General features: G+C 38.8%; 46 protein-coding genes. 25 read left to right on the top strand and 21 right to left on the bottom strand.

Annotated features, from left to right (window positions below; genetic code table 11):
• Positions 1 to 278: 278 nt before the first annotated feature.
• Positions 279 to 1,832, bottom strand: coding sequence for a bifunctional response regulator/alkaline phosphatase family protein (locus B3I52_RS13905; RefSeq protein ID WP_293302287.1), 1,554 nt, complete (start codon positions 1,830 to 1,832; stop codon positions 279 to 281).
• Between the two features lie 166 nt (positions 1,833 to 1,998).
• Between B3I52_RS13905 and B3I52_RS13900 the strand changes: the two genes are divergently transcribed.
• The 8 genes from B3I52_RS13900 to B3I52_RS13865 all read left to right on the top strand — a co-directional run bounded on the left by B3I52_RS13900 (position 1,999) and on the right by B3I52_RS13865 (position 9,058).
• Positions 1,999 to 3,222 (top strand): HD domain-containing protein, encoded by a 1,224-nt coding sequence (locus B3I52_RS13900; protein ID WP_293302285.1) that lies wholly within the window; start codon positions 1,999 to 2,001, stop codon positions 3,220 to 3,222.
• Between the two features lie 102 nt (positions 3,223 to 3,324).
• Positions 3,325 to 4,398 (top strand): UDP-3-O-(3-hydroxymyristoyl)glucosamine N-acyltransferase, encoded by a 1,074-nt coding sequence (gene lpxD / locus B3I52_RS13895; protein WP_293302283.1) that lies wholly within the window; start codon positions 3,325 to 3,327, stop codon positions 4,396 to 4,398.
• Positions 4,398 to 5,810: a bifunctional UDP-3-O-[3-hydroxymyristoyl] N-acetylglucosamine deacetylase/3-hydroxyacyl-ACP dehydratase gene (locus B3I52_RS13890; protein ID WP_293302281.1), complete on the top strand. Its 1,413-nt coding sequence runs from the start codon at positions 4,398 to 4,400 to the stop codon at positions 5,808 to 5,810. The genes lpxD and B3I52_RS13890 overlap by 1 nt, the downstream gene beginning before the upstream one ends.
• The gene (gene lpxA, locus B3I52_RS13885; RefSeq protein ID WP_293302278.1) at positions 5,807 to 6,592 is read left to right on the top strand and encodes an acyl-ACP--UDP-N-acetylglucosamine O-acyltransferase; all 786 of its coding nucleotides are present in this window, start codon (positions 5,807 to 5,809) and stop codon (positions 6,590 to 6,592) included. The genes B3I52_RS13890 and lpxA overlap by 4 nt, the downstream gene beginning before the upstream one ends.
• A 5-nt stretch (positions 6,593 to 6,597) precedes the next feature.
• Complete coding sequence (locus B3I52_RS13880; protein ID WP_293302276.1) at positions 6,598 to 7,215, top strand: ABC transporter ATP-binding protein; 618 nt, start codon at positions 6,598 to 6,600, stop codon at positions 7,213 to 7,215.
• A gap of 387 nt (positions 7,216 to 7,602) precedes the next feature.
• Positions 7,603 to 8,163: an elongation factor P gene (efp, locus tag B3I52_RS13875; RefSeq protein WP_293302273.1), complete on the top strand. Its 561-nt coding sequence runs from the start codon at positions 7,603 to 7,605 to the stop codon at positions 8,161 to 8,163.
• 127 nt (positions 8,164 to 8,290) lie between these two features.
• The gene (locus B3I52_RS13870; protein ID WP_293302270.1) at positions 8,291 to 8,860 is read left to right on the top strand and encodes a 5-formyltetrahydrofolate cyclo-ligase; all 570 of its coding nucleotides are present in this window, start codon (positions 8,291 to 8,293) and stop codon (positions 8,858 to 8,860) included.
• A 36-nt stretch (positions 8,861 to 8,896) separates the two neighbouring features.
• Complete coding sequence (locus B3I52_RS13865; protein ID WP_293302268.1) at positions 8,897 to 9,058, top strand: hypothetical protein; 162 nt, start codon at positions 8,897 to 8,899, stop codon at positions 9,056 to 9,058.
• A 1-nt stretch (position 9,059) separates the two neighbouring features.
• On the opposite strand, the gene B3I52_RS13860 is transcribed toward B3I52_RS13865, so the two are convergent.
• The 5 genes from B3I52_RS13860 to B3I52_RS13840 are packed head-to-tail and all read right to left on the bottom strand — an operon-like array spanning position 9,060 to position 13,584.
• Positions 9,060 to 10,055, bottom strand: a complete 996-nt coding sequence (locus B3I52_RS13860) for a formimidoylglutamase (RefSeq protein ID WP_293302265.1) — start codon at positions 10,053 to 10,055, stop codon at positions 9,060 to 9,062.
• Positions 10,048 to 11,286, bottom strand: coding sequence for an imidazolonepropionase (hutI, locus tag B3I52_RS13855; RefSeq protein ID WP_293302263.1), 1,239 nt, complete (start codon positions 11,284 to 11,286; stop codon positions 10,048 to 10,050). Before hutI ends, B3I52_RS13860 begins: the two co-directional genes overlap by 8 nt.
• Positions 11,287 to 11,292: 6 nt before the next feature.
• Positions 11,293 to 12,102, bottom strand: coding sequence for an alpha/beta hydrolase (locus B3I52_RS13850; protein WP_293302261.1), 810 nt, complete (start codon positions 12,100 to 12,102; stop codon positions 11,293 to 11,295).
• Positions 12,103 to 12,107: 5 nt separating this feature from the next.
• The gene (locus tag B3I52_RS13845) at positions 12,108 to 12,875 is read right to left on the bottom strand and encodes an exodeoxyribonuclease III (RefSeq protein WP_293302259.1); all 768 of its coding nucleotides are present in this window, start codon (positions 12,873 to 12,875) and stop codon (positions 12,108 to 12,110) included.
• The gene (locus tag B3I52_RS13840; protein WP_293302257.1) at positions 12,856 to 13,584 is read right to left on the bottom strand and encodes a peptidylprolyl isomerase; all 729 of its coding nucleotides are present in this window, start codon (positions 13,582 to 13,584) and stop codon (positions 12,856 to 12,858) included. Before B3I52_RS13840 ends, B3I52_RS13845 begins: the two co-directional genes overlap by 20 nt.
• A gap of 336 nt (positions 13,585 to 13,920) precedes the next feature.
• Between B3I52_RS13840 and B3I52_RS13835 the strand changes: the two genes are divergently transcribed.
• From B3I52_RS13835 to ygiD, 3 genes are all read left to right on the top strand, one after another.
• Positions 13,921 to 14,478, top strand: a complete 558-nt coding sequence (locus B3I52_RS13835; protein WP_293302255.1) for a helix-turn-helix domain-containing protein — start codon at positions 13,921 to 13,923, stop codon at positions 14,476 to 14,478.
• Between the two features lie 87 nt (positions 14,479 to 14,565).
• A complete protein-coding gene (locus B3I52_RS13830) occupies positions 14,566 to 15,138 on the top strand; it encodes a YceI family protein (RefSeq protein ID WP_293302252.1) in 573 nt (190 codons plus the stop codon).
• An 87-nt stretch (positions 15,139 to 15,225) separates the two neighbouring features.
• Positions 15,226 to 16,059: a 4,5-DOPA dioxygenase extradiol gene (gene ygiD / locus B3I52_RS13825; RefSeq protein WP_293302250.1), complete on the top strand. Its 834-nt coding sequence runs from the start codon at positions 15,226 to 15,228 to the stop codon at positions 16,057 to 16,059.
• 24 nt (positions 16,060 to 16,083) lie between these two features.
• Here the strand turns inward: ygiD and B3I52_RS13820 are convergent, their stop codons facing one another.
• A complete protein-coding gene (locus B3I52_RS13820) occupies positions 16,084 to 16,551 on the bottom strand; it encodes a DUF6265 family protein (RefSeq protein ID WP_293302248.1) in 468 nt (155 codons plus the stop codon).
• A gap of 60 nt (positions 16,552 to 16,611) precedes the next feature.
• Entirely contained in the window at positions 16,612 to 17,178 is a 567-nt protein-coding gene (locus B3I52_RS13815) for a Crp/Fnr family transcriptional regulator (RefSeq protein ID WP_293302245.1), read from the bottom strand.
• A gap of 129 nt (positions 17,179 to 17,307) precedes the next feature.
• Between B3I52_RS13815 and B3I52_RS13810 the strand changes: the two genes are divergently transcribed.
• Positions 17,308 to 17,667, top strand: a complete 360-nt coding sequence (locus tag B3I52_RS13810; RefSeq protein WP_293302242.1) for a DUF6249 domain-containing protein — start codon at positions 17,308 to 17,310, stop codon at positions 17,665 to 17,667.
• A gap of 108 nt (positions 17,668 to 17,775) precedes the next feature.
• On the opposite strand, the gene B3I52_RS13805 is transcribed toward B3I52_RS13810, so the two are convergent.
• The 4 genes from B3I52_RS13805 to B3I52_RS13790 all read right to left on the bottom strand — a co-directional run bounded on the left by B3I52_RS13805 (position 17,776) and on the right by B3I52_RS13790 (position 21,123).
• Positions 17,776 to 18,825 (bottom strand): DNA topoisomerase IB, encoded by a 1,050-nt coding sequence (locus B3I52_RS13805; RefSeq protein WP_293302239.1) that lies wholly within the window; start codon positions 18,823 to 18,825, stop codon positions 17,776 to 17,778.
• A 70-nt stretch (positions 18,826 to 18,895) separates the two neighbouring features.
• Positions 18,896 to 19,321, bottom strand: a complete 426-nt coding sequence (locus B3I52_RS13800; RefSeq protein ID WP_293302236.1) for a hotdog fold thioesterase — start codon at positions 19,319 to 19,321, stop codon at positions 18,896 to 18,898.
• Between the two features lie 103 nt (positions 19,322 to 19,424).
• The gene (locus B3I52_RS13795; protein WP_293302233.1) at positions 19,425 to 19,934 is read right to left on the bottom strand and encodes a DinB family protein; all 510 of its coding nucleotides are present in this window, start codon (positions 19,932 to 19,934) and stop codon (positions 19,425 to 19,427) included.
• Positions 19,894 to 21,123 (bottom strand): sensor histidine kinase, encoded by a 1,230-nt coding sequence (locus B3I52_RS13790; protein ID WP_293302290.1) that lies wholly within the window; start codon positions 21,121 to 21,123, stop codon positions 19,894 to 19,896. The genes B3I52_RS13795 and B3I52_RS13790 overlap by 41 nt, the downstream gene beginning before the upstream one ends.
• A 224-nt stretch (positions 21,124 to 21,347) precedes the next feature.
• On the opposite strand from B3I52_RS13790, the gene gltX reads away from it, so the two are divergent.
• The 8 genes from gltX (at position 21,348) to B3I52_RS13750 (ending at position 30,780) form a co-directional block, all read left to right on the top strand.
• A complete protein-coding gene (gene gltX / locus B3I52_RS13785) occupies positions 21,348 to 22,856 on the top strand; it encodes a glutamate--tRNA ligase (protein ID WP_293302230.1) in 1,509 nt (502 codons plus the stop codon).
• A 30-nt stretch (positions 22,857 to 22,886) separates the two neighbouring features.
• Positions 22,887 to 23,732, top strand: a complete 846-nt coding sequence (ypfJ, locus tag B3I52_RS13780) for a KPN_02809 family neutral zinc metallopeptidase (protein ID WP_293302227.1) — start codon at positions 22,887 to 22,889, stop codon at positions 23,730 to 23,732.
• A gap of 163 nt (positions 23,733 to 23,895) precedes the next feature.
• Entirely contained in the window at positions 23,896 to 25,020 is a 1,125-nt protein-coding gene (locus tag B3I52_RS13775; protein WP_293302225.1) for a hybrid sensor histidine kinase/response regulator, read from the top strand.
• An 18-nt stretch (positions 25,021 to 25,038) separates the two neighbouring features.
• On the top strand, positions 25,039 to 28,629 hold the full coding sequence (locus B3I52_RS13770) for a response regulator (protein WP_293302222.1): 3,591 nt from the start codon (positions 25,039 to 25,041) through the stop codon (positions 28,627 to 28,629).
• An 8-nt stretch (positions 28,630 to 28,637) separates the two neighbouring features.
• The gene (locus tag B3I52_RS13765) at positions 28,638 to 29,012 is read left to right on the top strand and encodes a response regulator (RefSeq protein WP_293302219.1); all 375 of its coding nucleotides are present in this window, start codon (positions 28,638 to 28,640) and stop codon (positions 29,010 to 29,012) included.
• Positions 29,012 to 29,839, top strand: coding sequence for a CheR family methyltransferase (locus B3I52_RS13760; RefSeq protein ID WP_293302216.1), 828 nt, complete (start codon positions 29,012 to 29,014; stop codon positions 29,837 to 29,839). Before B3I52_RS13765 ends, B3I52_RS13760 begins: the two co-directional genes overlap by 1 nt.
• Positions 29,836 to 30,408 carry a chemotaxis protein CheB gene (locus B3I52_RS13755; protein ID WP_293302214.1) on the top strand — a complete coding sequence of 191 codons (573 nt, stop codon included), beginning with the start codon at positions 29,836 to 29,838 and terminating at the stop codon, positions 30,406 to 30,408. Before B3I52_RS13760 ends, B3I52_RS13755 begins: the two co-directional genes overlap by 4 nt.
• 3 nt (positions 30,409 to 30,411) lie before the next feature.
• On the top strand, positions 30,412 to 30,780 hold the full coding sequence (locus tag B3I52_RS13750; protein ID WP_293302211.1) for a response regulator: 369 nt from the start codon (positions 30,412 to 30,414) through the stop codon (positions 30,778 to 30,780).
• Between the two features lie 58 nt (positions 30,781 to 30,838).
• Here the strand turns inward: B3I52_RS13750 and B3I52_RS13745 are convergent, their stop codons facing one another.
• Both B3I52_RS13745 and B3I52_RS13740 read right to left on the bottom strand, forming a co-directional pair.
• Positions 30,839 to 33,280 carry a TonB-dependent receptor domain-containing protein gene (locus B3I52_RS13745; RefSeq protein WP_293302210.1) on the bottom strand — a complete coding sequence of 814 codons (2,442 nt, stop codon included), beginning with the start codon at positions 33,278 to 33,280 and terminating at the stop codon, positions 30,839 to 30,841.
• A 309-nt stretch (positions 33,281 to 33,589) separates the two neighbouring features.
• Positions 33,590 to 35,266, bottom strand: a complete 1,677-nt coding sequence (locus B3I52_RS13740; RefSeq protein ID WP_293302208.1) for a dipeptidyl-peptidase 3 family protein — start codon at positions 35,264 to 35,266, stop codon at positions 33,590 to 33,592.
• Between the two features lie 92 nt (positions 35,267 to 35,358).
• Between B3I52_RS13740 and B3I52_RS13735 the strand changes: the two genes are divergently transcribed.
• Positions 35,359 to 36,186, top strand: a complete 828-nt coding sequence (locus tag B3I52_RS13735) for an N-acetylmuramoyl-L-alanine amidase (protein ID WP_293302205.1) — start codon at positions 35,359 to 35,361, stop codon at positions 36,184 to 36,186.
• 54 nt (positions 36,187 to 36,240) lie between these two features.
• Here B3I52_RS13735 and B3I52_RS13730 read toward each other — a convergent pair whose 3' ends face one another.
• The 7 genes from B3I52_RS13730 to B3I52_RS13700 all read right to left on the bottom strand — a co-directional run bounded on the left by B3I52_RS13730 (position 36,241) and on the right by B3I52_RS13700 (position 45,118).
• Entirely contained in the window at positions 36,241 to 36,489 is a 249-nt protein-coding gene (locus tag B3I52_RS13730; RefSeq protein ID WP_293302203.1) for a DUF6952 family protein, read from the bottom strand.
• Position 36,490: 1 nt separating this feature from the next.
• On the bottom strand, positions 36,491 to 36,799 hold the full coding sequence (locus tag B3I52_RS13725) for a thioredoxin family protein (protein WP_293302201.1): 309 nt from the start codon (positions 36,797 to 36,799) through the stop codon (positions 36,491 to 36,493).
• 198 nt (positions 36,800 to 36,997) lie between these two features.
• A complete protein-coding gene (locus B3I52_RS13720; RefSeq protein ID WP_293302200.1) occupies positions 36,998 to 37,630 on the bottom strand; it encodes a peroxiredoxin in 633 nt (210 codons plus the stop codon).
• Positions 37,631 to 37,983: 353 nt separating this feature from the next.
• Positions 37,984 to 39,576 (bottom strand): T9SS type A sorting domain-containing protein, encoded by a 1,593-nt coding sequence (locus B3I52_RS13715; protein ID WP_293302199.1) that lies wholly within the window; start codon positions 39,574 to 39,576, stop codon positions 37,984 to 37,986.
• 228 nt (positions 39,577 to 39,804) lie between these two features.
• Complete coding sequence (locus tag B3I52_RS13710; protein WP_293302197.1) at positions 39,805 to 40,704, bottom strand: DUF4886 domain-containing protein; 900 nt, start codon at positions 40,702 to 40,704, stop codon at positions 39,805 to 39,807.
• 82 nt (positions 40,705 to 40,786) lie between these two features.
• Positions 40,787 to 43,183, bottom strand: a complete 2,397-nt coding sequence (locus tag B3I52_RS13705) for a S9 family peptidase (protein WP_293302196.1) — start codon at positions 43,181 to 43,183, stop codon at positions 40,787 to 40,789.
• A 735-nt stretch (positions 43,184 to 43,918) separates the two neighbouring features.
• Positions 43,919 to 45,118 carry a hypothetical protein gene (locus tag B3I52_RS13700; protein WP_293302195.1) on the bottom strand — a complete coding sequence of 400 codons (1,200 nt, stop codon included), beginning with the start codon at positions 45,116 to 45,118 and terminating at the stop codon, positions 43,919 to 43,921.
• Between the two features lie 112 nt (positions 45,119 to 45,230).
• Here B3I52_RS13700 and B3I52_RS13695 point away from each other — a divergent pair, with 112 nt between their 5' ends.
• The 4 genes from B3I52_RS13695 to B3I52_RS13680 all read left to right on the top strand — a co-directional run.
• Positions 45,231 to 46,628: an aldehyde dehydrogenase family protein gene (locus B3I52_RS13695; protein WP_293302193.1), complete on the top strand. Its 1,398-nt coding sequence runs from the start codon at positions 45,231 to 45,233 to the stop codon at positions 46,626 to 46,628.
• Positions 46,629 to 46,816: 188 nt separating this feature from the next.
• Positions 46,817 to 47,143 carry a DMT family transporter gene (locus B3I52_RS13690; RefSeq protein WP_293302192.1) on the top strand — a complete coding sequence of 109 codons (327 nt, stop codon included), beginning with the start codon at positions 46,817 to 46,819 and terminating at the stop codon, positions 47,141 to 47,143.
• 148 nt (positions 47,144 to 47,291) lie between these two features.
• A complete protein-coding gene (locus B3I52_RS13685; RefSeq protein WP_293302191.1) occupies positions 47,292 to 47,873 on the top strand; it encodes an RNA polymerase sigma factor in 582 nt (193 codons plus the stop codon).
• On the top strand, positions 47,870 to 48,372 hold a 503-nt coding region (locus B3I52_RS13680; RefSeq protein ID WP_293302189.1), incomplete at its 3' end, for an anti-sigma factor family protein. The genes B3I52_RS13685 and B3I52_RS13680, both read left to right, overlap by 4 nt.

Genomic DNA, 48,372 nt, shown 5'->3' with positions numbered 1-48,372 from the left:
ATTAACTTTAAAGCAAAGAGCGCAGTCGGCGACTTTTCCTCCATTTTGGTCGCTCAAAATGGAGTGCCTATGCCCGGCATGAGGGCAGGAAAGACTGTGCGCTGGCGTTGCATACTGATTATCAGAGCGTAACATCCAAAACTCACGTTAAGTTAAGCGTTGGCGGGGACGCCACCACTTGATTTTGCAGACGTTGGTGTCCTCGCCAACGGACTAAACATTCTTAACTTAATGATATTGCCTCATCTAAGAGAGAGGGGGGTTAAGGCGGAAGTTTCTTATTTCGATCCGTAAGTTACAATTGGGATAATCATCTCTTCCATAGAAATACCGCCATGCTGGAAAGTTTCGTTATAATAATTTACAAATTGGTTGTAGTTATTCTGGTAAACGAAATATTGGTCTTCCTTTGCAAAAATATAGTTAGAACTAATATTTACCTTAGGTAATTTTGCCTCGTGTGGGTTTTTAATCAAGAAAACTTCTTTTGGGTTAAAATTTAAGTTTTTACCCTGTTTGTAACGCAAGTTGGTGTTGGTGCTTCGGTCGCCAATTACCTTGCTAGGCGTTTTTACCCTAATGGTACCATGGTCTGTAGTAATTACCAGCTTTACTTTCTTTTGAGCCAGTTTTTTTATTAAATCTAATAACGGAGAATGCTCAAACCACGATAAAGTTAAAGAACGGTAAGCGGCATCGTCGTTTGCTAGCTCTCTAATCATTTGCATATCTGTTCTGGCATGCGAGAGCATATCAACAAAGTTGAATACAATGGCGTTAAAATCATTATACATTAAATTGTTTACCTGCTCTACTAAATCTTTACCTTGGTCGAAGGTTAGGATTTTGTGGTAACTAAACTTACAGTCTTTTCTTAGGCTACGTTTAATCTGTTCGTCTAAAAATGTTTCTTCGTGTAGGTTTTTTCCGCCCTCGTCATCATCATTTTGCCATAGGGCAGGGAAACGTTTTTCCATATCTAAAGGCGTAAGGCCCGAAAAAATGGCATTTCTGGCATATTGCGTTGCTGTTGGTAAAATACTCGAATAAGTGTCTTCTTCCTCTAAGCGGAAATGTTCAGAAATTAAAGGGTTAATAACTTTCCATTGGTCGTACCTTAAATTATCAATTAAAATAAAAAATACCGGAGTAGTGCTGTTAATCAAGGGAAAGATTTTCTTCTTCAATAAATCGTGCGAAAAAAGCGGCGCATCGGCACTGCCATTAATCCAATCTATGTAATGGTTTTCTACAAATTTAGAGTACTGCATATTTGCTTCCGCTTTTTGCATGGTTAAAATCTCGTGCATTTGCGGGTCGTCCAATTTCTCTAGTTCCAGCTCCCAAAAAATTAACTTCTTGTAAACCTCTACCCACTCGTTATAAGTCAGTTTATCATTTAGGGTCATGCCAATGTTCCTAAAATCTTGTTGGTATGCCGATGAGGTTTTTTCGCCTACCAAACGTTTATTGTCTATCAATTTTTTGATGGTTAATAAAACCTGTTTCGGATTTACAGGCTTAATCAAGTAATCGTCTATCTTAGAGCCAATGGCATCTTCCATCAGGTTTTCTTCCTCACTTTTGGTAATGAGCACCACGGGCACGTCAGCACGTATGTTCTTAATGGCCGCTAGCGTTTCTAAACCTGTTAAGCCTGGCATATTTTCATCCAAAAACACCAAGTCAAAATGCGTTTTTCCAAAAGCCTCTAAAGCATCGTTGCCATTGGTAAAAGTACTCACGGCGTAGCCTTTTTCGTTCAATAATAAAATATGAGGTTTTAGTAAGTCAATTTCATCATCAGCCCATAATATATTAGTTTCCTGCATTTTATTTCCTTTTAGTGTAAATTAATAGCTTAAAAAGCGCTTGCCTTTTCTACTGTCGATAAAATTAGCAATTTTTGTACCGCAATAAGTACAGTTGGCAGTTTTTAGTTTGCGGTTGGCAACGTTGCAACATTTTAACCTTTCGGCGTTCCAACAAAATTAAAGAATGAACAAGAAGAAAATTATTAACGACCCTGTTTATGGGTTCATTACTATACCTACAGCACTCGTTTTTGACCTGATATCCCATCCGTATTTTCAGCGATTAAGGTACATTAAACAATTGGCAATGACGCATGTGGTCTATCCGGGGGCTTTAAACACCAGATTTCATCATGCTTTGGGCGCAATGCACCTAATGAACTTGGCACTAGAAGTGTTAAAAGGGAAGGGCCACAACATATCTCCAGAAGAAGAAGAGGCGGCAACTATTGCTATTTTGCTACATGATATTGGTCATGGCCCATTCTCTCATGCTTTAGAGCACACGCTAGTGCGGGGCATAAAACACGAAGACATTTCTTTGTTGATGATGAATAAACTGAATGAAGAGTTTGGCGGCCAGTTAACTACGGCAATTAACATCTTTAAAGGGAAATATCCTCGAAAATTCTTTTGCCAGCTTATTTCGGGGCAAGTAGATTTAGACCGTATGGACTACCTAAATCGCGATAGCTTTTATACTGGCGTAAGCGAGGGCGTAATTAGTTTCGATCGTATCATTAAAATGTTTAACCTCGTAAACGATCAGCTGGTAGTAGAAGAAAAAGGCATTTACTCTGTAGAGAAGTTTTTAATTGCCAGAAGACTGATGTACTGGCAGGTTTATTTGCACAAAACCGTGATAGCGGGAGAGCAGCTTTTGGTAAAAGTATTAGAGCGAGCAAAAGAACTGGCCGCAAAAGGAGCAGATTTATTTGCAACGCCGGCCTTACAGCATTTCTTAAAGAACGATATTAACGCAGTTAATTTTTTCGAAGAAGAGCTACATCTTCAGCAGTTCTCTAAATTAGACGATCAAGATATTTACGCCTCGATAAAAGTTTGGGCAGATAATGAAGACCCTATTTTGTCTAAATTGTGCAAAATGTTAAATGCCCGCAAACTTTATAAGGTAGAAATTAGCAATGAAGCACCAGCCCCAGAAAGACTGGCACTTTTGGCTTCAAAAACTTATAAGGCCTTAGGCATTGCAAAAGAAGACTTGCCTTATTTTGTGTTTACAGACACCATTACCAACCGTGCCTACAATGCCGAAAGCAGCAATATTAATATTTTAATGAAAAATGGCACATTATTAGATATAGCTAAAGCATCAGATTTGTCTAATTTAGAATCGCTGGATAAGACTGTTAAGAAGCACATATTGTGCTACTTAAGAGATATTTAGCTTTTTTTAACAAAATAATGATACAAATTTCTCGTTAATTCGTCTTATCGATACTAAGGTTTGATAATTTGTTCATATCAATTTAACATTTAACTTTGTAAAATGCAATTTACTGCCAAGCAGATAGGCGAATTTTTAAACGGAACTATAGAAGGCGACGAGAACGCTCAAGTGAGTACGCTTTCTAAGATAGAGGATGGGAAGCTTGGCTCTCTTTGCTTTTTATCTAACCCCAAATACGAGAGCTTTCTTTACAAGACAGAAGCGTCTGTAGTTATTGTTGCCAAAGACTTTATACCCACCCAGCCCGTGAAGAGCACTTTGGTAAAAGTACAAGACCCTTACAGCGCCTTTTCGGTGTTGTTAGAAAAATATAACGAGGTAGCAAACATGAGCAGGGAAGAAGTAGGCATACACAATTCTTCTTATGTTCATCCTTCGGCTAAAATAGGACAAAATGTATATGTTGGCCCTTTTTGCTGTATTGAAGAAAATGTAGTGGTGGGCGACAATGCCAAAATATATGCACAAACTTATGTAGGTGCCGGCAGTAACATTGGAAAAGACTGCGTGTTTTTTCCCGGGGTAAAGCTTTATAGGCATACATCTGTTGGAGACCGGGTAATTATCCATTCTAACACGGTAATAGGCAGCGATGGATTTGGCTTTGCACCACAAAAAGACGGATCGTACAATAAAATTGCTCAAATAGGCAACGTTATAATAGAAGACGATGTAGAAATAGGGGCCAATACAAGTATAGATAGGGCAACCATGGGCGCTACGTTCATTCGTAAGGGTGCCAAACTAGACAATTTGATACAAATTGCACACAATGTAGAAGTAGGCGCACATTCTGTGGTTGCCGCTCAAACAGGCATTTCGGGCAGCACTAAGCTGGGAGAAAATTCTGTAATTGGTGGGCAGGTAGGAATAGCCGGGCACCTTAACCTTGGAAAAAGAACCCAGGTAGGCGCACAGGCGGGAATAAATTTCGATACTGAAGATAATAAACAATGGCACGGAAGTCCGGCCCAGCCCCTAAAGGAATGGATGCGCTCTACCGTGATCTTTAAAAAGTTGCCAGAAGTTGATAAAAGGGTAAGGGAGCTAGAAGCCAAAATAACAGCACTTACCGCTGTGATAGAGAAAATGACAACAACACAAACACCATAATGAACGTTAAGCAAAGAACTATAAAAAGTGAGATTTCAGTTCAGGGAGTTGGCTTACATACAGGAGCCAATGTTACCTTAACTTTTTGTCCGGCGCCAGAAAATCATGGTTTTAAATTTCAAAGGATTGATTTGCCCGGAGAGCCAATTATTGATGCCGACTGTGATAATGTTACCGATACCGCAAGAGGAACAACTATTTCACAAAATGGCGCAAGCGTAAGCACCGTAGAGCATGTAATGGCTTCATTGGTAGGGATGGATTTGGACAACGTGCTAATAAAAGTTGACGGCCCAGAAACGCCAATTATGGACGGCAGCTCCATCAAATTTATTGAAGTGTTAGAAGAAGTGGGTGCTGCTTTGCAAAATGCAGATAGAGAATACTTTACTATTCCGCACAACATTACATACACCGAGCCAGAGAGAAGTGTAGAAATTGTTGCCATGCCGTTAGACGACTATCGTTTTACTTGTATGATCGACTATAACTCTCCTGTTTTAGGAAGTCAGCATGCGGGCATTACAACCATTAGCGAGTTTAAAAAAGAAATAGCCTCATGTAGAACCTTTTGTTTTTTACACGAACTGGAATATCAATTACAGCATAACTTAATTAAAGGTGGCGATTTAAACAACGCCATTGTAATTGTAGATAAAGAAGTAACCAAAGCAGAGCTTCAGCACTTAGCGAAAATATTTAACCGCGAAGAAATTGATGTTGCGCCACAAGGGATTTTAAATAATATGGAGTTGCGCTACCAAAATGAGCCAGCCCGTCATAAACTGTTAGACATGATTGGCGATTTAGCTTTGGTAGGCGTACATTTAAAAGGCCATATTATGGCTGCCAGACCCGGACATGCCGCCAATGTTGCTTTTGCTAAAAAAATTAAAGCCGCCATTAAAAAAGAAAAAGGTAAGAAAAAGATCAACACTTACGATGTAAATGCGAAACCACTTTACGACGTGGTAGATATCATGAATATTTTGCCGCACAGGCAGCCTTTTTTGTTTGTAGATAAGGTGCTAGAACTTACCAAAACTCACGTAGTGGGCGTTAAAAACGTAACCATGAACGAAGAGTTCTTTAAAGGCCATTTCCCTAGTGCTCCCGTATTTCCGGGTGTAATACAAATAGAGGCTATGGCACAAACCGGAGGTATTTTAGTGCTAAGCACCGTTGCAGATCCAGAAAATTATTTAACCTACTTCTTAAAAATAGACAATGTGCGCTTTAGGTCGCAAGTGCTGCCTGGAGATACCATTGTTTTTAGGTGTGATTTGATGGAACCAATTAGGCGAGGTATAGCGCAAATGAAGGGAATAGGCATGGTTGGAGAAAAAATAGTTGTAGAGGCAGAAATGATGGCCCAAATTGTAAAAGTAAAAGATAGCGAAACCGCAAAATGATACAACCCTTAGCATATATCCATCCGCAGGCAAAAATTGCCGACAATGTAGTAGTAGAACCATTTGCGGTAATACATAAAGACGTAGAGATTGGAGAAGGAACTTGGATTGGATCCAATGTTGTCATCATGGACGGCGCTCGTATCGGTAAAAACTGTCGTATTTTTCCAGGGTCGGTAATTTCTGGCGTGCCGCAAGATTTAAAATTTGCAGGCGAAATAACTACTGCAGAGATCGGCGACAATACCACTATCCGCGAATGCGTAACCATTAACAGGGGTACTAAAGATAAATGGAAAACCGTAGTAGGGAGCAACTGCTTAATACAGGCATACTCTCACATTGCTCACGACTGCCAAGTGGGCAACTATTGTATATTTTCTAATAGCACTACCTTGGCGGGACACATTACCATTGGCGACCACGTGGTTTTAGCCGGATTGGTTGCTATTCATCAGTTTGTAAAAGTAGGCTCACACGCCTTTGTAACTGGTGGCTCTTTGGTGCGTAAAGACGTGCCTCCTTATGTAAAAGCAGCAAGAGAGCCACTTTCGTATGTGGGCATTAACTCTGTCGGATTACGCCGTAGAGGTTTTTCTTCAGAGCAAATTAACGAGATACAGGAAATCTATCGCGTACTTTTTGTGAAAAACAACAACGTAACCAAAGCACTTGATATGATTGAGGCAGATTTCCAACCTACAGAAATTAGGGACGAAATAGTGGACTTTATCCGCAACTCTAACAGGGGTGTAATGAGAGGTTTTGGTTCGGGAAGTTAAGCGATATGCAAATTGTTCTTGAGCATTTAGGAAGACGGTTTAATAAAGAGTGGATTTTTAGAAATATCGATTTTACTTTTTCTCAAGGGCAGCGATATGCAATTTTGGGTCCAAATGGTTCTGGAAAATCAACCTTGTTAAGTGTGCTCTTGGGCAATTTAACACCTTCAGAGGGTAAAATTAACTACTTCAATGGAAAAGAGATTCTTCCAGAAAATATTTTTAAGTACATCAGCCTTGCTGCGCCGTATTTAGATTTGGTAGAAGAATTTACACTACAAGAAACCATAGATTTTCATTTCAAATTTAAAGCCTACCAAGCTGGTTTTGATAGCGCTGCAGTACTAGATTTATTAGCGTTAAGCAAAGCCGAAGATAAGCCCTTAAAATATTTCTCCTCGGGCATGAAACAAAGAACTAAGCTGGCCTTGGCTTTTTGTGCCGATACTCCCATTTTAGTTTTAGACGAACCCACTTCAAATTTAGATGCACAAGGAACCGATTGGTACCTTGGTTTAATAGAGAAATTTACGCAAGATAGGTTGGTTTTGGTAGGCTCTAACCAAGCTTATGAATACGGATTTTGCCAGCAACAATTGAATATTCTTAACTATAAAAAGTAAAATTTATAGTATAAATAGGTCAAAATACAGTCTTAAAGCCATTTAAAGCACGTTTAAAAAATATTTTAAAATTACTATTGTGTAATTAAAAAATAGTCTATACCTTTGCGCCACGAAACAGGGACGAAATATTAACGTTTCTCTTTCAAAGAAAATGCCGGGTGCATTTGATATAAAATAGCAATACAAGTACCAATGTTTAAGGTTATACCCAGAACAAAGGATACATATAAAGAGTAAAATAAATTTTCATAGTTTAGTTTTAGGTTTAGGTTGATTGTAGCTTCGGAGTGGTTCCCGAAGCTATCTTTTTTTATGCTAAATTTTAAAAATTGTTTTACCTTGCAGCTTTAAAAAAATAATAAGCACTAAAGTATAATAATAGCAATGGCAAAAGCATCAGAAATAAAGACAGGCAATATTCTTAGGGTTAATAATGAGCTGGTTACTGTTGATGAATGGAATCACCGCACACCAGGTAAGGGCGGCGCTTTTTACACTGGAAAATTTCGTAACATTAAAACCGGCAGACTGGTAGAGGCCCGTATGAATACCGATGAAGCGGTGGAGATTTGTCGCGTAGAAACAAATGACTACCAATATTTGTACGAAGAAGGCGATTCTTTGGTGGTAATGGACAACAACAGCTACGAGCAGTTTAACGTTGCAAAGTCGTTGTTTGGCAATGCAATTAAATTTTTGAAAGAGGGCATGAACGTAATTGTTTCTGTAGAAAGCGATGAGCCTATTATGGCGCAGTTGCCCAACTTTGCCGAATTTGAAATTACTTACTCTGAGCCAGCGGTAAAAGGCGACACTTCTACCAATGCCCTAAAAGCGGCAACGCTAGAGAACGGCGTGGAGGTTAAAGTTCCTTTGTTTGTAAACCAAGGCGATAAAATTAAAGTAGATACCCGTACAGGCGAGTATGTAGAACGTGTAAAATAACATGGAGATTTAAAGGTTAATAGGCTTTAGGGTTTATTTTCGATTTAAACTTTATAATATTGATGGCTTTGGATAGATTTCTAAAGCCATTTTTTATACCTTGTTTTTTATTTCATCATTGGTAGAAATGGCAAACAAATCAACAATTAGAAAGCAGGCTTTACAACAAAGAACAGCCTTGTCTGATGACGAGTTCTTAGCGTTAAACCAATTGCTTTTGGCACAATTTAAAACGCTCGACTTTTCGGAAATTAAAGCGGTACACGTTTTTTTGCCCATTGCTAAGAAACGGGAGCCAGATACCTTTTTAATGCTAGATTGGTTGCAGGCAAACCATCCTAACATTAGCATTGTGGTTTCTCGTGCCAATTTTGAAGACCATTCTATGAGCCATCATCCTTTTAGTAAAGAAGATTTAAAAGAGAATTTTTACCATATTCCAGAGCCGCAAACCACACAGCTATTTACCGGAAAAATTGACATGGTTTTAGTGCCTTTGTTGGCTTTCGATAGCAAGGGATATAGAGTAGGTTATGGCAAGGGTTTTTACGATCGGTTTTTAGCTGAAATAACTGCAAAAAAAGTTGGCATTTCGCTTTTTGAAACTAACAATGAAGACATTTCGGATGTACATAAAGACGATATTAGGTTAGATTTGTGCATTACACCCCATAGAATTATAAAATTTAAAATATAATATCGATACTTGATACTCAAATTTCGATACTGGACAATGGAAAAGGATTTTAGAATTACTAGCGCTAAGCAATACGAAGATACCATGATTGCGATGTTTGAATTGCAAGAGCAAGAGGAGCCTTTAACCGCAAAGCAACTTGCCGATATTGAAATTATGGCCAAGGCTGCCCAACGTTACGAAGATGAGGAGCTGTAGCTTACCTTCTTTTCATAAAATCGCTCACTAAATAAGCAATTGTTTTTCCGATGGTTTCATCTTTTCGCCCATCATTTAGTGTATGCGCACCTTCGCAAATATGTAAATAGGTAAAGTGATGCGGTAGCCAAAGCAAGAGCTGCCTTATTTCGTTTAAGCCAAATCCGCTTGGGGTGGCTGCACTTGATAAGGTATGGGATATGCTGTCTAAATCAATTTCTAAGCCTAGCGGGCTTTTCGCGTCTTTTAAGCGTGTTTTGGTCTCGGTAAAGATATCTTTGTCGGCTTTCAGTAAATCGTCGAAATAAAGGGCTTTAATGACGCTGTTTTTAGAGATAACATTTAACTGGGCCTCGCTCACGTAGTTCTGTTGTAGGCCTAAAATTTGGTATTCATCCAAAAAACCATCTCTAATGGCAGTGCTAAAGCCATTGCCGCTGTGCCTGCCTTCTTCGGGATTGCGCAAATCGGTATGTGCATCAATATTGAGCACATTAATTTTTCCCTTTAGTGCTAAAGCGGCTCCTTTAATAATGGGATAGCAGTTGTTATGGCCACCACCAATTACAACAGGAATTTTTCCTGCGGTTACAATAGTTTGAATAATGGGGTAAACCAGCTCGTCAATTTCGGCTACGCCTTTTCTAAGTTCGGCAACATCGGTAGCGTTGTTTTCGGGAATTTCAAATGCTCCTAAAACCAACAGGTCTTCTCCCTTTAAGAAATGATTTTGCTGTAGATTAAGCAATGCTTTTAAAGCGGGTTTCCAAGCTGTATGCGCTCCGCCTACGCCATAATTTGCCCTTACGCCTATATCTTCTGGAATGCCCAAAAGCACAAATTTTGCCGCAGATTGTTGTAGGCTTTCAGCAGTGATGGTTTCTTCAGCAGTAAATTGGCTATAATAGGTTACTTTTTCGCCAAGCTTAGTTTCGCCATCGCGTAGGTTAACCATGCTTAAAATATCGCTTTGCGAAAAAACGTTGAAATTAGCCATGATATACCTCTCCGTTTAAAATTACGGTTTCAATCTGGCTTTGGCCAAAACTGTAGGGCAAATACGCTAGGGATGTCATTGGGCGGGTAATGAACAAATTTGCCTTTTTGCCACGGGCAATGCTACCCACTTCGTTACTTAATTCCATTGCTGCGGCGCCGTTAAGCGTGGCTGCGTTAATGCTCTGTTCGGGCATCATTTTTAGTTTAATACAGCCTAGGGAAACCACAAAATTCATGTTTCCAGAAGGGGTAGAGCCCGGATTATAATCGCTGGCTAAGGCCACAATGGCGTTGCTATTGATTAAACCTTTGGCGTTGGCAAAGGGAATGTTGATGTAAAACGAGCAAGAAGGCAGCAAGGTGGCAATGGTGTGGCTTTCGCTAAAGGCTTGCAGCACATTTTCATCGGTTTCTTCTAAATGATCTACAGATACAGCATGGTGGGCTACGCCCAATTCTACCGCTCCAGAACTAGAAAGCTGATTGGCATGTATTTTTGGTTTTAAGCCATATTTCGCCGCTGCGGTTAAAATTTGTACTGTTTCTTCGTTAGAGAAGAAGCCCTTTTCGCAAAAAACATCAATGTAATCTGCTAAGTTTTCTTCGGCCACTTTGGGCAAGAGCTCATTAATAATTAAATTGATATAGGCCTGGTGGTTGTTTTTATATGCTGCTGGGTAAGCATGGGCAGCTAACAAACTTGCTTTAATCGGTATAGGAAAAGCGGCTTTTAAACGCTTGATTACCCTTAACATTTTTAGCTCACTTTCTACCGTTAGCCCGTAACCACTTTTAATTTCTATGGCTCCGGTGCCATGCTTAATCATGTCTTTTAAACGGATGCTGGCACTTTCGAAAAGTTCGTCTTCTGTGGCTTTTTGTAGTTTATTTGCCGAGTTTAAAATGCCACCACCAGCGGCTGCAATTTCTTCGTAAGTTTTGCCTGCAATTTTTAATGCAAACTCTTCTTCCCGCGGTGCTGCAAAAACAATATGCGTATGGCTATCGCACCAAGATGGGAAAACAAAGCGACCTTCGGCGTTTAAGGTTTGGTGTTTGGTGTTTGGTGTTTGGAGATTGTCCATCGAGCCAAAATCCTTAATTAATCCATTTTCTATTAACAGCCATGCATTTTCTAAAAAAGGAAGCTCGCTTAATTCGCTACCGCGAAGAAAAAGCTTTTCTTTTGGATGAACGCCTACAAGGGCTTTGATGTTGGTAATTAGCATATTTGGTTAATTGTTTAAGGCCCAGATTAGCGCTTTCTCTTTAGTTGCTCTAAAAATAGTGGTGTGTTTTTCTTTAGGCTCGTCGCTATATGTGTATACCAAGTTAGGTTGTGCTTCAGTTTTTAAAATATCTGCTAGTTGTTTGGTGTAAACAGAAATATCGGCAGCACTAGAGCCAGCAAACCATAATATTTTTGGTGTATTAAGTTTAGTCAAGTTTGTTTTTGCAGTACTCACTAAAGAATGATTGTTCCACCATAACGAGGGGTCGAAAGCAATATAGTAATCGAACATTTCTGGGTTTAAAAAGAAAGTTTCCATTACAAATAAGCCGGATAATGATTCGCCTAAAATCCCTCTCTTTTCGGTGGTGCGATAACGCTTGTCAATTTCTGGGATCAACTCATCGTTAATAAAATTTCTAAATTTTTCTGAACCACCAACAATTGGTGCTATTTCCTTGTCTTTTGCTACAGTGGTAGGTCCCGATAAATCTCTGCGACGTTGGGTGTTTTCTATGCCAACCAAAATAAATGGTGGTATTTTCTTCAGTTTAATTAGCTCGGCAAAAGTATTTGCGATGTGTGGGAAATCTTCAGCAATGCCTCCATCTGCCATGTACATTACAGGTAGCGAATCTTTTCCGTTGGCGTAATTTTCTGGTGTCCAAACGTTAATTGTTCTGCTCTCGCCAAGCTGTTTTGCCGTAATGGAAAAAGTATCGTGAGCAGGAATAGGGTCTTCAATTTGAGCAGCATTACTACAACTTGTAATGAATACAATTACGGTTAATAAGGGCAGAAGAAAGTATTTCATGATGTTTAGTTTAATTCCAATAAAATAGGGCAATGGTCGCTATGCAAAGCATCAGGTAAGATACGTACATTTTTTAACCTGTTTTCCATTTCTCGGGTGGTTAAATGATAATCTATACGCCAGCCCAAATTCTTGCCTCTTGCTCCGGCACGATAGCTCCACCACGTATAATGATGCGGGTCTTGGTTAAAGTGACGGAACGAATCGATAAATCCGTTATTGATGAACAACTCCATCCACTCGCGTTCTTCTGGTAAAAAACCTGATGAATTGGCATTAGATTTTGGATTGTGAATATCAATCGCTTTATGGCAAATATTATAATCGCCAGAGATGATCAGGTTTGGATAGTTTTTTCTTAGTTCTCCAATGTAGCCATCAAAGAATTTCATAAACTCATATTTTTTCGTTTGCCTTTCGTCGCCGCTAGAGCCCGATGGCAGGTAAACGCTCATCAAAGAGAAATCATCAAAATCGGCTCTTAAAATCCTGCCCTCGGCGTCAATCCATTGCTCGCCACAGCCATATTCTACGTGATTTGGCTTTATCTTGGTAAAAATAGCCACGCCGCTATACCCTTTTTTCTCTGCCGGAAACCAATAATGATGATAGCCTAAATGTTCAATTAGTGCTAAAATATCAGGAATTTGCTCTTTTAAAGCTTTTACTTCTTGCAGGCAAACCATGTGGGCATCTGTAGCCTGTAGCCAGGTAAATAAACCTTTGGTTGCTGCGGCACGAATGCCGTTTACGTTATATGATATGATTTTCATGTATATATTTTCCGTTTTTCAATAACTCCTTCTCCAATTTTTTGGCTGCTCGCTTTTTGAGTATCGTAACCGTCATTTTTATATCTTCTTTAGGTCGGTTCGCAATACCGGTTTCTAGGTTGGCAATATTATCTACCATGTCTAAACCTTTAACAATTTCGCCGTAAACGGTGTAATTTCTATCTAAATGTGGGGTGCCGCCAATGGTTTTATAAACTTCGCGTTGGTGGGCAGGAATTTTATGTTTTAAACGACGTTCTTCTAGTAGGTCTAGCTGCTCGTTGGTAAAAACCTTGCCTTGCACTAGATAAAACTGACTGCCACTTGAAGCTTTCTCTGGGTTAATACTGTCGCCTTCTCTAGCAGCGGCCAACACCCCTTTTTTATGGAATAAACTATCATTAAATTCTGCTGCCACGGTATATTTTGGGCCGCCGTTGCCTAGTGTAGTTTCGGGGGTGGCATTTTTAGATTCTGGATCTCCGCCCTGTATCATGAAATCCTTAATCACCCTGTGGAAAATAGTACCGTTGTAATAACCTTCTTTGGCTAATTTTAAAAAGTTATCCCGGTGCAAGGGCGTTTCGTTATAAAGCCTAACAATACATTCGCCTTTGGAGGTACTTATTTTAACATACTGATATTTAGGTTTAGCAGCATACGCAAAACTAAAGCAGCATAAAAAGTAAATTAGGAGCAGTTTTTTCATGATTGGAATGAATTTGTGCTAAGTTATTTAAAAATTATAACGAGTCATACAATTAGCCACAGTTACACGGATTTAATTGAAGCGTAATTTCTTTATTTGTGAATGAAGCCAAATCTGCACAGATGAGGCGAAAAATGTCTGCTTAAAGTTGAATTATTGTGAATGGGTTTAGAAGCTGTTTAAAAATGATATTAATATTTTACAGGTTGGGTTTGGTGGTGACACCAAACTATAGCTATGGGCTGTAGGCGGGTGGTGACACCCGCCTAGGTATTTATTCTTATTGAAATTTAAACAGTTTCTAGGTGCAAAAAATAATGCTTACTTTAGTAACTCATGAAGCTATATATTAAAAATATGGTATGCGATAGGTGTAAAATGGCGGTAGCAACGGCCTTCGAAAAGTTAGATTTACATCCTTTAAGCGTGGTTTTGGGAGAGGTAGAGCTGCCTGGCGAAAACCTTTCGGAAGAAAAGCACCATGCACTTAAAAACACCTTGGAAAACTTAGGTTTTGAATTGTTAGAAGACAAAAAGAAAACCTTGGTGGCGCAAATTAAAGCGGCTATTATTGAACTAGCGCACTATACAAAAGAGCCATTAAAGGTTAACTTATCCATATTTTTAAGCAATAAACTGGGCATAGACTATGCCTCATTGAGTGGTGTTTTTTCGGCAGAAGAAAACAATACCATTGAACGCTATTATATTCAACAAAAAATAGAGAAGGCAAAAGAATTACTGAGTTATGGCGAATTGACCTTGAGCGAAATTGCTTTTCAGTTAAATTACAGCAGTGTAGCGCATTTGTCGGCACAGTTTAAAAAAGAAACGGGTTTAACGCCAAGCCAGTTTAAGCAAGATTTAAAAAGGAAGACTTTAGATAGCATGTAATTTGCTTTCTTAACATACATCAACTTTTTGCCCGATTAACTGTTTTACCTTTGTGTTCAGATTAATTAAACAACTAAAAGTAAACAGATGAAAAAATTATTCTTATTCTTATTAGCAACAGGCTTAAGCGTAGCCACATTTGCACAAACGAAATGGTCAACAGATCCTATGCACTCGTTTGTGAATTTCGCCGTTAAACATTCTGGAATATCTTTTGTAGATGGCTCATTCAAAAAATTTAATGGGGAGTTTACAGCTGCTAAAGCCGATTTGACAGATGCCAACATCAGTTTTACGGTTGATGTAGCGAGTATTAACACCAGCGTTGATATGCGTGACAACCACCTAAAGAGCGCTGATTTTTTTGATGCAGCAAAATACCCTACCATGACTTTCGAAAGCACATCGTTAAAAAAATCGAAAGGAAACACTTATGTTTTAAAAGGAAATTTAACGATTAAAGACGTTACCAAGCCGGTTACATTTGCGGTGGTTTACGGAGGTACTGTAAAAGATCAACAGGGCAACAACAAGATGGGATTTTTAGCAACTACTACCATCAATCGTTTAGATTATAATGTTAGCTACGACCCTACAGGTGCTGGTATTGCAAAAAATGTAAACATTACGTTGAACCTGCAATTTGCCCAAGCGAAGTAATTTGCTTTCGCCACAGCTACACAGAAAAGCCATTTTAGAAACATTTCAGAGATTACGCTGTGCATCTGTGGCTAATAAATGTAAACAATGAAAACCCTAAATCAATTCAAGAACTTTACGGCTAATTTACCCGAGAATGGTGAGAGCGATATTATGCCAGCGCTTTTTATGGGCCATGGTTCGCCAATGAACGGCATTGAAGTCAATGAATTTAGCGCAGGTTGGGCAAATATGGCCAAGTCTATGCCCTTTCCAACTGCGGTTTTGGTGGTTTCTGCACATTGGTTTACTCGTGGCACTAAAATTACGGCAATGGATTTTCCGCCTACTGTTCACGACTTTGGCGGTTTTCCTCAAGCTTTGTTTGAGGTGCAATATCCTGCACCGGGAAATCCTGCATTAGCCAAAGAAACAGCGAGCTTAATTACAGCCACGGCAGTAGAATTAAACCACGATTGGGGTTTAGACCACGGTGCTTGGACGGTAATTAGGCACATGTACCCCAATGCTGATATTCCGGTTTTGCAATTGAGTATAGATTATACCAAAGGTGCGCAATACCATTACAATTTGGCGAAGGAAATAGCCGCTTTGCGTAAAAAAGGAGTTTTAATTTTAGGTAGCGGCAATATGGTGCACAACCTGCGAATGGTAAGTTGGGAAATGATTAATGGGGGGGGGTACGATTGGGCTATGGAGGCGAACGATAAGTTTAAGACCGCAATTTTGAACAAGGACCACCAAGCGCTTATTAATTTTGAACAAATGGGCAGCGAAGTGCGATTAGCTATACCAACACCAGAACATTATTTGCCCTTAATGTACACTTTGGGCTTGCAAAGTGATAAAGAACAGGCATTGTTGTTTAATGATAAGGCCGTTGGAGGTTCATTAACCATGACCTCGGTTAAGGTGGCGTAACGTGTTTCTGAGGCGAGCGATAAATTATTTAGCCCTTTGATAAGAAAACGTTATTTTTCTTCTTTTACCATTAATTTCTCCTTCAATCCAAGCTAGAAGCCGGTCTTTTCCGGTGTTTTGATAGCTGATTTGCTGCGGGAAATCGTGCTGGTTGTTTTCGAAATTAAAAGTGTTGCCCGTAGAAGAAACTAATTTAAAATCGGTTTTGCCTTCGTTTCCCTTTTCATATCCGGTAACACAGAAATACCAATCGCCGCTAATTTTCTTTAGCACTACAGTTTCTGTTAATACACTATCTCCAGCGGGATTAAATTTATAAGATGTACTGGTTAAACTATCCTTGTGCTTTTTCCAACGTTCTATAATTTGGCCAGTTTTCGTCTTTATCTCCCAATTTCCTGCTAAAAAATAGAAGGTTTTGAGCGTAGGTTCTTGGGCTAAAATGTAAAATGAAATGTTAATGAGTGCTAGGGTTAAGGATAGCTTTTTCATGTAATTTTATTTAAATGGTTGGTTTTTTATGCGCTAATGTTATGCGCTGGTTATATATAATCACTTTGTAGAGGCCCTAATTCTGCTTAACGAAACCTGTGTAATGCCTAAATAAGAAGCAATATAACCAAGTTGTACCCGCTGTAAAATAGTAGGCGAATGTTTTACTAAATCTTGATAGCGTTCGGTTGCCGTTTTAAACTGTAAATCCATAAAACGCTGTTCGGTAAGTAACAATTCTTGTTCGGCAAATTTCCTGCCCCAGTTGGCAAGGTGTATGTTTTGGAAAAATAAATGCTGTAAATCATTTACCGAAATTCGATAGAGGATGCTGTCTTCTAAAACTTCGATACTCTCATACCCGGGTTGATTTTTAAAAAAACTCAAAAAGGAAAGGATCACATCGCCCTCTTCTCCAAACCAAATGGTCGTTTCGCCTTTATCGGTTGCTCTAAAAGCTCTTGCAATTCCCTTTTCAATAAAATAAACATACCGCTCTATCTTTTGCGCATTAATTACAATTGTTCCCTTTTGGGCTTCAACGCTTTCAAATCGTGAAATGAACAAATCTTTTTCTGCCTGTGGCAAAGAAAAAATTTCATCTATTTTAGTGGAGATAAGGATCAATTGCTAAAGTTTTATAACACAATTTAATTTTTTTTCTGCGAATACTGTAACCTAATTTTTTTTGCTGTTGTCATAATTCACAGAACACGGTTCGCAACAATTGAATGTTTAACAAAAAATAATAAAACCATGAGTGGAGAATTAGTAGCCATCGTAATGTTTGTTGGCGCATTTGCCTTAGTTTTTGGCATCAGGTATCTTTCAAATAAAGAAAAAATGGCCATGATAGAAAGAGGGATTGACCCCGGCGCTCAAAAATCAACACCTAAACCTTTTTTAAGCTTAAAATTTGGCTTGTTGATGATGGGCTTAGGCTTAGGCTTAATTATTGCATTATTTACCACTAGAGCAGTATTTAGCGCCAACATGACTAATGCCGAGGAAGGGCAGGCCGTTGCTGTATATTTTGGCAGCGTTTTTATCTTCGGCGGCCTAGGTTTAATCGTTTCGTACTTAATCGAAAAAAAATGGCTTGATCAACAGCCTTAGGCAGCAAACTTGCCTTAAACAATTTCGACGAAGAAGAGACGAGGAGAAATCTAGCTACATTAATTGTACTTTTTGCTAGATCTCTCCTCGTTCCTCGTTTGAGCTTCCTTATTTCTTTTTTCGTTTAACCGCTTTTAAAAACTGAATGAGCACAGCTTCATCGTTTTTCAACGCTTTCTTCTCGTCTTTTTCTGTTAGCGCAATTTTCTTTAAATAAGGTTGTAAATTACCGGTTTCAAAAGCCTCTAATAGCATTGGATAAACATAGGCACTTTTACAAACTGCCCTAGTATTACCAAGTTTAGCCGCCACGCAGTCTAATGCTGCAACTACTAATTTTTTAGCAGAAACTTCCGGATTTTCATTAGCACAAACAGCCAACTGACGCATCGCTTCTAAAGTTCCGCCCCAAGTTCTAAAGTCCTTTGCCGTAAAATCATCTTTGGTAATTTCTTTTATGTATTGGTTAATCATACCAGAATCTACAGCCTTGCGTTTGTTATCTGCTGTATAGAACTGAAACAAATCTTGTCCGGGAATATCTTTACATCTTTTAACCAATTTAATTAGTTTTTTATCTGTAAGTCGCATCTCTTGCCTAATTCCTTTTTTACCCACAAAACACAAAAAAGTTCCGTTGGGTTTTTGTTTAACGTGTTTGTCTTTTAGGGTACTTAAACCATAGCTGTTGTAGTTTTTCTCGTAGGCGGCGTTGCCAATTCTGATGAGGGTTTCTTGCAATACTTTAACACAAATAGCCAGCACCTTTCGCTCGTCAAAGTTTCTGCGCTTTAAATCTTTTTCTACCTGTTTACGTGCTTTGGGTAAAGCCTTTCCAAATTCTAATAACCGGAAATATTTATGGTCTGAACGCCTGTTTACCCAATCTGGGTGATAGCGATACTGTTTTCTGCCCGCCACGTCGGTACCAATGGCTTGTAAATAGCCGTTCTTTTTCGGAGAAATCCACACATTTGTCCATGCTGGTGGCAACACCAACTTTTTGATACGCTCTAGGGCAATTTTATCTGTAATGCGGTGGCCCTTGTCATCTTCATAATTAAAATTTCCGGCCACACCTTTACGGTATATCCCTCCTTTATGTGGACTAACAAAAACTAAATGACTATCGTTAATGATATCATCGGTGCTTACCATAATTTCTATTTATGGCAACAACAAAAAGGGAGTGTAAATAGTTTGCTTGCTTCAGTGAACTTCTTCTAAGCTATTGTGGTTTCGGCAATATGGCTACTGTTAACCGGCTTACACAATTCATTTTGCCTTTATCGGTGTATAGTTTTATTTCCCATAGGTGTGTTTTGCCGCCTATGTGCAGTGGTTTGCAAACGCCTTTTACAAAGCCTGCGCTCACCGGTCTAATGTGGTTGGCATTAACTTCTAAACCTACCGCAATGTGTTTCGTAGGGTCAATACACATATAAGAGGCAATGCTACCTAGGGTTTCGGCCAGTACTACCGAAGCGCCACCATGTAAAATTCCGGCAGGTTGGTGTGTGCGTTCATCTACGGGCATGGTAGCTACGAGGTAATCTTCGCCAATTTCGGTAAATGCTATGCCCAGTAAAGCTCCAATATGGTTTTTAGGGCGATTGTTAAGCATTTCGGGCGTAAATTTTTTAAACCAAATCATATTTTAAATTAAAAAGTTAACCCCTCAATCCCCTAAAGGGGACTACAAACAAGGCGGTTAAATAAGGGTCAATAAATATTTTTTATATATTTCCCTTTAGGAGTTAGGGATTTAAATATCGTTCTACTATCACATTTTTGTGATGTATTACGTGACCAGCCAAAATATAAACCAAAGCTCTTACTGATATTGGATTATCATTTGCAATTCCGGTGCGGTCTAGCTCTTGTTCATTGAGCGAGTTAAGTAAAAACAGGTTAGCTTTTCTCATCCAAGCAAACTCTTCGGCCAAACTTTGTATGTTCCTCTCTGCAAAGCGTGCAGCGCTTACATATTCATTTTCGTCAAATCCGGGCAACTTACTTTTATCATTACGGGCAAAACACAATAGCCTATAGATCATGATGCGTTCTGTGTCAATAATATGACCTAAAAGTTCTTTAATGGTCCATTTGCCGGGCGCATAGGCGTAATCGGCTTTGTCCGAAATACCGTTGATAAACGCGGTGAATTCTTCAGCCTGTTTTTCTAGAACAACTAATACATCGCCCTCTACTAAGTCGATATAGCCTTTATACCACGTTGGGTATTCCTGTATTTGTGGTGGGTTCATATGTTATACTGCTTTTTAAAATAATCCTGAAGGTAGTTCCTTTGCCTATTTCCGAATCTTTCACGAAAATTTGACCACGATGGTAGTTCTCTACAATTCTTTTGGTTAAAGTTAACCCTAAGCCCCAACCTCTTTTTCGTGTGGTGTAACCTGGTTGAAAAATAGTGTCGAATTTAGAACGAGGAATTCCTTTTCCGGTATCAGTGATGTCAATTAATACTTCTTCTTTCGCTAAGTTCTCGATGATATTTATGGTAATTGTGCCATCGTTATCTATGGCATTTACTGCATTTTTGAGCAAGTTTTCTATTACCCAGTCAAACAACGGAGCCGACAGCATTGCCCTTACTTGCTTGTCTCCGGTAAGCACAAAGTTGATTTTATCTGAGGTGCGCACCTTGAAATATTGTACAAAACCGTTAATTATCGCATGTACTACATGGTCTTCTAATATGGGCTTAGATCCTATTTTAGAGAAACGATCGGCAATGATTTCTAAGCGCTGAATATCGTTCTCCATTTCGGCTACCAAGGGGTCTTCTTCTGCATCAAATCGGGTCTTAATGAGCTCTACCCAAGCCATTAACGACGATATGGGCGTGCCTAATTGATGGGCAGTTTCTTTGGCCATGCCCACAAATTCTTGATCTCTTTCTGCTCTCCTTGCAGCACTAAAACCAACATAGGCAATAATAAGAAACAAGGCAATAACGCCCAATTGAATGTAAGGGAAAAGCCTCAACTGGGTTAGAATGCTCGAATCTTTATAATAGGCTATTAACTCTTCGTCGTTAATTCCTTTCATTTTAGCAGGCTGATGTTGTTCTTTCATCTTACTCAGCTGTCGGGCAAAATAAAGAGAATCGTACTGCTTGGTTTTATTGTCTGGATAAAGTGTTTTGGTCGTATCTAAACCATCCCACAGGTAAATAGAACCATCTGTTTTAGTGATGATTACATCCATTTTATTGTTCTTCTTGATGGTTTCAAAAACTTCCGATAATTGTTCGTTATCGTACATTTTCATTCGCTGTTCGGCCACTTTAACCCATAGTAAAAACTGTGTTGCCTCTTCTCTTTCCATCTTTTTTACAAAAAAATCGGAATAAAAAACAGAAGCAGCTCCAATTAAGGCGGCAAACATTAACAAGAATAATTTCCAACGCTTTTTTTTCTGATACGGATTCATGCAGAGCCAAAATACAATATCAGAACGACAAAACCACAAAACCATTATGCTTTTCTAAAAGCCTAATCAATCATTTTTTTAAGCAGAATAGCTTCATCACCTATCAAAACAATATAAAAATAGATGAAAAACATATCTTTGCAAAAGCAAAGGGCAAAAGGCATAGGGGCTTTTAAAGCATTAAAACTCTATGCCCTCTGCTTAAAGCCCTCTGCTCAAAGCCCATGAACAAAGAAGTTAGAGTTAGATTTGCACCAAGCCCAACCGGCGGTTTGCATTTAGGAGGCGTTAGAACTGCCCTTTTCAATTATTTATTTGCAAAAAAACACCACGGTAAATTCATTTTAAGAGTAGAAGATACCGATCAAACACGTTTTGTTGAAGGTGCAGAACAATATATTGTAGATTGTTTAGAATGGTGTGGTATTTCTCCCGATGAAAGTCCGCAAAAACCGGGCGCTTTTGGCCCATACCGTCAAAGCGAACGCAAACCTAGCTATAGGCAATATGCCGAGCAGTTGGTGGCTAGTGGCTATGCTTATTACGCTTTTGATACGCCAGAAGAGTTAACAGCTAAAAGAGCAGCAGAACCTAATTTTTTGTACGGACAAAAAAGCCGTATGCAAATGCGCAACTCGCTTACTTTAACGCAAAGCGAAGTAAGTGAATTATTGGCACAAAATGCGCCACATGTAATTCGTATAAAAATGCCTGCTGATGAGCAGGTAACTTTTGCCGATATGATTAGAGGTGTGGTAAGTTTTGATACCAACTTGGTGGATGATAAAGTTTTGCTAAAAGCAGATGGTATGCCAACTTACCATTTGGCAGTAGTGGTTGACGATAAGGCGATGGAAATTTCGCACATTTTTAGAGGCGAAGAGTGGTTGCCATCTGCACCTATACATATTTTACTTTGGAAATATTTAGGCTGGGCAAACGAAATGCCTGCTTGGGCACACTTACCGTTAATTTTAAAACCAGATGGTAACGGCAAACTAAGCAAACGCGATGGCGATAGGTTAGGTTTCCCAGTTTACGCCATGAACTGGACCGACCCTAAAACCGGTGATTTAACCAAAGGATTTAAAGAATTGGGCTTTATGCCCGAAGCCTTTATTAACCTGTTGGCCTTATTGGGGTGGAACGATGGGACCGATAAAGAAATCTTCTCGTTAGAAGAATTAAAAGCTAGTTTTTCTGTCGAAAGAATAAGCAAAGCCGGTGCAAAATTCGATTTCGAAAAAGCAAAATGGTTTAATCACGAGTGGATTAAGCAGTTGCCGGTTGGCAGGTTAAAGTTGGCGGTTAGCAGTTTGTTAAAGCAAAACGGTATGGAGGCTAATGAGGAAAAATTAGCGGAAATTATTGAGCTGGTAAAAGACAGATGTACTTTGTTGCCCGATTTTGTGGCACAAACCGCTTACTTTTTTACTGCGCCAACCGAGTTTGACTCTGCTGCCGTAAAACCAAAATGGAATACAGATAAGGCAATTTTCTTTGAAGAATTTGCAAATACTTTAGCTATTGAATTAACTGCTTTAGAATTAGAAGCTAGCTTTAAGGCCTTGGCAGAAAATAAAGGTTTAAAACCCGGAGAAGTGATGCTGCCGTTGCGTATCATGCTGGTGGGCGGCAAATTTGGCCCTGGCGTATTTGATATTGTGAAATTGTTAGGAAAAGAAGAAACCCAAAATAGGATAGCTAAAGGTATTGCCGAATTTAATTCCTAAATTGGAGTAAGAAATTAAACATCTTATACTATGCAATGGTTCGGTAAAGGTAGCAACAACATGGAAGACGGTCGCGGTGGCGGCGGTGGTAAAGTAGCTTTAGGCGGTGGTATTGGTATCATCATCGTTATTATTGGCTTGTTTTTGGGTAAAGACCTCACGGGTTTAGTAAATCAACTGCCCATTACATCCGAACAAACGGAAGTAAAAAAGGGAAGTTCAGCAAATGACGATCCACAAAAGAAATTTGTTTCTGGTGTTTTAGAGTCTACAGAAATAGTTTGGGATGAACAGTTTAACCAAATGGGGTTTCAATACCAGCAGCCAAAACTAAGGTTATTTACAGGCGGCGTTCAAACGGCCTGTGGGGGCGCCTCTTCTGCCGTGGGGCCGTTCTATTGCCCTGCCGATAGCAAAGTTTACATAGACCTTTCTTTCTTTGAAGAACTAAAAAACCGTTTTGGTGCCGCAGGCGATTTTGCCCAAGCTTATGTAATTGCACACGAAGTAGGGCATCACGTACAAAACCTATTGGGCGCATCAGAAAAAGTACAGCGGGCTCGCCGTCAGCTCAGCGAAACGGAGTATAACAAGCTGTCGGTAATGTTAGAGCTACAGGCCGATTTTTATGCAGGCTTGTGGGCCCACCATGCACAAAACTTAAAAGATTTTAGGCTCGATGCCGGAGACCTGGAAGAAGCCTTAACGGCAGCCAACGCCATTGGCGACGATAAATTACAGAAACAAGCCACAGGCCAAGTTGTGCCAGATTCGTTTACCCACGGCACTTCTGCCCAACGCATGTACTGGTTTAAAAAAGGATTTGAAACCGGTGATATTAAACAGGGCGATACCTTCAAATCCGATTTATTGTAAAAAACTTTTACATCGACAACAAAAGCACAAGGTTTAATCGGACTTACATCTAGCCATTTTTCCTTTAAAGAATATTTTAAAAGATCGAGGAAAAATCGATAAATCGCTTTTATATGCCAAGCAAGCATATTGCATATAAAAGCAAATTTATCTAAGTTTGAGAATGATCTTACTTGTTGACGATACCCCAGAGAACCTTATATCACTAAAGAATGTTCTCGAAAAACATGGTTTTGAAGTAGATACCGCCAACTCGGGGGAGGAAGCGCTTAAAAAAGTGCTCAAAAACTCTTATGTACTTATCATTTTAGATGTACAAATGCCAGAAATGGACGGCTTTGAAGTCGCCGAAGCTATTTCTGGTTATAACAAAGCTAAAGAAACGGCCATCATTTTTCTATCGGCTGCCAATACTGAATTTAGATTTATAGCAAAGGGCTACTCATCTGGCGGGCTAGATTACATTACCAAGCCTGTTGATATTAATATTTTGCTGCTGAAGATTAAAACCTTTTATCGTATTTACGAACAAAACCAAAAGCTTAGCGAAACACGAAAAGCTCTTTTAGAAGAAATTGAGTTTAGAAAAGAGGCCGAAAGCAAAAAAGACGAGTTCATGAGCATTGCCAGCCACGAACTAAAAACACCCTTAACCAGTGTAAAAGGCTACATTCAGTTGTTAGAAAGAGGCTTAAACAAGGGTGATATCGAGCTGGTAAAAAGCCACCTCTCTAAAGCCCAAGTACAGTTAGAAAAATTAAATGGCCTTATTGCCGATTTGTTAGATATTTCGAAAATAGAAAGTGGAAAGCTAAAGTTTAACCAACAATATTTCGATTTAGATCAACTGTTGGATGGCATTATCGAAATTATGCACCAATCTAGCCCGGCGTTTAAAGTGGTAAAAAACGGCGCTGTAAATACAAAAATTTATGGCGACGAAATGCGCATTGAACAGGTAATAGTTAACTTTCTTACCAACGCCATTAAATACTCTCCGGGTACTAACGAGGTATTGTTAAACGTGCGGTTAGAAAAAAATGAGCTATATGTGGGCGTAAAAGATTACGGTATTGGAATGAAACCAGAGCAAGCAAGTCGGGTTTTCGAAAAATTTTATCGCGTTGAAGAAACATCTTACCGTTTTCAGGGTTTAGGTATTGGTTTGTACATCTCTGCCGAAATTATTAAAAGGCATGGTGGACATATTAACGTAAAATCTGTTTACGGCGAAGGCTCCGAATTTTATTTTACCATACCAATAGCACAACCAAGTTCACAAGTTTAATACTTATCTTATTTATAGATGAAAAAACTAACCTTAAAAAGCAACCTACGTATTGGTTTGGGAATTTCATTACTGTTGCTCATTATTAGTTCAACAGCTTCTTATATCAGCATTAAAAACTTAATTAAAAGCACCGACCTAGTGGTAGAGAGCAATGCCATCATCAGCGATGTGGACAATATTGTATCTATGCTTAAAGACGCCGAGACAGGTCAAAGAGGCTTCTTGCTAACGGGTAATCCTGTTTTCTTAGAACCCTATAGCCGAGGCGTACAAAGAACCGATTCTCTTTTTACCAAAGTAATGGCAGCTACTAAAGATAACGCCTTTGAGCAGCAACAGTTAAAAGCACTTAGAGCGGTGATAGATAAACGGATGGAAGTATTGGTCAACACCATCCAAATAAAAAAAAACAAAGGTGTAATGCCCGAGAACATATTGCTAGAAGGCAAGGTATATATGGATAATGCCCGTGAAATTATAAGGGAGATTCGGGCCGAAGAAAAAAGGTCATTAGCAGAAAAGACAGAAGAAATGAACAATTTGGCGGGGTTTTCGCCTTTCTTGATCATTATAGCCGCAATTTTATCAGTATTAAGCACCATTTTCTTTTATAGACAAGTAAGTGCCGAATACAACGAACGTGTAGATCTATTTGAACAACTACAACAGGTTAACGAAGAAACCACTAAAAGAATTGATACGATAAAAAGTATTGCTCACCAAATTTCTGCCGGTAATTATAAAGTTAGGCTACACGAAACTTCTAAAGATGATTTGGGCAACCTTTCTGGGTCTTTAAATAGCATGGCAGAAGCGTTACAACAATCTTTTAAACTTTTAGAAGACAAAGATTGGATGCAAACGGGCATAGCTACCCTTAACGATAAAATGGTGGGCGATAAAAATGTAGAGGATCTTGCCAAAGAAGTACTTATTGGCGTTTTAACACATACCAAAAGTATGGTGGGTGCTTTTTACATTTTACAAGAAGACCAGCATTTGCATTTAGTTGCAGGATACGCTTTGGATGTTAATTTTAAAAAGAAGAAAATTGCCATAGGCGAAGGATTGGTAGGGCAGGCTTTCCAATCAGAAAAACTAATCTTATTAGAGAAAATACCTGATAACGAAGCCACAATTAGCTATGCTACCGGGCAAACAAAACCAGCAAATGTAGTAGCTTTCCCGGTGATGAGAAACGGCCTGGTACTGGGTGTTATTGAACTGGCTACGATAAACAATTACCCGCAGCGTAAAATAGATTTTATGAATAATGTATCGGGTAATATCGGTATTGCCATAAATTCTGCACAGGGACATAAAAAGCTTCAAGATTTTTTAGAAGAAACGCAAGCACAAGCAGAAGAGCTACAATCGCAACACAGCGAGCTAGAAGCGTTAAATGCCGAATTAGAAGCACAAACCCAAAAAATACAAGCCTCAGAAGAAGAACTAAGGGTGCAGCAAGAAGAGCTGTTGCAAAGCAACCAAGAATTAGAAGAACGAAGCGCATTGTTAGAAGAGCGCAACCAGCTAATTTTAGAACGTAACCTAGAGATTAAGCAAAAGGCCGAACAGCTAGAACAAAGCACCCGATACAAATCGGAGTTTTTGGCCAATATGTCTCATGAATTGCGCACGCCATTAAATTCAATTCTATTGCTTTCTAAGTTAATGTCTGATAGCGATTCGCTAGAAAAAGAATACGTAGAATACGCCTCGGTTATACAAAGTTCTGGGCAAGGTTTGCTGAGCTTAATCGACGAAATTTTAGACCTTTCTAAGATTGAAGCGGGTAAAATGGAACTCGAAATTACCGACGTTAAGGTAGAAGAAATTACGGCCGACATTAGATCATTGTTTATGCCTGTTGCCAAAGATAAGCACATTGATTTGGTAATCGGTGTTTCTGGCGATGCGCCCCATACCTTTACTACCGATAAAATGCGGTTGTCGCAAATACTTAAAAATTTGCTCTCTAATGCCTTCAAATTTACGTCTAAAGGAAAGGTAAGCCTTTCTATAGGTTACAACGAAAAAGATAGCATGTTAAGGTTTATGGTTAGCGATACCGGAATTGGTATTGCCAAAAACAAACAAGCCTTGGTTTTCGAAGCTTTCCAGCAAGCCGATGGCTCTACTCGACGTAAATTTGGTGGTACAGGTTTAGGCCTGTCTATCAGTAAGCAATTGGCAAAGCTTTTGGGCGGAAACATAACACTTGACAGTATAGAAGGCGAAGGAAGTACATTTACGCTAACTATTCCAGTCAATTATAACAAAGAAAAAGAGGTTGCTCTTTTCAGTTCTTTAGAAGAAACCCAAGCAGACGAAGAACCCCAAACAACAGAAAAAGAACACTTTGTAGTGAGTAAAATTCCTAATGAGATAGCAGACGATAGACATCAGATTTCGCCAGGAGATAAAACCATTTTAATTATAGAAGATGATACTTTCTTCGCCAAAACTTTATTAGGTTTTGCCAGGAAAATGGGTTACAAAGGCTTAGTGGCCGTTCGCGGAGATGCTGGTGTTGAAATGGCCCACCAATACAACCCATTGGCTATATTGTTAGACATTCAACTTCCGGTTAAAGACGGTTGGCAAGTAATGGACGAATTAAAATCCAATGCCCTAACCAGACATATTCCGGTACACATTATGTCTTCTTTGTCGGCAAAAAGAAAAAGTTTACAAAAAGGGGCGGTAGATTTTATTAATAAACCCTTTGCGCTAGAGCACATGCAACAAATCTTCGAAAAGCTGGAATATGCCCTCAGCAAAAACCCGAAGAAAGTACTCATTGTAGAAGAGAACAAGCAACATGCCGATGCATTGAGCCATTACCTAAGCTCGGCAAACCTACAAACCATAGTGGCTTCTAATATAAACGACAGCATTGAAGCGCTGCAAAGCAAAGAGGCAGATTGTGTAATTTTAGATATGGGAATTCCAGACAAAACCGCCTACGAAACCTTAGAGACCATTAAAAAAAGCGAAGGATTAGAAAACTTGCCCATCATTATCTTTACCGGGAAAAACCTTTCTAAAGGCGAAGAAAACAGGATAAAACAATATGCAGATTCTATTGTTGTAAAAACCGCCCATTCTTACCAACGAATTTTAGACGAAGCAGCCGTTTTCTTACACTTGGTAGAAGAAAAAGAAAACAAAGACAAACCTTCAAACAAATTAGAAACACTGCAGAACATAACAGATGTGCTAAAAGATAAAGTGGTTTTAATTGCTGATGATGATGTGAGAAATATTTTTTCGCTAACCAAATCATTAGAAACACATAAAATGAAAGTGTTGCCAGCCATAGATGGCAAAGAAGCTTTAGCCATCATTAAAGAAAATCCTAAAATAGATGTGGTATTAATGGACATGATGATGCCAGAGTTAGACGGCTATGAAACCACAAAGCGAATTAGGGGAATGGCCATCTATAAAAACTTGCCAATATTGGCCGTTACAGCCAAGGCTATGGTAGGGGACAGAGAAAAATGTATTGCTGCGGGTGCATCAGATTATATTTCTAAACCGGTAGATATTGATCAATTAATATCATTATTAAGAGTTTGGCTTTATGATAAATCTAATTAATTGTTAAAATGGATGTTAAGAAAAAGAAAATTTTAATTATTGATGATGATAGCAGAAACATTTTTGCCTTAAAAGCTGTTTTAACTGCTAAGAAATATACTTGTTTGGTGGCCACAAGTGCTCAAGAGGGTTTCAATGTCATTCAAAAAAACGATGATGTTGGCGTGGTTTTATTAGACATGATGATGCCCGAAATGGACGGTTACGAGGCCTTGGCCAAAAGAGAGAAAGAACTTGCGCTAAAAAAGATTCCGGTAATTGCCGTTACAGCCCAAGCCATGACGGGAGATAGGGAACGATGCCTACAAGCTGGAGCGAACGGCTACATCTCTAAACCCGTAAACGTAGAAGACCTTGTTAAACTTTTAGAAGATTACCTATAGTGCCACAAAACGGAAATATAACCGATGAACACGTTGAAATTTTAGTCAACGATGTGTTAGAACAGCACGGTTATGATTTTACGGGCTATTCTAGGGCATCGTTAAAAAGACGGTTGGCTAGGCTATATACGCTAGACAAACACGTTAGCTTTGCCGAGTTTAGGTACAAAACCTTAAACGACAATGTTTATTTTAAACACTTTGTAGAAGGGGTTACGGTAAATGTTACCGAAATGTTTCGCGATCCTGCTTTTTATCGTTTGCTGAGAACTAAAATTTTGCCCAGTTTAAATACCTATCCGTTCATTAGAATTTGGCTGGCAGGCTGCTCAACCGGAGAAGAAGCCTATTCTATTGCCATTATATTAAAAGAGCTTAATTTGTTGCATAAATCGCTTATTTATGCAACAGATATTAACCCTACCGTTTTAGAAAAAGCAGCAAGTGGCATGTTCCCGCTTAGCCAAATGAAAAGCTATTCTGAAAATTACATCGCCTCTGGCGGAGAAAAAGAGTTTTCTTCTTATTATACCGCTAATTACTCTTTAGCTAAATTTGATACCGCATTAAAAGCTAAAATGATATTTTCTACCCATAATTTGGTTTCAGACCGCTCTTTTAACGAATTTCAACTTATTTTATGTCGTAATGTGCTTATCTATTTCGATAGGAGTTTACAGTTTAGCGTATTGCAGTTGTTTGATCAAAGCTTAGAAAGCTTAGGTTATTTGGCCTTAGGTACAAAAGAAACCATAGATTTCTCCCCAATTTCGCCCGTTTACGAAAGAGTTGGTACCGATAAAATTTGGAGGAAAAAAAGCATATGAAAAAAACAGGAGCCTTAATTATTGGAGGGTCGGCAGGTAGCCTAGATGTGCTTTTAAAGGTATTGCCCCAAATTAATCGTCATCTTGATTTTCCAATTATAATTGTGATACACCGTAAACAGGGTACCGATTCGCTTTTAACAGATTTACTAACTCACCGTACAAATTTGAAAGTAAAAGAAGCCGACGAAAAAGAGGCCATAAGGGATGGCTATATTTACATTGCCCCATCAGACTACCATTTACTTGTCGAAAAAAACTTTACCTTTTCGCTAGATTACTCCGAAAAAGTAAATTACTCCCGACCGTCTATCGACGTTACTTTTCAATCGGCGTCTGATGTTTATGGACCTAGAGTGGTATGCCTTTTGTTGTCTGGTTCTAATGCAGATGGCGTAAACGGGTTAATTTTTGCAAAAAGAAACGGAGGTATCACCTTGGCACAAGATCCTAGCTCTGCACAAGTTGCCTATATGCCAGAACAGGCCATTTTAAAGGCAAATGTTTCGGAAGTTTTAAAAATTGAAGAAATGGCCAATTATATCAACTCACTATCAACAAACAATTGAAAAATGGTTAAAAAAATTCTCATTTTCGACGACAATAAGGATATTTTAGAATTATGTACGCTGATACTTGAAGGCGCTGGTTACCACACCAAAGCGTCTTCTACGGCCGACAATATTATTAGCAGAGTAGCCGAATATGAGCCAAATTTAATTTTAATGGACAATTGGCTGCCCGACATAGGCGGTATAGCGGCCACACAAGAGCTTAAAAAGCATCCTGTTTACAAACATATTCCGGTAATCTATTTTTCGGCCAATAACGATATAAAAGCTCTAGCAGCAACGGCCGGAGCAGAAAGCTATCTATCCAAACCATTTGATATAGATGAATTGGAAGAAATGGTGGCCTCACTAATTAGGCAACAAGAATAAACAGTTGTTTTAAAGATATTTATCCTTACAAAGCTTGGTAAGGATAAGAGAGCTTAATTTAATTCTTCATCCTTCTTTGCTCGGCTTCTGTGCCAGTTGCACGCCTACGGGCAGGCTTTATTTCATTTTTACCAAATCTGTAACTAAAGTTTAATCGAAACAACTGGGTTTCGTTCTTCTGGTATAATTCATATTTCAAACCCGGATATGCACTTTTTAACCTTGTTCTGTTGGTGTTAAACACATCAGAAACAGCAAACTTTATACTGCCCTTTTTCTTCAATACCGTTTTGCTAATGCCCAAATCAGCATACGCTCGCTCTTCTAAATCAAGTGTGCCGTAGGTTAAAGGCGAATCGTAGTTGGCATTAAATTCGGCCGTTAAGCCATCCATAATGATAAAGCTATTTTGCATACGCAACTGATAAGAAGTTTGACCGGTTTTTAAGATTTCGCCATTCAAATTAGGTGTTTCAAAAGCCATATGAAAAACATTGAGGTTGTTGCTCATGGTCCACCATTTTTTAATTTTAACAGGCACCGTTAAGTTTGCCGATAAAACGGTTTGCGTTTCCAGGTTTTCGTTGGTTTGGTATAATGCCTTTTGTTCGGTATTGGGTAATATAACTTCGGTAATGGCATCGTTAGTTACGCTATAGCCCAAGTTCAAGAAATACTTTTGCTTTAGCGTATAATTCAATTCATAATTATTGGTGTACTGCGGCTTTAAGAAAGGATTTCCCTTGTTGTAAGTATATTCATCTAAAAAGTAAATAAACGGATTTAGGGCGTCGTAACTTGGCCTATCAATTCTACGTCCGTAAGAAGCGCCCAATTGGTGGTTTTTAGAGAGGGTTTGTTGCACGTAAATTGTAGGGAAGAAATCCCAGTAGCTACGCGCTACCACATTGTTTGCGGTAATTAAATTGCCTTTAGAGTTGGTTTGTTCCATTCTTAAGCCCAATTGTACGTTAGTTTGTTTAAATTGCTTGTTAAAGTTGGCGTAGGCTGCGTTTACATTTTCGTTATATACAAACCGGTTGCTTCTGCGCACATCATTTTGCCATACATTGTTTTTCCATTCTTCGGCACGTAGGTCGTTATCGGTTTCTACCCAGCTGCTTTTTATACCAGCCTCAAACTTGGTAGTTTTGTTAATTGGTAAGGTATAATCTACCTTGGCCGCTTTAATATCAATGGTACTTGGGCTATTGTTTCTTAAACGCCCCGTAGGTTTTACCGCACTACCATTCGGGAATAACAATTCGTTTACCAAATCTGCGCTATCTCTGCTGTTATATCTCGAATAATCTACATCGGCCGATAATTCTTGTCCCGCAGTGTCTAGCGTAGCTTTATAGTTAAGGTTGTAGGCCAAGTTTCTGTAGCTCGATTTTTGTAAATTGCTGGTGGTTAAGGTAGAGTCGGTTTGGGTAAATGATTTGCCGATATAGGTATGGTTGTTGGCTTTTTCGGCACCGCTGTTTAAATAACCGTTAGCCAACAGGCCAATAGTGTTGTTCTTGTTTAGGAAGAAATCTACCCCCACTTTAAAATTATTGTTTTCGAAATCTCTGTCATCGCCTCCTTTTTGAGAAAAATAAGTATCTGGATCGGTATTGGTGCTTTTTGCGATACGATCAATGTTAATAAGGTTTGTTCTTGTGCCTTTGTTAAAGTTATAACTACCAAAAACATTAACGCCTTTAGTACGATAGTTTAAGTTCAAACCGGTGTTTCCTCTTAGGTTTTTACCATAAGCCGTGCCTGCGTTAAAACTACCATTTACGCCGCCATTTTTACTTCTTTTGGTTTTGATGTTAATGATGCCCGAATTTCCAGAGGCATCGTATTTGGAAGAAGGGTTGGTAATTAACTCGATGGTTTCAATTTCTGAGCTTTGCATGTTTCTCAGTAAATTGGCTACATCTGTTTGGCTCATGTAAGTTTGCTTGCCATCGAGCATAATTAATACGCCTTGCTTGCCTTGCATCGATATTTTATCATTTTGATCTACGGTAATCCCCGGCGCCCGTTGTAGCACTTCCAAGGCCGATGAGCCTACCGCAACCGAGCTGTTCTCCACGTTCAGGACCATTTTATCGGCTTTGCGCTCTAAAAGAGGTTTTACTGCGGTAATACTCACGGCGTTTAAAGTTTTACTGGCCGATTTTAGTAAGATATCAGGCAAAATAGTTTCTGTTTCTGCCAGCAAGAAATGCTTTCCTTTATAAACCTCATAGCCCATCATATTTATTTTGATGTAGTAGCTGCCCGCCGCAATATTTGGAAAACTGAACTTGCCCTCTGGTGTAGTCATTGCAGTTTTAACCAAGGTCGAATCTGACGCTTTAAACAAGCCAACCGTAGCATAATCTACAGGTTTGCGCTGCTCATCTAAAACAGTTCCGTTTACATTGGTCTGTTTGCTTGCTTTTGTTGTTGCAAAAAGCGACAAAGACGTTAAAAAGGCAATAATTAATAAATATATCTTCTTCATTGTTGTGTGTTTTATCATTAAAATTTTGGGCATAAAAATGCCGCTACGCTTTGGGCGTATTTTTTTACTCTTAAAAAATTTTAGCTTAGTTTTTAAAAGGCAAAAGCCTTTTTTGTTGTTTGTGTTATATAGACGATAAGGGCTTGCAAAAGGTTACAAGAAATTTTAATTTTTTTAAAATTGGCGGCTTAAGAGCATAAAAAAAGTGGCTTAAACAGTTTTTAAGCCACTTTTATTGAAGGAATATATTTGGTTTGGCAGCAGCTGCACAAATTAATTTTGAGCACTGACCAGGTTATAAGAGCTTCGCTATTTCATGCCTAAAATATCTACGCCCTGTTCAAAAACAATGTCAACCGGTATTCCCTTTTGTGCCAGTTTATCTAAGTCTGTTTGTAACTCTGGTTTAATAATTCCCTTTTCTTGTTGGGCTTTTTCTACTGCGGCCTTGTCGCCATTGCCCTGTAAAGTCAATATTACGGCACTTAACTCGTTCATTGCAGTAGCAAATTTATCGTAATTTACTTTGTAAGTCCCAGCTGCGGTACGTTCAAAAGCGCCTTTTTCTTGGAAGAAGTTAAAGCATTGCATGTTTGCTTTGCCATGGGCACTTGATGCACCAAAACGTACTGAACGTAAAATGCCAGCCATGTAAGTAGTATAAAAGTCTTTGATATCGCCTGCTAGCTCACCTTTTTTAAGTAAACCGGTAACCATGTATAAGCCCAGCACATCGGCCTTGCCTTCTTCTAACCACGAATATTGCTCTTGCAGGGCGGTACGCACCATGCCTTTTCCGGTAATGGTATTTTTAATGCCCAAGCCATGAGCTACCTCATGAAACATCACATTCGCAAAAAAGGCATCAAATTTAATGTGCTTTTGCTGCGAAGGATCAATCAAAACGGATGAGATTGGTACTAAAATCTTATCGAATTTAGCTTTCATGGCGTTTTTTAACTGCGATCGGCGAGTTCCCTTTTCTTGCTGTATTTTCTCGTCATTTGGCAAGTTTACCGCAATGGTTTTAGAACCCGAATTGCAATCGCCGGCATAATAAACAACATCGTAAGCATTTAACTCCGAATCTGTGCCCGGCACTTCTTTCTTGTATTTGGCAGCAACAGGCAAGCCTTTTTGCAACTCTGGAAGCATGGCAACATACTTGGCCAAACGCTTACTCCATTCTTTGTCTTTTACTAACACGTAACTTTCAAAAGAAGCCCTTGCGTTAAAAAGCTTGTCTTCGTAGTTTTCAATTGGGCCAATAATGATATCCAAACCATTATTTTTCATGTCTAACCAAGCATAGTCGCTGGCGGTGTAATTATCGGTTACCAAGGCATCTGCCCTTAGGTTTAGGTATTTTTTTAATCCCGCATCTTCTGCCAATAAAGCGGCTTGCTTTAATAAACTACTCGCTTTTTGTAGTTCTGTAGCAAAATAAATATGATAAGGTACCGAAACCAGTTTCCCTTCTTCTCTTCTAATTACCGAATAAAGCCCTTGCTTATCTTTTACATCAGATTTTTCCAATTCTTCTTTGGTCATATCTAATGGATAAAAATTAACACCTAATGGTTTTTGCCCAATGCCTGCCAAAAAAGGTTTATCGCCATTTAGCCTATCCCAAGGGCCGTAGTTAATTTTCACAAACTCTCTGGTTTTTTCATCCTTAATGGTTGCCAATAAACTATCGCGTTGCGGGTAAGCTTGTTTCCAAAAAAGCTCATCCATAATTTGTGCCGCTTCAATTAGCAAAGGCAAAACTTTACGTTCGCTCGGACTTAGCAAATTCAAATCGGTGCTTAGCCTAACCTTTTCGTATATCGGTAATCGTTGTGCTACATATTCTGTTAACGAATCGACCTCTTTTTTTGCCGAATGATCTTGGTTGGTGCTTTTACTTGTACAAGCTGTTATGGTGGCTGCTATGGTAGTGCCTAGCAGTAATTTTCGAGCAATTTTAATGGTTGTTTTGCGCATATGCGATTGTTTTTTCGGGTTTTTGCGTGAATGTGCTAAATTAGTAAAAAATTACACTGCTAATTTAGTATTTAAACTAAACACACTTTAAAATGAAATCACAAAAAAAATCAATTGTGCTATTATGTGCTACTTTTTTGTTTTTAATTGCTTGTAGCACTTATAAATATAAAGCTACCGACAAAGTTTATAAGAACAACGCTAAGGCATTTTCTAAAGTAATTAGTGCCACTCCACCGCAAAACCAGCAAATAGACTCTTTGTTTAATGAACAATATTTTGTGGGAACTACCAATATGGGCATTAGAAAGCCAAATTTTGTGATCATACATCATACCGCACAAGATTCGTTAGGGCAAACCTTAAGAACTTTCACCCTTCCGCGTACCGGAACAAGTTCTCATTACGTGGTAAGCAGAGATGGTAAAGTGGTACAAATGGTGAACGATTATTTAAGGGCGCAGCACGCCGGAGCAGGTAAATGGGGCAACGTTACGGACATGAACTCTTGTTCTATTGGCATTGAAATGGATAATAACGGCACTACTGACCCTTGGACCGATGCACAAATTACTAGCTTGTGCGCCTTATTAAAAACGTTGAAGAAAAAATATAGCATTCCTACGGCTAATTTTATTGGCCATGCAGATTATGCACCTGGGCGCAAAAATGACCCTAAGAATTTCCCTTGGAAAACCTTAGCACAGCAAGGTTATGGCTTGTGGTACGATGATGTTTTGGATAGCGTTCCAGAGGGTTTTGATCCAATGGTAGGATTAAAAGTGATTGGTTATAACCTGGCACGACCAAATTATGCGATAGAGGCATTTAAAATCCATTATATCCAGACAGATACTTCGCATACGTTAACAGAGTTCGACAAGCAGGTGATTTATAGTTTGTACAGGAAATCTCTTTAAATAACAAGGCCGGGGCAAATTTGCCCCGGCCTTGTTATTATTTGAATTAGTACTTTATCTATCAATAGAACCCATTACTTTTTGAGAAAATGTGTTTAAAGCTTCCCTTGGTTCCGACCCGTTTTTAACGCTTTCATGAACCTCTAAAGCACCGCAAATATTGGTAATCATTTCTCCTGCTACATCAATTTCGCCCTCACTTACTCCTCTAAACTCACAAAAAGCTTCTAATACCTCTAAAGTTGTGTTTAATTGTTCTGGTGTAGCGTTTTCAAAAAATTGTCTTATTACTGGAACTTTCATCTTATTTAATTTTAGCAAATAAATCTGTTAAAACTTCAGCTTTATTGGTTTGAACCTGATCTACCAAAGTGCCGTTTTCGAAAGCGGCGAAAGTTGGTAGGTTATCTACTTTTGCAAATTTCCTCGATTCTGGAAATTTCTCTGCATCAACGATTAAAAAAGCTACATCTTCGTTTTCTGATGCTAATTTCTTAAACTTCGGTTTCATGATACGGCAGTTGCCACACCACGAAGCGGCATATTGCACCATTACTTTCTTATTATCCGAAAGGTATTGGGCTAAACTATCTTCTGTTAATTCTAAAAACATGATTTTAATATTTAATAGCTATGCAATCACCACACTTTTACAGTCTTGTGTTAGTTTAAGAAATCGCATAGTTAATGATTGGATAAAAGAGCTATTTAAATGTGTCAGACTGAGCTTGTCGAAGTCTAGTTCGTAAACATTTCGACAAGCTCAATGTGACAAGATTGGCAGCTAGAAACTAACTTGTTTAAGCTTTGCTTAGTTAGCGCTTAAGTACTCTGCAACGCCAGTTCTGGTAGCGTTCATTGCCGATTTACCTTCTTCCCAGTTAGCAGGGCAAACTTCGCCGTGTTTTTGTACGTGGGCGTAAGCATCAATTAAACGTAAATATTCTTTAACGTTACGGCCCAAAGGCATATCGTTTACACTTTCGTGGAATACTTTACCAGTTTCATCAATTAAATAAGTAGCACGGTATGATACGTTTGAACCAGAGAAAATTTCTTCGCCTTCTTCAGTATATTCTACTTCTTGGTCTAAGATACCTAAAGTACCCGCTAATTGTCTGTGCGTATCAGCAATTAAAGGATACGTTACACCTTCAATACCACCATTATCTTTAGCGGTGTTTAACCAAGCAAAATGCACTTCGTTAGTATCGCAAGATGCGCCAATTACTACGGTATTTCTTTGTTTAAAATCTGCTAATGCTGCTTGGAAAGCATGCAACTCTGTTGGGCAAACAAAAGTGAAATCTTTTGGATACCAGAACAACAATACTTTAGAGTTATTCTTTACTGCTTCTTCAAAAACGTTGATTTTCAAATCGTCACCCATTTCAGACATGGCATCAACTGTAATGTTCGGGAATTTTTTACCTACGAAACTCATAATTATTTTTGTTTTTAATTTTTTTCTTACCACAAAGATACTTTAAAAACTTAAGCGAAGCCAATACTATATGCCGATAGCCCTATAGACAAAAGCTATATCTTGTTAGCGATAAATTAAACGAAAGCTATAACAAAAGAAGCCTTGGCAATTTGCCAAGGCTTTAAATTAACCCATATATTAATTAAAACAACCTACTGCTTTATTAACTTAATTGTACTTTGAACAATGTTGTTTTTAGAGATTTTTAAATAATAAATTGCAGGCGCAAGTTTTTTACTAGCGTTTTTTACTAGCGTTTGGTGTCCCCACCAAACGCCAGATGTAAACCCTTGATGCTATTGCTAAACAGCTTACTGTTTTATGAGCTTAACTGTACTTTGAACAACGTTGTTTTTAGAGATTTTTAAATAATAAATTGCAGGCGCAAGTTTGCTTAAAGAAATATCTTGCTGTTCTGCTTTGGCTCTTTCGCTTAGTACTTTTTTGCCATTGCCATCAAAAAGCTCATATTTAACGCCTTTATAATCTGTACTGCCAGCATTTACACTTACATAAGCAGCTGCAGGATTAGGGAATACCACTACGCTGTTTGCCAAGCTTACATTTACGCTTTTAACATCTTTAAAAAGCTCCGATTTGCCATCTAAATCTACTTGCTTTAATTGGTAGTAGTTTACGCCCGTTTTAGCCGTATGATCTACATAAGTGTAGTTTAAAGCGGTAGATGAATTACCGTTTTGACCTTTAGAGGTTACGAAATCAATTTTTGTAAAGCTTTCCCCGTCTGTTGAGCGTAACACCTCGAAGCCTTTGTTGTTGCTTTCTGAGGCTGTTTCCCATGTTAAGGTACTTTGGTTGTTTACTAGCGCCGCGTTAAAAGAGGTGAGAGAAACTGGAAGGGTTCCTGCAGTAGTGTAAGAAGCTAAGCCATGTCCGAATACTACGTGGAAAAAAGTATGCGTTCCATTCGCATTTTTCTTGACAGCAACATCCGCGTATGCATTTGGATTAGAGCCGTTGGTTACAGCAGGAGGGGTTTCAGGAAAAAGTTCTGAATAAGAAAGGTATATAGGTGCAGCTAAATTAGTAACATCAAAAATTTTCATTCTTACTCCAGCATTGTTTGAAGGCGAACCACCTATCACCGAGCCAGATAATGCCATATATTTCTTTGTTCCATCTACAAAATACTCAGCGTTTGAAAAAAGCCATTCACTAGGTACAACATTGGTTGTTAGTGCATTGTTTATTGTTCCTGCTGTTTTATCTAAAGTTATTTTTCTTATGCCTACGCTAGATGGGCTAGCAAGAATAAACTCAGTATCTGAAATTGGAGAAATGCTACCTCTAGCATGATTTGATGCTCCAAGTTGAACTTCGTATACCTGACTAACTACTCCGCTTGTAACTTTAAAAACAGTCATTATATCATTTCCAGAACCTCCTACATACAACCTTGTATTGTCGCCAGTACCAGTAACTGCAAAAGAATCTCCTTTTCTAATAGTAACTGCAAATTCTACTCTAGATGGGTTGAGGTCTGTTTCGGAAGCCCATCTGTAAATACAAAACTTTCTATTATTTGCATCAACATTTGAGGCTAGATTAACAGCATAAATAGCCCCATCATCCGCAACTCTAACTTTAGTAAATTTGTAACCTTCAGACCAAGCAGGAATGGGGTTAACTGGTAAAGGCAACTGATCAGGTGTCGCTAAAGATCCTGTAGCTGGATCCAATATTTGGATTTTATTATTTCTATCTACTAAATAAAGCTTATCTGTAGTTTTATTATAGGCTATGCCCGACCTTTCTTGAGTGGTTCCAAATACAACCTCGGCATCTTTTCTCAATTTAGACCAATTTGTGGTAAGCGGAACTGTCTGCGCAAAAGCACCAAGTCCTGATGCTAAAAAAGCAATAGAAAGTAAAAGTTTTTTCATACGATTTAAATTAATGGTTTTAGAATTTGGTTAGTTCTTAATATTAGAAAAGAGCGGTTTCATCAGTTAAAAACGCACAATACTGTATTTTAATAGAAACAAGGTATAAGGCGCTCAATTTCAATATTGTAATATTAGCAAAACAAAATCAAAAACGCAAGAAAGCGCATCAAAAAAAACAAAAACCGCATGTAATGCGGTTTTTGTTTGCAAAATAAGGTAGGTTAGTTATTTTATCCTTGAAACTTTATACGGCTTTTTAATAGCCTTATGTGCGGCTTTTTGCCCAATTAAAGCATCGGTATCGCTAACTTGTTCGGGTTTATAGCTATTGCCAATCACATCCTGTTTAAAAATGGCTTCGTACCAAGCGCAGGAAGCCGTGTATCGGCCAATATTCAAATCTAAATGGTAGCCATCCCTGGTGAGCACATCGCCCAGCTTGGTGCGGGCATTTTGAATGGCGGTACCTGCGGGTACAACAATATCAATAGGCACTAAAGTTTTTACTTTGCTCGAAGCGTTGGCAATAGCATTATACATGCGCATTTGGTCTTTATTGTAACTTGCAAAGCCATTGTGCGTAGAATTTTGTGCATAGGCCCAAGTTTGGTGCCACACATACTTTACTTTGGGGTTTTTTGCCCTTTCTTTCACATAGTTGAACAATACTGGAAGCGGCTCTATATAAGTTTCAAATAGGCCAGATTTTGGGCTTGCTTGTTGAAAGCTGATGTAGTTCCAATTTTCATCGGCCAGTGCTTTTGAGATACTGGTTTTAGGGAATTTTTGCTTACTTCCATCTATACCAATCTTTCGGTATTCGTAAGCTTCCTTATCGCCTTGTGCGTTTTTAACATGTAGCTCTAAAGGTGCACCACCAATGTAAAGGTTACCGATAATCACTTTGTAGCCTCCAGCCTTGGCTAAGCCGTACAAATAATACTCTAAAGCATCGTCAGAGAAACTATTGCCAATAGCTAAGATTTTGATAACACTATCCTTACTCGGTTTCTCAAATCTGATTTCGCTAAAAATTGAAGCATTTGCAGTACCTACACTTGCTGAAAAGAAAGACAAGAACGCGATGATATAAACCAATCGCTTTTTAAAAAATCTAAAATACATCACCTAGGGTTATTAATATTTTTAAACATATACAGAATATCTATTGCGAGCAAGTATAATTTTAATGTATTTGGTAAAACGGCTATTTCTTTAATGTATTTTCGAACAGCTTAAAAATGCGTTTATATTCATCTGTCCAGCTACTCGGCTCTACAAAACCATGGTCTTCTACCGGATAAACAGCCAACTCCCAATTGTCTTTTCCTAGCTCTATAAAACGTTGCGATAAACGAACGATATCCTGAAAATGTACATTTACATCAACCATGCCGTGCAACATCACTAAATCGCCTTTTAGCTTGTCTGCAAAGTAAATAGGTGAGCTCTTCTTATAAGCGTTTGGATCGTTTATAGGTTCGTTTAAGATGTTAGAAGTATAGCCGTGGTTGTAATGTGCCCAATCGGTAACAGAGCGTAAAGCAGCACCTGCCCTAAAGGTATCGCTTTCGTTAAATAAACCCATTAGGGTAATGAAACCACCATAAGAACCACCATACAGCCCTACATTTTTAGGATTAACACCATACTTTTCTACCAACATTTTCACCCCATCTACCTGGTCGGTTAAATCTTTGCCGCCCATGTGGCGATAAATTCCGGTACGATGATTACGGCCATAGCCAGAGCTAGCCGTGTAATCGATATCAATTACCGTATAGCCGTTATCTGCCAACAAATTATTGAACATATACTCACGGAAATATTGGCTCCACCAGTAATGTACATTTTGCAGATAGCCTGCACCATGCACAAAAACTACTGCCGGTTTATTAGGATGTGGATTTTTCGCTGGATAAACTCTGGCATAAACATCATCACCGTGGCGGTTTTTGAAGGATACTAAGTCTGGTTGGCGCCATTGGTAACTATCAAATTCTGCAGAAGTAGATTTGGTGATTTTAACCGCCTTTGCTCCGGGCTTGTTCTCTTGAAGGTACAATTCCCAAGGCTTGTCCATATAAGAATAATTGATGGCCAACCATTTTTCATCTGGCGAAAGTGTCACTTCATTTCCACCTTTCATCGAAGTAATTTGTACTAAATCGCCGCCGTTTACAGCCAATTTGTAAAAATGCGTAATACCCGGATGCTCTTTATTCCCGCTGATATAGAAAGTGTTCTTATCCTTAGAAAGCTGTACTTGTTGTACTTCCCAATTGCCCGAAGTAAGTTGCTTTTTCTCGCCTGTAGCTACATTGTAGGTGTAAAGATGCGAATAACCTGTAGCTTCACTTTGGAAATAAAACCTTTGATGGTCGATCCATCTTACATCGCGGGCAATGCCAGGGCCACCAATCCAAGCTTCATCTCTTTGCCGGTCAATTAAATCTAACTTTCCTGTTGATGGGTCTAGCTTCAAAATCCAGAAATCTTTGTTGTCCTGCGACCTGCCGCTCACAACGGCGAAAGAACCTGTCTCGTTCCAGTTCACCACGCTGAGGTTTACTTTTCTATCCTCGTTCTTCTTCGTGCGTTCTTCTAATTGTTTCGGATAATCCTTAACGTAATCTGGTAAATCTTTAATTCCGGGTATTTGCGACACATTTACTGCATATACAGAATCTTTTTCAATGTCGAATACGTAAGTTGTAAAAGTTGCTAATGCTTCGCCAACTTTTGTTCTGGTGTTGAGGTCTTCGGTATAACCAGATGCGGTAACATAATTAGGCACAATGGTATTTTTATTGCCTACTGCTTGTTTAATTGTTCGGTAGCTCACATATTTGCCATCTGGGCTAACGGTTAAACCAATCATAAAATCGTCTCCCAACGCAATTGGTTTAATTGTTCTGGCCGCAGTGTTGCCTGTTGTTTGCATTCCAAATCTCCTTGGCCCCGTCATTCTTCCGTTTATTTCTTCGGCGTTTTTCTTTTTAATGATATCAAACAATGTTGTCTGATCGTTTTTTAACCAAAGGTCTTGTGCCGAAGTTCCCTGTTTAGCAGTGGTTCTTGTTGCCGATGGCAAAACTTCTGGTTTTCCTTTAACAAAATTGGTTAACTGCTTTAATTCTCCTGTCGCTAAATTTAATTGGTAAATGTTGTCTAATCGTTGAAAAACAATATTGTTGTTATATAAAAACTTGGCGTTGCTTTCTCTGTCTAGGGTATTGGTTAACCTCGTTTCTTTTTTAGATTTGAGATGGGTTAAATAGATATCCCCGTTTTTTTCTAACAAGCCCAACGATTTATCTTTATTGTAAACATAGTTGATGGCTGCACTTTTTTCGGCTTCTTCTTTTTCGGCCTTCGCTATTTGTTGGTTAGCCACACTTAATTTATAAGGTTGCGCTTTGTCCTTGTTTTCGGGGTTCCAATTAAAGAAAACAGTTTTGCTATCGGCCGACCAACGGTAGTCTTCGGGCGAGGTTCCCATCCATTTAGGGTCTCTCATAATCTTTTGAACTGTTAATGGGGCCAGGTCTTGCGCATTAGCAGTAAATGCGGCTAAGAAAAATAGAAAAGATAATTTCTTCATTTTGCTTTAGGTTATAGTTGCAAGTTATGTAAAAAGCATAAGCTCTAAAGCTGGGCAAAATAAATGTTACAAATCTGCCTTAAAAACAGACCGCTTTTAAATTAACGTGAGTTTTAGGTCTTAATCTAGTCTAAAAAACCCTAACCACGAAGTAGCTGCGAAGCAAAATAAATGCAGCGCTTGCTTCAAGCATCGGAGGTGGCGGTATATGGGCGTTTCGTCTCCCGAAATAAATTCGGGACTAGTTTTAATGGCTGTTTTAACCCTTTTAATAATCTAAAGGCAAGTTTGGTGAGGACACCAAACGCTAGCAGCCCGCTATAGGCGGGTGTCCCCACCCGCCTAAGTATTTTATTGCCGCTTAAATTAAAAAACTTATTAATAAGCTTTTAGGTTAGGCGTTAGACTAAGCGCCAGCGCAAACTGTTAACTAGCTTTAGTGCAGGGTTTAAAGCAAAAAATGCAACTTGCCTCCATGGAGTGCTAGTTGCTAAACATTTCCTTTTAAATACCAAAAGCAGTGTATCCCGTAATTAAGGCAAGTGGAGTTAAATACATAACAGGTATAGGTAACAGCCTAGGAGCACACCTGCTATGGTGCGTTTAACGTGGATTTGAGGTGGAGTTAAGGTGGACTTGAGCTGGATTTGTTTTTAGGATAGATGATCCTAAAATTGGGATTAACTCTAAATAACTAAAAATTAGCAACTAACAACTAACCACAAGCAAAATTAGCTATCTCAATATCTTCCCTGTCTTATCAATAGTTACATTAAAAGGAGGCATATAATCTTGGAGCATTACGGCTAATTCTCTTTTTGAAACCTGTCGCTCTGGGTTAAAATCTGTGGCGAAGCCATAAGTGGTTTTCCATTTTTTCTCTACTTCTTTACGAGTACTTTCTGGGGCTTTGTTCCCCACATAGCAAATCATACTTAAAGCGTCTTCAATAGTAATCGCCTCACTTTTATGGTCGTCGAACCAAATTTGAGCCTTGTAATAATGTGCGCTCATTGGCTCGCGGATATCGGCGGTGCTGACCAGCTTTTCTGCGTTAAAAAGCAATTTCCCATTTATTTCTTCGGCTTTTAGCATGCCAGTTATGCCCACCATTTGGATAGCTTTCCAGTTGCTGTCTTTTGTGCCTACATCTGCAAATGGTATTAAATTCGTATTAAAGGCGATCAGCTCGCCTTGTATTCTTTTAAGGTTCGATTCGGATGTTTTGAGATTGAAAAAGCCCGCATAAGCCGCTACAGCCCCTGCGCTTTGCCCCATCAACATACTCGAAGCATCAGAAACGTAAACTAAATTCTCTTGTGCAGGCATCAAGAGTTGGTACAACGATAAAGTTGTATTTGTGCTTCCATCAATATTTTTGCCAACAGCTACATTAGTTTTATAAATCGAATTTTGATAATCGAATTTTGCCCACGAAGTCGCTCCGGTAGCAGCAATCTTTAAAGCGGCATTTAGTTTTTGGTCGGCAATGTTAATGAGTACTTCTGGTCTTACGGTCTTTCCGTCTGATAGTTTAAAAACCCATCTTTTTCCAGCTCTATCTGCTTTTATCCATAGTACATTTTTAATTACAGTGAGATTTTTAATACTGTCTGTCCATTTAGATAGTACGATGTTTGCGATGTGTTTATCGAATTTTAGCGCTGCAAGACTGTCGTTCTGGTTTTCATAGGCTTTCATTTTTTTGATAAAGGTTTCTTGAACGCCAGAGTGCAGGTCATTTCCAACGGGGGCTATATCAAACCCTCCAGATTGTAGCAATAAAACAGTTTTAACGTTAGACTGTGCCGCTTGTATAGCCGCAGCAACTGCCGCATTGTTGTTGCCAACTATAAAAACATCCGGTTTTAAGGTTTGTGCCTTTAACTGAAGTGCTAGGAAGAAAGTAGAAAACAGAAATAGGTATTTCTTCATATACTTATATCGAACTTAACAAGGTTTATAAAACGCTAAATTGCCTATAATAATAAGAAGTTTTATGGGGGTTTAACTATATTTAACAATTATTCTACTAGGTTTTAAGCTTATGAACAGAATTGAAGACGTGTTTAGTAGCCAGCAAGCACATCAATATGTATTAAGGCAAAGTAATGCCCTACAACGAATAGACCTACTTCGTAAACTGAAAAGCGCTATTCAAGCGCATGAAGATGAAATTTACGTTGCATTGCATAAGGACTTAAGGAAAAACCGTTTTGAAACTTCGGTAACCGAGCTTTTTTTTATTTATGGAGAGATTGATTTTGCCATAAAAAATTTACGGCACTGGATGGCTCCTGTACGCATAGGGAAAACGTTAAGTAATCCGTTTGCAAAAAACCGCGTGTATTACGAACCCAAAGGAGTTTGCTTAATTATAGCGCCATGGAACTACCCTTTTCAGCTGGTAATGTCGCCCTTAGTTTCTGCTATTGCTGCCGGAAATTGTGTGGTGGTAAAACCTTCGGAACTTAGCCCTGCCACAAGTAAGGTTGTTTCGAGAATTATTTTAGATACTTTTGAAGAGGAGCACGTTGCTTGCATAGAAGGCAATGCCGATACGGCTCAGCATTTGTTGCAATTGCCTTTCGATCATATTTTTTTTACCGGCAGCACCGAAATTGGCAAAGTGGTAATGGCTGCCGCCGCTAAAAATCTAACTTCAGTAACCTTAGAGTTGGGCGGAAAATCGCCAACAATTATTGATAGAGAAGTAAACCTAGAAAAAGCAGCACAAAAAATTGCATGGGGCAAGTTGGTAAATACAGGACAAACTTGCATTGCGCCCGATTATATGCTTATTCCTCATGAACGAGTGGATGAATTTATTGGCCTTTACATCAAGTTTGCCACAGAAATGTATTTCAAGTCTAAAGAAGAAATAAATACAGAGGTTTATGGCAAAATTATTAATAAGAGAAACTTTGATAGGCTTAATCAATTAATTACCGATGCAGTGGAGAAAGGCGCTAGGCTTAATTGGGGCGGCAAAAGCGACGACAAGAATCAAACCATTTATCCGGCGGTTTTAACGCAAGTTTCTAAAGAAGCAGCGGTGATGAAAGAAGAGATTTTTGGGCCAATTTTACCAATTTTACCATATACCGATATTAACGAAGCCATTGCTTTTATAAACGAAAAACCCAAACCGTTGGCACTTTATATTTTTAGCAAAAACAAGGCTAACATTAAAAAAATTATTAAATCTACCAGCGTCGGTGGTACCTGCGTAAACGATGTTTTAGTGCATATTGCAAACCCGAAACTGCCTTTTGGCGGGGCCAACCATAGCGGAATGGGCAGCAGCCACGGTTTTTTTGGGTTTAAAGACTTTTCTCATGAACGTACGGTGGTTAAACAACGAAGCATAGATTTTAATAACATGATTTATCCTCCATATCAGGCAAAACAATGGGTGTTAAAACTGTTGAAGAAAGTAATGTAGTGTTGGTAACAGTCAACTTATTTAAGAAGCTGTTTAAATTTGATTCAAAGGAATACATAGAAGACGGGGATATCAACTATAGACTAAAGCCGATGTTTTTAAAATTTTCTAAAAAAGAAAGTTTTTTTATCATTTGTTAAATAAAATGTTTACCCAACTACCGATTTTTGCAGCAAAATTATAATACGATGAATTGGATCATATTAATTATTGCCGGGCTTTTTGAAGTAGCTTTTGCTTCTTGTTTAGGTAAAGTGAAAGAAACCAGCGGTGCCGAAGCTGCTTGGTGGTTTGTGGGTTTTTTAGTTTCTTTAACCATTAGCATGCTATTGCTAATTAAAGCCACCCAAACATTACCAATTGGTACAGCCTATGCAGTTTGGACAGGTATAGGAGCCGTAGGAACGGTACTTATGGGCATTCTCGTATTTAAAGATCCAGCTAGTTTTTGGAGGTTGTTCTTCATTGTTACGCTTATTGGATCTATTATTGGCTTGAAAGCGGTTTCGCATTAAGTGCTTATTTGTTTAAAAACTGGTTAACTGTATTGGCTGCCTTTAGCGGCTGTAAATCAATTAAACGAATAGCCAATTTCAACGAATAATCAAAAAGATGTTAATTTGCTGTAACCCCATGTCGCCACCTGGCGTCATAAGGTTAAATATGCAGCAATTAGAAACAGACTTGGAGCTCATTAATTCCGTTTTGGGAGGCTATACAGCTAACTATGCGGTATTGGTAAAGCGCCACCAAAGATTTGTTTTTACGTTGGCTTTGCGTTTTGCAAAATCCAGAGAAGACGCCGAAGAAATTGCTCAAGATTGCTTTATTAAAGCTTACAAAGCCTTGGGTACTTTTAAGCAAACTGCTAAGTTTTCTACTTGGTTATATACCATTACCTATACCACGGCAATAACGTACTTAAGAAAGAAAAGATTAGAAACTTCTTCCATTGATGACGAAGAGCACGTTTTGCAGGTAGCCAATAGCGATAGTTTTTTCGATGCCAATCCAGTAGAGAAAAAATCGACTTATCAATACCTTAACCAAGCCATAAACATGCTTTTGCCAGACGATGCGGCAATTATCACCCTGTTTTATAAAGGCGAACAAAGCTTAGAGGAAATAGGCGAGGCTTTAGTAATGGAGCCCAATACGGTGAAGGTAAAGCTGCATAGGGCCAGACACAGATTAAAAGAAAAATTACAACTTTTGTTAAAAGAAGAAGTAAAGGAGTTGATATGACAAAGCAAGAAGAACAACTTTGGAACTACATTGATGGCTTTTGTAACGTAACAGAAAAAGCTGAAATAGAGGCAAGACTAGCAACAGATGAGGTGTTTAAGCAACTTTATGTGCAATTGTTAGCAGTAAACCAACAGCTGGCTGCCCATTTAGATGTAGATGAGCCTTCCATGTCTTTTACCCGTAACGTAATGGCCCAGTTGCAACAAGAAATTGCGCCAGTTAGGTTAAAAACTAAGGTAGATGGCCGTATTGTTTACACCATAGGAGGTTTTTTCTCGATTACTTTGCTAGGACTTTTGGTTTATGCGTTTGCAACCGCAGAATTTAAAATAAAGATGGCGGTATTTAATCTGGGTGCCGATATAGATGCCCTCATTAACCCAACTTTTTTAATGGTTTTCTTGTTTGTAAATGCAACATTACTGCTCATTTATTTAGATAGTTTTCTTAGAAAACGAATGAAAAAAACACAAAAAAAGGGGCTGTCTCAAAAGTA

Source organism: Pedobacter sp. UBA4863, from assembly GCF_002399615.1.
Taxonomy (GTDB): Bacteria; Bacteroidota; Bacteroidia; order Sphingobacteriales; family Sphingobacteriaceae; genus Pedobacter.
This window is presented reverse-complemented; position numbering and strand designations above follow the sequence as displayed.

What these genes read in the sequence shown, in the direction of transcription:
- B3I52_RS13745 (WP_293302210.1), bottom strand. Translation starts at nt 33,280, where the DNA reads ATGAAGAAGATATATTTATTAATTATTGCCTTTTTAACGTCTTTGTCG.
- B3I52_RS13705 (WP_293302196.1), bottom strand. Translation starts at nt 43,183, where the DNA reads ATGAAGAAATTATCTTTTCTATTTTTCTTAGCCGCATTTACTGCTAAT.
- B3I52_RS13905 (WP_293302287.1), bottom strand. Translation starts at nt 1,832, where the DNA reads ATGCAGGAAACTAATATATTATGGGCTGATGATGAAATTGACTTACTA.
- lpxD (WP_293302283.1), top strand. Translation starts at nt 3,325, where the DNA reads ATGCAATTTACTGCCAAGCAGATAGGCGAATTTTTAAACGGAACTATA.
- B3I52_RS13840 (WP_293302257.1), bottom strand. Translation starts at nt 13,584, where the DNA reads ATGAAAAAACTGCTCCTAATTTACTTTTTATGCTGCTTTAGTTTTGCG.
- B3I52_RS13810 (WP_293302242.1), top strand. Translation starts at nt 17,308, where the DNA reads ATGAGTGGAGAATTAGTAGCCATCGTAATGTTTGTTGGCGCATTTGCC.
- efp (WP_293302273.1), top strand. Translation starts at nt 7,603, where the DNA reads ATGGCAAAAGCATCAGAAATAAAGACAGGCAATATTCTTAGGGTTAAT.
- B3I52_RS13795 (WP_293302233.1), bottom strand. Translation starts at nt 19,934, where the DNA reads ATGAACCCACCACAAATACAGGAATACCCAACGTGGTATAAAGGCTAT.
- B3I52_RS13765 (WP_293302219.1), top strand. Translation starts at nt 28,638, where the DNA reads ATGGATGTTAAGAAAAAGAAAATTTTAATTATTGATGATGATAGCAGA.
- B3I52_RS13820 (WP_293302248.1), bottom strand. Translation starts at nt 16,551, where the DNA reads ATGAAAAAGCTATCCTTAACCCTAGCACTCATTAACATTTCATTTTAC.
- hutI (WP_293302263.1), bottom strand. Translation starts at nt 11,286, where the DNA reads ATGCTAATTACCAACATCAAAGCCCTTGTAGGCGTTCATCCAAAAGAA.
- B3I52_RS13740 (WP_293302208.1), bottom strand. Translation starts at nt 35,266, where the DNA reads ATGCGCAAAACAACCATTAAAATTGCTCGAAAATTACTGCTAGGCACT.
- B3I52_RS13755 (WP_293302214.1), top strand. Translation starts at nt 29,836, where the DNA reads ATGAAAAAAACAGGAGCCTTAATTATTGGAGGGTCGGCAGGTAGCCTA.
- B3I52_RS13715 (WP_293302199.1), bottom strand. Translation starts at nt 39,576, where the DNA reads ATGAAAAAACTTTTACTTTCTATTGCTTTTTTAGCATCAGGACTTGGT.
- B3I52_RS13725 (WP_293302201.1), bottom strand. Translation starts at nt 36,799, where the DNA reads ATGTTTTTAGAATTAACAGAAGATAGTTTAGCCCAATACCTTTCGGAT.
- B3I52_RS13805 (WP_293302239.1), bottom strand. Translation starts at nt 18,825, where the DNA reads ATGGTAAGCACCGATGATATCATTAACGATAGTCATTTAGTTTTTGTT.
- B3I52_RS13890 (WP_293302281.1), top strand. Translation starts at nt 4,398, where the DNA reads ATGAACGTTAAGCAAAGAACTATAAAAAGTGAGATTTCAGTTCAGGGA.
- B3I52_RS13775 (WP_293302225.1), top strand. Translation starts at nt 23,896, where the DNA reads ATGATCTTACTTGTTGACGATACCCCAGAGAACCTTATATCACTAAAG.
- B3I52_RS13685 (WP_293302191.1), top strand. Translation starts at nt 47,292, where the DNA reads ATGCAGCAATTAGAAACAGACTTGGAGCTCATTAATTCCGTTTTGGGA.
- B3I52_RS13835 (WP_293302255.1), top strand. Translation starts at nt 13,921, where the DNA reads ATGAAGCTATATATTAAAAATATGGTATGCGATAGGTGTAAAATGGCG.
- B3I52_RS13800 (WP_293302236.1), bottom strand. Translation starts at nt 19,321, where the DNA reads ATGATTTGGTTTAAAAAATTTACGCCCGAAATGCTTAACAATCGCCCT.
- ygiD (WP_293302250.1), top strand. Translation starts at nt 15,226, where the DNA reads ATGAAAACCCTAAATCAATTCAAGAACTTTACGGCTAATTTACCCGAG.
- B3I52_RS13730 (WP_293302203.1), bottom strand. Translation starts at nt 36,489, where the DNA reads ATGAAAGTTCCAGTAATAAGACAATTTTTTGAAAACGCTACACCAGAA.
- B3I52_RS13770 (WP_293302222.1), top strand. Translation starts at nt 25,039, where the DNA reads ATGAAAAAACTAACCTTAAAAAGCAACCTACGTATTGGTTTGGGAATT.
- B3I52_RS13870 (WP_293302270.1), top strand. Translation starts at nt 8,291, where the DNA reads ATGGCAAACAAATCAACAATTAGAAAGCAGGCTTTACAACAAAGAACA.
- B3I52_RS13865 (WP_293302268.1), top strand. Translation starts at nt 8,897, where the DNA reads ATGGAAAAGGATTTTAGAATTACTAGCGCTAAGCAATACGAAGATACC.
- B3I52_RS13720 (WP_293302200.1), bottom strand. Translation starts at nt 37,630, where the DNA reads ATGAGTTTCGTAGGTAAAAAATTCCCGAACATTACAGTTGATGCCATG.
- B3I52_RS13845 (WP_293302259.1), bottom strand. Translation starts at nt 12,875, where the DNA reads ATGAAAATCATATCATATAACGTAAACGGCATTCGTGCCGCAGCAACC.
- B3I52_RS13790 (WP_293302290.1), bottom strand. Translation starts at nt 21,123, where the DNA reads ATGAATCCGTATCAGAAAAAAAAGCGTTGGAAATTATTCTTGTTAATG.
- B3I52_RS13900 (WP_293302285.1), top strand. Translation starts at nt 1,999, where the DNA reads ATGAACAAGAAGAAAATTATTAACGACCCTGTTTATGGGTTCATTACT.
- B3I52_RS13880 (WP_293302276.1), top strand. Translation starts at nt 6,598, where the DNA reads ATGCAAATTGTTCTTGAGCATTTAGGAAGACGGTTTAATAAAGAGTGG.
- B3I52_RS13830 (WP_293302252.1), top strand. Translation starts at nt 14,566, where the DNA reads ATGAAAAAATTATTCTTATTCTTATTAGCAACAGGCTTAAGCGTAGCC.
- ypfJ (WP_293302227.1), top strand. Translation starts at nt 22,887, where the DNA reads ATGCAATGGTTCGGTAAAGGTAGCAACAACATGGAAGACGGTCGCGGT.
- gltX (WP_293302230.1), top strand. Translation starts at nt 21,348, where the DNA reads ATGAACAAAGAAGTTAGAGTTAGATTTGCACCAAGCCCAACCGGCGGT.
- lpxA (WP_293302278.1), top strand. Translation starts at nt 5,807, where the DNA reads ATGATACAACCCTTAGCATATATCCATCCGCAGGCAAAAATTGCCGAC.
- B3I52_RS13750 (WP_293302211.1), top strand. Translation starts at nt 30,412, where the DNA reads ATGGTTAAAAAAATTCTCATTTTCGACGACAATAAGGATATTTTAGAA.
- B3I52_RS13860 (WP_293302265.1), bottom strand. Translation starts at nt 10,055, where the DNA reads ATGGCTAATTTCAACGTTTTTTCGCAAAGCGATATTTTAAGCATGGTT.
- B3I52_RS13710 (WP_293302197.1), bottom strand. Translation starts at nt 40,704, where the DNA reads ATGTATTTTAGATTTTTTAAAAAGCGATTGGTTTATATCATCGCGTTC.
- B3I52_RS13700 (WP_293302195.1), bottom strand. Translation starts at nt 45,118, where the DNA reads ATGAAGAAATACCTATTTCTGTTTTCTACTTTCTTCCTAGCACTTCAG.
- B3I52_RS13850 (WP_293302261.1), bottom strand. Translation starts at nt 12,102, where the DNA reads ATGAAATACTTTCTTCTGCCCTTATTAACCGTAATTGTATTCATTACA.
- B3I52_RS13735 (WP_293302205.1), top strand. Translation starts at nt 35,359, where the DNA reads ATGAAATCACAAAAAAAATCAATTGTGCTATTATGTGCTACTTTTTTG.
- B3I52_RS13690 (WP_293302192.1), top strand. Translation starts at nt 46,817, where the DNA reads ATGAATTGGATCATATTAATTATTGCCGGGCTTTTTGAAGTAGCTTTT.
- B3I52_RS13695 (WP_293302193.1), top strand. Translation starts at nt 45,231, where the DNA reads ATGAACAGAATTGAAGACGTGTTTAGTAGCCAGCAAGCACATCAATAT.